At 65.7% G+C, this 55,176-nt stretch carries 52 protein-coding genes (2 of these 52 running past the window's edge); 24 read left to right on the top strand and 28 right to left on the bottom strand.

Annotation, left to right across the window (positions count from 1 at the left end; translation table 11 throughout):
* A protein-coding gene (locus ACNJYA_RS31480; protein WP_212259086.1) for a glycosyltransferase family 39 protein crosses the window boundary here: on the top strand, positions 1-186 show its final stretch. Its footprint begins 1,323 nt before the window's first position; only the last 186 of its 1,509 coding nucleotides appear in the window; its start codon lies off the left edge, out of view; its stop codon occupies positions 184-186.
* Positions 187-309: 123 nt separating this feature from the next.
* On the opposite strand, the gene ACNJYA_RS31475 is transcribed toward ACNJYA_RS31480, so the two are convergent.
* Positions 310-1,119, bottom strand: coding sequence for a uracil-DNA glycosylase (locus ACNJYA_RS31475; RefSeq protein ID WP_260380305.1), 810 nt, complete (start codon positions 1,117-1,119; stop codon positions 310-312).
* Positions 1,120-1,254: 135 nt separating this feature from the next.
* Here ACNJYA_RS31475 and ACNJYA_RS31470 point away from each other — a divergent pair, with 135 nt between their 5' ends.
* From ACNJYA_RS31470 to ACNJYA_RS31460, 3 genes are all read left to right on the top strand, one after another.
* Complete coding sequence (locus tag ACNJYA_RS31470) at positions 1,255-2,916, top strand: electron transfer flavoprotein-ubiquinone oxidoreductase (protein ID WP_439364327.1); 1,662 nt, start codon at positions 1,255-1,257, stop codon at positions 2,914-2,916.
* Between the two features lie 289 nt (positions 2,917-3,205).
* The gene (locus ACNJYA_RS31465; RefSeq protein ID WP_212259089.1) at positions 3,206-5,002 is read left to right on the top strand and encodes a tetratricopeptide repeat protein; all 1,797 of its coding nucleotides are present in this window, start codon (positions 3,206-3,208) and stop codon (positions 5,000-5,002) included.
* Positions 5,003-5,087: 85 nt separating this feature from the next.
* Positions 5,088-5,972, top strand: a complete 885-nt coding sequence (locus ACNJYA_RS31460; protein WP_439401278.1) for a 4-(cytidine 5'-diphospho)-2-C-methyl-D-erythritol kinase — start codon at positions 5,088-5,090, stop codon at positions 5,970-5,972.
* A 171-nt stretch (positions 5,973-6,143) separates the two neighbouring features.
* Here ACNJYA_RS31460 and ACNJYA_RS31455 read toward each other — a convergent pair whose 3' ends face one another.
* The 5 genes from ACNJYA_RS31455 to ACNJYA_RS31435 all read right to left on the bottom strand — a co-directional run bounded on the left by ACNJYA_RS31455 (position 6,144) and on the right by ACNJYA_RS31435 (position 10,896).
* Positions 6,144-7,022 carry an alpha/beta fold hydrolase gene (locus ACNJYA_RS31455; RefSeq protein WP_439401277.1) on the bottom strand — a complete coding sequence of 293 codons (879 nt, stop codon included), beginning with the start codon at positions 7,020-7,022 and terminating at the stop codon, positions 6,144-6,146.
* Positions 7,015-7,647, bottom strand: a complete 633-nt coding sequence (locus ACNJYA_RS31450; protein ID WP_439401276.1) for a LysE family translocator — start codon at positions 7,645-7,647, stop codon at positions 7,015-7,017. The genes ACNJYA_RS31455 and ACNJYA_RS31450 overlap by 8 nt, the downstream gene beginning before the upstream one ends.
* 44 nt (positions 7,648-7,691) lie before the next feature.
* Positions 7,692-8,954, bottom strand: coding sequence for a beta-ketoacyl-ACP synthase II (gene fabF / locus ACNJYA_RS31445; protein ID WP_439401275.1), 1,263 nt, complete (start codon positions 8,952-8,954; stop codon positions 7,692-7,694).
* 1 nt (position 8,955) lies between these two features.
* Positions 8,956-9,471: a winged helix-turn-helix transcriptional regulator gene (locus tag ACNJYA_RS31440; protein WP_439401274.1), complete on the bottom strand. Its 516-nt coding sequence runs from the start codon at positions 9,469-9,471 to the stop codon at positions 8,956-8,958.
* Between the two features lie 417 nt (positions 9,472-9,888).
* Positions 9,889-10,896 carry a polyprenyl synthetase family protein gene (locus tag ACNJYA_RS31435; RefSeq protein WP_172787508.1) on the bottom strand — a complete coding sequence of 336 codons (1,008 nt, stop codon included), beginning with the start codon at positions 10,894-10,896 and terminating at the stop codon, positions 9,889-9,891.
* A gap of 133 nt (positions 10,897-11,029) precedes the next feature.
* Between ACNJYA_RS31435 and ACNJYA_RS31430 the strand changes: the two genes are divergently transcribed.
* The 6 genes from ACNJYA_RS31430 (at position 11,030) to glyS (ending at position 16,704) form a co-directional block, all read left to right on the top strand.
* Positions 11,030-11,257 (top strand): putative signal transducing protein, encoded by a 228-nt coding sequence (locus ACNJYA_RS31430; RefSeq protein WP_008562067.1) that lies wholly within the window; start codon positions 11,030-11,032, stop codon positions 11,255-11,257.
* On the top strand, positions 11,250-12,014 hold the full coding sequence (locus ACNJYA_RS31425) for a tRNA1(Val) (adenine(37)-N6)-methyltransferase (protein WP_439401273.1): 765 nt from the start codon (positions 11,250-11,252) through the stop codon (positions 12,012-12,014). The genes ACNJYA_RS31430 and ACNJYA_RS31425 overlap by 8 nt, the downstream gene beginning before the upstream one ends.
* 215 nt (positions 12,015-12,229) lie before the next feature.
* Positions 12,230-13,138, top strand: a complete 909-nt coding sequence (locus tag ACNJYA_RS31420) for a S49 family peptidase (protein WP_172787506.1) — start codon at positions 12,230-12,232, stop codon at positions 13,136-13,138.
* Positions 13,139-13,242: 104 nt separating this feature from the next.
* Positions 13,243-13,434, top strand: a complete 192-nt coding sequence (locus ACNJYA_RS31415) for a hypothetical protein (protein WP_027558178.1) — start codon at positions 13,243-13,245, stop codon at positions 13,432-13,434.
* Between the two features lie 232 nt (positions 13,435-13,666).
* Positions 13,667-14,605 carry a glycine--tRNA ligase subunit alpha gene (locus ACNJYA_RS31410; protein WP_172787505.1) on the top strand — a complete coding sequence of 313 codons (939 nt, stop codon included), beginning with the start codon at positions 13,667-13,669 and terminating at the stop codon, positions 14,603-14,605.
* Entirely contained in the window at positions 14,605-16,704 is a 2,100-nt protein-coding gene (glyS, locus tag ACNJYA_RS31405) for a glycine--tRNA ligase subunit beta (protein WP_439401272.1), read from the top strand. The genes ACNJYA_RS31410 and glyS overlap by 1 nt, the downstream gene beginning before the upstream one ends.
* A 247-nt stretch (positions 16,705-16,951) precedes the next feature.
* On the opposite strand, the gene ACNJYA_RS31400 is transcribed toward glyS, so the two are convergent.
* Positions 16,952-17,305, bottom strand: coding sequence for a DUF1236 domain-containing protein (locus ACNJYA_RS31400; protein ID WP_172787503.1), 354 nt, complete (start codon positions 17,303-17,305; stop codon positions 16,952-16,954).
* Between the two features lie 223 nt (positions 17,306-17,528).
* On the opposite strand from ACNJYA_RS31400, the gene ACNJYA_RS31395 reads away from it, so the two are divergent.
* Positions 17,529-17,684: a DUF3096 domain-containing protein gene (locus ACNJYA_RS31395; protein WP_008562090.1), complete on the top strand. Its 156-nt coding sequence runs from the start codon at positions 17,529-17,531 to the stop codon at positions 17,682-17,684.
* A 96-nt stretch (positions 17,685-17,780) separates the two neighbouring features.
* Positions 17,781-20,705 carry a pyruvate, phosphate dikinase gene (gene ppdK, locus ACNJYA_RS31390; RefSeq protein WP_439401271.1) on the top strand — a complete coding sequence of 975 codons (2,925 nt, stop codon included), beginning with the start codon at positions 17,781-17,783 and terminating at the stop codon, positions 20,703-20,705.
* Positions 20,706-20,875: 170 nt separating this feature from the next.
* Here ppdK and ACNJYA_RS31385 read toward each other — a convergent pair whose 3' ends face one another.
* On the bottom strand, positions 20,876-22,153 hold the full coding sequence (locus ACNJYA_RS31385; protein ID WP_439364319.1) for a multidrug effflux MFS transporter: 1,278 nt from the start codon (positions 22,151-22,153) through the stop codon (positions 20,876-20,878).
* A gap of 300 nt (positions 22,154-22,453) precedes the next feature.
* Complete coding sequence (locus ACNJYA_RS31380) at positions 22,454-24,283, bottom strand: aminopeptidase P family protein (RefSeq protein WP_439364318.1); 1,830 nt, start codon at positions 24,281-24,283, stop codon at positions 22,454-22,456.
* Positions 24,284-24,469: 186 nt separating this feature from the next.
* On the opposite strand from ACNJYA_RS31380, the gene ACNJYA_RS31375 reads away from it, so the two are divergent.
* Positions 24,470-24,649, top strand: a complete 180-nt coding sequence (locus ACNJYA_RS31375; RefSeq protein WP_172787499.1) for a hypothetical protein — start codon at positions 24,470-24,472, stop codon at positions 24,647-24,649.
* A 147-nt stretch (positions 24,650-24,796) separates the two neighbouring features.
* Here ACNJYA_RS31375 and ACNJYA_RS31370 read toward each other — a convergent pair whose 3' ends face one another.
* Positions 24,797-25,684, bottom strand: coding sequence for a 50S ribosomal protein L11 methyltransferase (locus tag ACNJYA_RS31370; RefSeq protein WP_439401270.1), 888 nt, complete (start codon positions 25,682-25,684; stop codon positions 24,797-24,799).
* 163 nt (positions 25,685-25,847) lie between these two features.
* On the opposite strand from ACNJYA_RS31370, the gene ACNJYA_RS31365 reads away from it, so the two are divergent.
* Positions 25,848-26,003, top strand: coding sequence for a Flp family type IVb pilin (locus tag ACNJYA_RS31365; protein ID WP_085968950.1), 156 nt, complete (start codon positions 25,848-25,850; stop codon positions 26,001-26,003).
* Positions 26,004-26,288: 285 nt separating this feature from the next.
* Here ACNJYA_RS31365 and ACNJYA_RS31360 read toward each other — a convergent pair whose 3' ends face one another.
* Complete coding sequence (locus ACNJYA_RS31360; RefSeq protein WP_439401269.1) at positions 26,289-27,899, bottom strand: phytoene desaturase family protein; 1,611 nt, start codon at positions 27,897-27,899, stop codon at positions 26,289-26,291.
* Positions 27,900-28,117: 218 nt separating this feature from the next.
* Here ACNJYA_RS31360 and ACNJYA_RS31355 point away from each other — a divergent pair, with 218 nt between their 5' ends.
* Positions 28,118-30,397 (top strand): spermidine synthase, encoded by a 2,280-nt coding sequence (locus tag ACNJYA_RS31355; RefSeq protein ID WP_439401267.1) that lies wholly within the window; start codon positions 28,118-28,120, stop codon positions 30,395-30,397.
* 164 nt (positions 30,398-30,561) lie between these two features.
* On the opposite strand, the gene ACNJYA_RS31350 is transcribed toward ACNJYA_RS31355, so the two are convergent.
* Positions 30,562-31,497, bottom strand: a complete 936-nt coding sequence (locus ACNJYA_RS31350) for a glycerophosphodiester phosphodiesterase (RefSeq protein WP_439401266.1) — start codon at positions 31,495-31,497, stop codon at positions 30,562-30,564.
* Between the two features lie 221 nt (positions 31,498-31,718).
* Between ACNJYA_RS31350 and ACNJYA_RS31345 the strand changes: the two genes are divergently transcribed.
* From ACNJYA_RS31345 to ACNJYA_RS31335, 3 genes are all read left to right on the top strand, one after another.
* Positions 31,719-32,678, top strand: a complete 960-nt coding sequence (locus ACNJYA_RS31345; protein WP_439401265.1) for an acyl-CoA desaturase — start codon at positions 31,719-31,721, stop codon at positions 32,676-32,678.
* 47 nt (positions 32,679-32,725) lie between these two features.
* Positions 32,726-34,108, top strand: a complete 1,383-nt coding sequence (locus tag ACNJYA_RS31340; protein WP_439401264.1) for an MBOAT family O-acyltransferase — start codon at positions 32,726-32,728, stop codon at positions 34,106-34,108.
* Between the two features lie 67 nt (positions 34,109-34,175).
* On the top strand, positions 34,176-35,093 hold the full coding sequence (locus ACNJYA_RS31335) for a hypothetical protein (protein WP_439403497.1): 918 nt from the start codon (positions 34,176-34,178) through the stop codon (positions 35,091-35,093).
* Between the two features lie 5 nt (positions 35,094-35,098).
* On the opposite strand, the gene ACNJYA_RS31330 is transcribed toward ACNJYA_RS31335, so the two are convergent.
* From ACNJYA_RS31330 to ACNJYA_RS31310, 5 genes are all read right to left on the bottom strand, one after another.
* Positions 35,099-36,799, bottom strand: a complete 1,701-nt coding sequence (locus ACNJYA_RS31330; RefSeq protein WP_212259108.1) for a fatty acyl-AMP ligase — start codon at positions 36,797-36,799, stop codon at positions 35,099-35,101.
* A gap of 24 nt (positions 36,800-36,823) precedes the next feature.
* Positions 36,824-37,078 carry an acyl carrier protein gene (locus ACNJYA_RS31325; RefSeq protein WP_172787491.1) on the bottom strand — a complete coding sequence of 85 codons (255 nt, stop codon included), beginning with the start codon at positions 37,076-37,078 and terminating at the stop codon, positions 36,824-36,826.
* A gap of 215 nt (positions 37,079-37,293) precedes the next feature.
* On the bottom strand, positions 37,294-38,100 hold the full coding sequence (locus tag ACNJYA_RS31320) for a L,D-transpeptidase (protein ID WP_212259109.1): 807 nt from the start codon (positions 38,098-38,100) through the stop codon (positions 37,294-37,296).
* 162 nt (positions 38,101-38,262) lie between these two features.
* Positions 38,263-39,024: an ABC transporter permease gene (locus ACNJYA_RS31315; protein ID WP_212259110.1), complete on the bottom strand. Its 762-nt coding sequence runs from the start codon at positions 39,022-39,024 to the stop codon at positions 38,263-38,265.
* The gene (locus ACNJYA_RS31310) at positions 39,021-39,944 is read right to left on the bottom strand and encodes an ABC transporter ATP-binding protein (protein ID WP_212259111.1); all 924 of its coding nucleotides are present in this window, start codon (positions 39,942-39,944) and stop codon (positions 39,021-39,023) included. Before ACNJYA_RS31310 ends, ACNJYA_RS31315 begins: the two co-directional genes overlap by 4 nt.
* Before the next feature lie 285 nt (positions 39,945-40,229).
* On the opposite strand from ACNJYA_RS31310, the gene ACNJYA_RS31305 reads away from it, so the two are divergent.
* Positions 40,230-40,946: a hypothetical protein gene (locus ACNJYA_RS31305; RefSeq protein WP_212259112.1), complete on the top strand. Its 717-nt coding sequence runs from the start codon at positions 40,230-40,232 to the stop codon at positions 40,944-40,946.
* Between the two features lie 100 nt (positions 40,947-41,046).
* Entirely contained in the window at positions 41,047-41,988 is a 942-nt protein-coding gene (locus ACNJYA_RS31300) for a LysM peptidoglycan-binding domain-containing protein (protein WP_439364309.1), read from the top strand.
* A 42-nt stretch (positions 41,989-42,030) separates the two neighbouring features.
* Here the strand turns inward: ACNJYA_RS31300 and ACNJYA_RS31295 are convergent, their stop codons facing one another.
* Entirely contained in the window at positions 42,031-43,104 is a 1,074-nt protein-coding gene (locus ACNJYA_RS31295) for a tartrate dehydrogenase (protein ID WP_260380284.1), read from the bottom strand.
* Positions 43,105-43,249: 145 nt separating this feature from the next.
* Between ACNJYA_RS31295 and ACNJYA_RS31290 the strand changes: the two genes are divergently transcribed.
* Together ACNJYA_RS31290 and ACNJYA_RS31285 are read left to right on the top strand one after the other, a co-directional pair.
* Positions 43,250-44,167 (top strand): LysR family transcriptional regulator, encoded by a 918-nt coding sequence (locus ACNJYA_RS31290; RefSeq protein WP_439367539.1) that lies wholly within the window; start codon positions 43,250-43,252, stop codon positions 44,165-44,167.
* A 47-nt stretch (positions 44,168-44,214) separates the two neighbouring features.
* The gene (locus ACNJYA_RS31285) at positions 44,215-45,039 is read left to right on the top strand and encodes an aspartate dehydrogenase (protein WP_439401263.1); all 825 of its coding nucleotides are present in this window, start codon (positions 44,215-44,217) and stop codon (positions 45,037-45,039) included.
* 4 nt (positions 45,040-45,043) lie between these two features.
* Here ACNJYA_RS31285 and ACNJYA_RS31280 read toward each other — a convergent pair whose 3' ends face one another.
* The 9 genes from ACNJYA_RS31280 to ACNJYA_RS31240 form a co-directional block, all read right to left on the bottom strand.
* A complete protein-coding gene (locus ACNJYA_RS31280; protein ID WP_439364308.1) occupies positions 45,044-46,348 on the bottom strand; it encodes a PQQ-dependent sugar dehydrogenase in 1,305 nt (434 codons plus the stop codon).
* A gap of 138 nt (positions 46,349-46,486) precedes the next feature.
* Positions 46,487-46,696 carry a hypothetical protein gene (locus ACNJYA_RS31275; protein WP_025038081.1) on the bottom strand — a complete coding sequence of 70 codons (210 nt, stop codon included), beginning with the start codon at positions 46,694-46,696 and terminating at the stop codon, positions 46,487-46,489.
* Between the two features lie 254 nt (positions 46,697-46,950).
* Positions 46,951-47,577, bottom strand: a complete 627-nt coding sequence (locus tag ACNJYA_RS31270) for a methyltransferase family protein (protein WP_260380281.1) — start codon at positions 47,575-47,577, stop codon at positions 46,951-46,953.
* A gap of 28 nt (positions 47,578-47,605) precedes the next feature.
* A complete protein-coding gene (locus tag ACNJYA_RS31265) occupies positions 47,606-48,637 on the bottom strand; it encodes an NAD-dependent epimerase/dehydratase family protein (protein WP_212259118.1) in 1,032 nt (343 codons plus the stop codon).
* 28 nt (positions 48,638-48,665) lie between these two features.
* On the bottom strand, positions 48,666-49,184 hold the full coding sequence (locus tag ACNJYA_RS31260; protein ID WP_172787530.1) for an Mpo1 family 2-hydroxy fatty acid dioxygenase: 519 nt from the start codon (positions 49,182-49,184) through the stop codon (positions 48,666-48,668).
* Between the two features lie 171 nt (positions 49,185-49,355).
* A complete protein-coding gene (locus tag ACNJYA_RS31255) occupies positions 49,356-50,024 on the bottom strand; it encodes an OmpA family protein (RefSeq protein WP_439364307.1) in 669 nt (222 codons plus the stop codon).
* On the bottom strand, positions 50,024-50,440 hold the full coding sequence (locus ACNJYA_RS31250) for a hypothetical protein (protein ID WP_212259119.1): 417 nt from the start codon (positions 50,438-50,440) through the stop codon (positions 50,024-50,026). The genes ACNJYA_RS31255 and ACNJYA_RS31250 overlap by 1 nt, the downstream gene beginning before the upstream one ends.
* An 88-nt stretch (positions 50,441-50,528) precedes the next feature.
* Entirely contained in the window at positions 50,529-50,816 is a 288-nt protein-coding gene (locus ACNJYA_RS31245; protein WP_172787477.1) for a type II toxin-antitoxin system HicB family antitoxin, read from the bottom strand.
* A gap of 8 nt (positions 50,817-50,824) precedes the next feature.
* Positions 50,825-53,392 carry an ATP-dependent helicase gene (locus ACNJYA_RS31240; protein WP_439401262.1) on the bottom strand — a complete coding sequence of 856 codons (2,568 nt, stop codon included), beginning with the start codon at positions 53,390-53,392 and terminating at the stop codon, positions 50,825-50,827.
* 237 nt (positions 53,393-53,629) lie between these two features.
* Here ACNJYA_RS31240 and ACNJYA_RS31235 point away from each other — a divergent pair, with 237 nt between their 5' ends.
* On the top strand, positions 53,630-53,803 hold the full coding sequence (locus ACNJYA_RS31235; RefSeq protein ID WP_036006471.1) for a DUF1328 domain-containing protein: 174 nt from the start codon (positions 53,630-53,632) through the stop codon (positions 53,801-53,803).
* Positions 53,804-53,819: 16 nt separating this feature from the next.
* Here ACNJYA_RS31235 and ACNJYA_RS31230 read toward each other — a convergent pair whose 3' ends face one another.
* The gene (locus ACNJYA_RS31230; RefSeq protein ID WP_439401261.1) at positions 53,820-54,326 is read right to left on the bottom strand and encodes a thioesterase family protein; all 507 of its coding nucleotides are present in this window, start codon (positions 54,324-54,326) and stop codon (positions 53,820-53,822) included.
* An 87-nt stretch (positions 54,327-54,413) separates the two neighbouring features.
* On the opposite strand from ACNJYA_RS31230, the gene ACNJYA_RS31225 reads away from it, so the two are divergent.
* Positions 54,414-55,176 carry the 5' portion of an FAD-binding oxidoreductase gene (locus ACNJYA_RS31225; RefSeq protein ID WP_439401260.1) on the top strand. 662 nt of this gene lie beyond the right edge of the window, so only the first 763 of its 1,425 coding nucleotides appear in the window; the start codon lies at positions 54,414-54,416; its stop codon lies off the right edge, out of view.

Here is a 55,176-nt window from a genome sequence, read left to right as displayed (position 1 = left end):
TTCAGCGAGACCGGCGGCGTCGTGGTCTGGCGCGCCTCCGACACCGCCGGCACCCCGCCGCCGGAGATCCTCAAGCGCTTCCCCGGCATCGTGCCGGAAGTGCCGCGCGCCTTCGAATGGCTGGTGACCGGCCGCCAGCAGCTCCTGCGCATCGGCTGGGCCATCGTGCGGCCGAAGGGGACGTGACGCCCGCGTATGCTCTCTCCGTCGTCATTGCGAGCGTAGCGAAGCAATCCAGAATCTTTCCGCAGAGGGATTCTGGATTGCTTCGTCGCTTCGCTCCTCGCAATGACGGAAGGGACCGGCCCCTCACGCCCCCGCCAGTGCCTTCGCGATCGATCGCAGGTCCTGCCAGGCCAGCCGCTTGTAGGCCGGCGAGCGCAAGAGATAGGCCGGGTGGAACGTCGGCAGCGCGCGGATCACCCGCTGGCCGGTGTCGTAGTCGAACCAGCGCCCGCGCGTCCGCATGATGCCTTCGCGCGTTCCCAGCAACGTCTGCGTCGAGGGATTGCCGAGCGTCACCAGCACGTCGGGGTTCACCAACTCGATCTGGCGCTGGATGAAGGGCAGGCAGATTTGCGTCTCCTGCGGCGTCGGCGTGCGGTTGCCGGGCGGCCGCCAGGGAATGACGTTGGCGATGTAGGCGGTGGTGCGGTTGAGGCCGATGGCTCCGATCATCAGATCGAGCAGCTTGCCGCTGCGCCCGACGAAGGGCAGTCCCTCGATGTCCTCGTCGCGGCCGGGCGCCTCGCCGACGAACATGATGCGCGCCTGCGGGTTGCCGTCGGCGAACACCAGCCGCGTCGCCGTGTGCTTCAACGCGCAGCCCTCGAAACTCTGCATCAGCTCGCGCAGCGCCTCCAGGGTCGGCGCGGTGCGGGCGGCCTCGCGTGCCGAGGCGATGGCGACCTCCGGTGCAGGCGCAGCTTCCCCGCGCATGACCGCGGGCGCAGCGACCGGGCGCGGCGCCTCGGCTTGCGGGGCCGCGCGCGGACTGGGTGGCGGCGTATCGATTTCCGCCAGGCGGTCTATCGGCTCCTCCGCAAGCGCGCAGTCGACACCGGCCTCCAGATAGAAGGCGAGCAGCTCTCGGACGGTGGGGGCGGGTTCGGGGATCATGGGAAAGTCTGACTTTTATATCACCTTGAGCGGCCTTGCATCCCGGCGGAACGCGATTCCGAGGTTGTCCTACCCGGAAAAATCGGAAACAAGGGGGCGCAAACGACCGAGGACCGTCTCAAGGGCTGAGATCAGATGAGCACCGAAGAACTTCCCCCGCGCGAATCCATGGAATTCGACGTCGTCATCGTCGGCGCCGGCCCGTCGGGTCTGGCGGCCGCGATCCGGCTGAAGCAGCTCAATGCTGATGTCAATGTGGTCGTGGTGGAGAAGGGCTCCGAGGTTGGTGCGCACATCCTCTCGGGCGCCGTCATTGATCCCGCGGGCCTCGACAAGCTGATCCCGGACTGGCGCGAGGATGCCGACTGCCCGCTGAAGACGCAGGTCAAGGACGATCGCTTCTACTGGATGACCGGCGGCGGCGCGATCAAGCTGCCGAATTTCATGATGCCGCCGCTGATGGACAATCATCACTGCTACATCGGCTCGCTCGGCAATGTCTGCCGCTGGCTGGCGCGCAAGGCCGAAGCGCTCGGCGTCGAGATCTATCCGGGCTTTGCGGCGGCCGAGGTGCTCTATGACGAGGAGGGCAAGGTCAAGGGCATCGCCACCGGCGACATGGGCATCGGCCGCGATGGCAAGCCGAAGGATTCCTACACCCGCGGCATGGAATTGCTCGGCAAGTACACGCTGTTCGCCGAAGGCGCCCGAGGCAGCCTGACCAAGCAGCTCATCAACAAATTCGCCCTCGACGCCAAGAGCGAGCCGCCGAAGTTCGGCATCGGACTCAAGGAGGTCTGGCAGATCGATCCCGCCAAGCACCAGAAGGGCTTGATCCAGCATTCATTCGGCTGGCCGCTTGACCTCAAGACCGGTGGCGGCTCCTTCCTTTATCACTACGACGACAATCTCGTCGCGGTCGGCTTCGTCGTGCATCTAAACTACGACGATCCCTATCTATCCCCGTTCGACGAATTCCAACGCTTCAAGACCCATCCCACGATCCGCGCCACCTTCGAAGGCGGCAAGCGCCTGGCTTACGGCGCGCGCGCGATCACCGAGGGCGGCTATCAGTCGGTGCCGAAGCTGAGCTTCCCCGGCGGCGCGCTGATCGGCTGCGCGGCCGGGTTCGTCAACGTGCCGCGCATCAAGGGCGTGCACAATGCGATGGGCACCGGCATGCTCGCTGCCGAACATGTTGCGGCCGCGCTCGCCGCCGACCGCGCCAATGACGAGCTCGTCGAATACGAGAACGCCTGGCGCTCCTCATCGGTCGGCAAGGACCTGTTCGTGGTCCGCAACGTCAAGCCATTGTGGTCGAAATTCGGCACCGTGCTCGGCGTCGCGCTGGGCGGCTTCGACATGTGGTGCAATACGCTGTTCGGCGCCTCGCTGTTTGGCACGCAGTCGCACGTCAAGCCCGACCGCGCCACGCTCGATCCGGCCAAGAGCTACGCGCCCAGGACCTACCCGAAGCCCGACGGCAAGATCACGTTCGACAAGCTGTCCTCGGTGTTCCTGTCCAACACCAATCACGAGGAGGATCAGCCGATCCATCTGAAGGTCACCGACATGAACCTTCAGAAGACCTCCGAGCACGACGTCTACGCCGGTCCCTCGAATCGCTATTGCCCGGCTGGCGTCTATGAATGGATCGAGGAGGGCTCCGGTCCGCGCTTCCAGATCAACGCCCAGAATTGCGTCCATTGCAAAACCTGCGATGTGAAGGACCCCAACGGCAACATCACCTGGGTTCCCCCGGAAGGTGGTGGCGGCCCGAACTACGAGGCGATGTGAGGGCGCATCGCAAGGGTGACCTGGCGCACGTTACCGTGAGGACGAGGCTGCGGCGAGCCGCCGCGGCCACGATAAGGCCATAGTGGCGGCGTCTTGGGGCTGCTCCTGATCGAACTTGGCCGATTTGGGGGCGTGCGGAGGGGAGCGGCCGGTCCGAATCCTTGCGGCGAAGCGCCAAAAGCGGCATTGTCGGCCTGACGGTTCCGGGCCCGGATGTCACCGGCTGCGTTCGCTTGCGATACAGCCGTCTGCTGCAAACCCAGGCACCACCAACTTAAGGCGAGCCCTGATGTTTTCAAATCGTTTCAACCGCTGGACTGCTGCCGCCATCGCCCTCATGGGCACTGCGATCGCGACGGTCCCCGGCGCGGTCCTGGCGCAGACGCCGGATCATCCGGAGAACACGGCGGCGCAATTCCCGACGCGAAACGATCTGAAGTCGCTCACTGGCGCCGGCAGCTATCTCGCCGCCCGCCACGCCAGCGTCGAGCGCGACGCGGCATCGGCCGCAGCATTCTACCGTTCGGCGCTCCGCACCGATCCCAAGAACAACGAGCTGCTCGATCGTGCCTTCATCTCGTCGGTCGCCGACGGCGACATCGACGAGGCGGTCAAGCTCGCCGAGCGCATCCTCACCATCGACAAGACCAACCGCGTCGCGCGCCTCGTCGTCGGCGTGCATGATCTCAAGGTGAAGAAGTACGCGGCCGCGCAGACCAACATCAACCAGTCGATCCGCGGTCCCATCACCGATCTCGTCGCCACGCTGCTGTCGGGCTGGGCCGCCTATGGTGCGGGCGATGCCAAGGGCGGTGTCGCCACCATCGACAAGCTGGCAGGTCCGGAATGGTACCCGCTGTTCAAGGACCTTCACACCGGCATGATCCTGGAGCTCTCCGGCAAGGAGAAGGACGCCGGCACCCGCTTCGAGCGCGCCTACAAGCTCGACGATTCCATGCTGCGCGTCACCGAGGCCTATGCGCGCTGGCTGTCGCGCAACAAGGATTCCGCCGCGGCCACCAATGTCTATCAGGCTTTCGACAAGAAGCTCGCACGCCATCCGCTGATCCAGGAAGGCCTGCGCGACACCAAGGCCGGCAAGAAGATGCCGCCGCTGGTCGATTCCGCGCAGGCTGGCGCTGCCGAAGCCCTCTACGGCATCGGCGCGACGCTGACCCGCCGCGGCGGCGAGGATCTGGCGCTGGTCTATCTCCAGCTCTCGCTCTACCTGCAGCCGAGCCATCCGCTGGCGCTGCTCTCGCTCGCCGATCTCTATGAATCGGTGAAGCGGCCGCAGATGGCCATCAAGGTCTATGAGCGCGTGCCCGCGAACTCGCCGCTCAAGCGCAACGCGCAGATCCAGCTCGCCATCGATCTCGATTCCGCCGACCGCACCGACGACGCGATCAAGATCCTCAAGGGCGTCACGACGGAGGATGCCAAGGACCTCGAAGCCATCATGGCGCTCGGCAACATCGAGCGCGGCCGCAAGCGCTTTGGCGAGTGCGGCGCGACCTATTCGAAAGGCATCGACGTGCTGCCGGCCGGCAACGACAAGGCCAACAGCGTCTGGTACTATTATCGCGGCATCTGCGAGGAGCGCTCCAAGCAATGGGCCAAGGCCGAGGCCGACATGAAGAAGGCGCTGGAGCTGCAGCCCGACCAGCCGCACGTCCTCAACTATCTCGGTTATTCCTGGATCGACCAGGGCGTGAATCTCGACGAAGGCATGAAGATGATCAAGCGTGCCGTCGAGCAACGTCCCGACGACGGCTACATCGTCGACTCCCTCGGCTGGGCCTATTACCGCATCGGCAATTACGAGGAGGCGGTGAAGAACCTCGAGCGCGCGATCGATCTCAAGCCCGAGGATCCCACCATCAACGACCATCTCGGCGATGCCTATTGGCGCGTCGGCCGCACGCTGGAGGCCAAATTCCAGTGGTCGCATGCGCGCGATCTCAAGCCCGAGCCGGAAGAGCTGCCGAAGATCGAGGCCAAGATCGCTGGTGGCCTTCCCGACGACAATTCGAACTCTTCTGCGGCGCAGGCCGAGAAGAAGAAGGACGACGGCAAGGGCGGTTAAGCTACGCGCATGATCCGGAAAAGTGTGTAGCGGTTTTCCGATAAGATCATGCGCAGACAAGTGAGTCTTTGGGGGCTGATCGCCAATGTCGGCGTTGATTGAAGAGGGGCGGGCGAAGGTCAATTTGAGCCTTCGCGTCGTCGGCCGTCGTGCCGATGGCTATCATGATCTCGAAAGCGTGGTCGCGTTCGCCGACTGCGCCGACCGGCTGATGCTGGAGCCGGGCGACGAGCTGGAGCTGACCACGACGGGGCCGCTGGCTGCCGCCTGCGGCGATACCGCCGACAATTTGGTGCTCAAGGCGGCCAAGCTGCTGGCCGAAGCCGTCCCTGGGCTGAAGCTGGGCGCCTTCGCGCTCGACAAGGTGCTCCCGGTTGCGGCCGGCATCGGCGGCGGCTCGGCGGATGCCGCGGCGGCGCTGCGGCTCCTGGCGCGTCTCAACGATCTGTCGCTCGACGATCCCCGCATTCAGAAGGTCGCGCTCGCGACCGGCGCCGACGTGCCGGTGTGCCTGCTCTCGCGCGCCTGCGACATGACCGGCGTCGGCGAGCAGCTGCTGCCGCTCGCGCTGCCGAGCATGCCCTGCGTCATGGTCAATCCGCGCGTGCCGGTTGCCACCAAGGACGTGTTCCAGGCGCTGGGCCTGCGCAACGGCGAACTCCGCGTTGGCGTCACCGACGTCATCCGCGCGCCGGCCTGGCCGGAGGAGGGCGGCTCGATTTCCGATTGGGTCGAGGTTCTCGACACCGTCGGCAACGACCTCGAGGCGCCTGCGCTGCGGATCGAGCCCGTGATCGGCGACGTGCTGGAAGCCTTGCGCTCCTCCGCCAGCGTCAAGCTCGCCCGCATGTCCGGCTCCGGGGCGACGTGCTTTGCGATCTACGGCGCGCCTGCCGAGGCGCATGCCGCCGCTGAAAAGATCCGCCGCGATCACCCCGGCTGGTGGGTGCATGCGGGCACGTTGAGCTAGCTCTATCCGTCATTGCGAGCGCAGCGAAGCAATCCAGAATCCCTCCGCGGTGGCAGCCTGAATTGCTTCGCTACGCTCGCAATGACGTGGATGTAGCTGCGTGATGCGTGCACACTGCCGTAGGGTGGGCAAAGCGCAGCGTGCCCACCAATCCATTCGCGCAACAGCGAGCTAGTCGCCGCTCTCCTCAGCCAATCCCAGAAACCGCCGGATCTCACCCAACACCTCTTGCGGCTTGTCGTGCTGCAGCCAGTGTCCCGCGCCGGCGATGGTCTCGATCCGCGCGTTCTGGAAATAGCGCTCCATGCCCGCCGCTCTGGCACCAGACAGAAAGCTTTCGCCGGCATTGAGCAGCAACGTCGGGCAGGCGATACGCGACCACAGCTCGATGTGATCGTCGGGCCAGAGCCGGTGCGGCGCAGAGGCGCGCTGGTAGGGATCGAACTTCCAGCTATAGCTGCCGTCCTCGTTCCGCTGCGCGCCATGCGTGGCGAGATGCAGCGCGAGGTCGCGGGCGAGGCGCCTGTTATGCAGCATCATCTGCGCGGCGGCGTCTTCGAGCGTCGCATAGCGGCGCGGGGTGCGGTCGTGCAGCCTGTCGAGCTGGGCGACCCATTTTCCGATGCGCTCATGCGCCGGCGGCTTTGCTGTATCCGGCAGCATGGTCACGCCGTCGAGGACGACGAGCTTGGTGACCCGTTCGGGGAATGCGCCCGAAAAGATCAGGCTCACCATGCCGCCCATCGAATGGCCGATCAGAGTGACCTGAGGCGCTGCGATGCTGCGAACCAGCTGCGCGAGATCGTAGACATATTCTGTCAGCGCGTAGCTGCCGCCTTTCGTCCAGTCGGAATCGCCATGACCACGCAGATCGGGCGCGACGACGCGAAAATGCGGTTGCAGCGAGCGCGCGATGTGATCCCAGCTGCGGCAATGATCGCGACCGCCGTGGACCAGGATGGCGACGGGTGCGCCCTCGCTGCCCCAGTCGGCGTAATGCAGCCGCAGGCCGTGCGATTCATAGAAGCTGTCTTGCGGGGCGCTAGCCATTTGCCGGCCGCCGCGCCAGGGCGAGCGAGAGGCCGAGGCTCGCGATGAAAACGCCGGAGCCTTGCGTGAGGCGCCGCATCAGAAGCGGCCGCCCGATCAGCTGCGCGCGCGTCGCCGAGGCCATCAGCACCACCACGACATCGGCGAGCGTGTTCAGCGCCACCGAGATCGCGCCCAGCAGGATGAATTGCAGCGTCGGGTTCGATCCAGCGGGATCGAGAAACTGCGGAATGAAGGCGAGGAAGAACGCGGCAGTCTTCGGATTGAGCGCCTCGACCAGCACGCCGTCGCGGAACGCGCGCTTGTCGCCGATCGGCTCGCTCCCAAGCGACAGGTTGCTGCCGGCGCTGCGAAACGTCTTGATGCCGAGCCAGACCAGATAGAGCGCGCCGACGAATTTCACGGCGGCAAACAGCTCTGCGCTGGCCAGGATGATGGCGGAGATGCCGAGGCTGCCCGCGACCACATGAACCAATCCGCCCAGCGCCGTGCCCGCGGTCGAGGCAAAGCCGCTGGCACGCCCCTCCGACAAGGTTCGTGCCGCGACGTAAAAAATACCGGGGCCTGGAATTGCGGCAATGAGGAGAGCTGCGGCCAGGAACAGCCCAAAATTCGTTTCGATCATCCCGTTTTCGTAGCGGAGCGGGCGGCGATTGCAAGGCCTCTCGCTCAGCCGATCCGGCGGAAGATCACGCTGGCATTCACCCCGCCGAAGCCGAAGCCGTTGGAGATGGCATGCCGCATCGGCATCGGCCGCGCGCTACCTGCGACGATGTCGATGCCTTCAGCGCCCGCATCGGGGTTTTCGAGATTGAGCGTGGGCGGCGCGATCTGGTCGCGCAAGGCAAGCACGGTGAAGATCGCTTCCAGTCCGCCGGCGGCGCCGAGCAGGTGACCCGTTGCCGACTTGGTCGCGCTCACGGCAATGCCGCGGTTGCGGCCGAACAGCGCGCCGATCGCGCCAAGCTCGCTCTCGTCGCCGGCCGGTGTCGAGGTCGCATGCGCGTTGAGGTGCTGCACATCGGCAGGCGCAAGCTTGGCCTGCCGGAGCGCGATCTCCATGGCGCGGCGCGCACCGTCGCCATCCGGCGGCCCCGACGTCATGTGATAGGCGTCCGCGGTCGTGCCGTAGCCGACGATCTCTGCGATCGGGGCGGCGCCGCGGGCTTGCGCATGCTCCAGCGCCTCGATCACCAGGATGCCGGCGCCTTCGCCCATGACGAAACCGTCGCGGTTGCGATCGAACGGACGCGAGGCGCGCGCGGGCTCGTCGTTGAAGCCGCTCGACAGTGCACGCGCCGCCGCAAAGCCGCCGAGGCTGACGATGTCGATGCAGGCCTCCGCGCCGCCGCAGATCGCAACGTCTGCTTCGCCTGATCGGATCATGCGCGCGGCATCGCCGATCGCCTGCACGCCGGCGGCGCAGGCGGTGACGGGCGTGCCCAGCGCGCCCTTGTAGCCGTATTTGATCGAGACGTGGCCGGCGGCGAGATTGGCGAGGAACGAGGGGATCGTGAACGGCGATAGCCGGCGCGCGCCGCGCTGCTCGGTGATGCGCACCGCCTCCGCCATGGCCGGAAAGCCGCCGACGCCGGAGGCGATGATCGTCGCGGTGCGCTCGAGCGCGCTCGCGTCCTGCGGTGTCCATTTGGACTGCGCGACGGCTTCCGCGGTGGCGAGCAGAGCGAACAGGATGAAGCGGTCCATCTTGCGCTGATCCTTGGGCGCGGCAGCGTGCGCCGGATCAAAACCGCCTTCGGCATCATCGGCCTTGTCGGGCACGAGACCTGCGATGCGCGCCGGCAGCGCCTCCGCCCATTCCTGCAACGGGCGCAGCCCGCTTTGCCCCGCGAGCAGCCGCCGCCACGTCAGTTCGACGCCGCAGCCAAGCGGCGCCACCGCGCCCATTCCCGTCACGACGATACGACGCATGTCAGTCTCCAGCCGGCGCGACGGCCGGGTTCATGGCTTTGAGCGAAGCGAGCCGCGCGCGCATGCCGCGACTGGCGCGGGGACCCGCGACGACGACCGCATTGGCGAGCGTGATCGGGCGCTTGTCGACGGCATCGACCACGACCGGCTCGAACGGGCGGACGTCGCCCCGGTTCGCCAGCAGGATGGATGCGCCCTTCGGCGCGAGATGCTTGTTGCCCCAGGCCAGCAGCGTAGCGATCACGGGGAAGAAATCCCGCGCCTTGTCGGTCAGCACATATTCGTAGCGCGGCGGGCGCTCCTGATAGCGGCGACGCACGAACATGCCGCTTTCGGTCAGATGCGCAAGCCGCCGCGACAGGATGTTCGGCGCAATGCCGAGGCTTTGCGAGAACTCGTCGAACTTCGTCGCACCCTGAAACGCATCGCGCAGAATCAGGATGCTCCACCATTCGCCGACCGTCTCCACCGCGCGGCCGACCGGGCATTCCAGCATGGAAGGGGATTTGGGCTGCATGGCGGGGAAGGTAGGGCAGTCACTTGCAAAATGCAAGTAACTGGTGGGCGACGCATGTGGAGCGAATGAGAATAAAGCGCAGTTGCTGAACAGACGCTCTCGTGCCCCGGACGCAGCGCAGCGCCCCTTGGCGGTGCGCTGCAGAGCCGGGGCCCATCGTGCTCATCGCTGGACGTCGCATGGGTCCCGGCTCTGCGCAGCAGCGTTTCACGCTGCAGCGCGTCCGGGACATGAGAGCGAGCGGTGCCGACAGACCTCGTCATTGCGAGCGCAGCGAAGCAATCCAGGTCGTCTCCGCGGCGGGATTCTGGATTGCTTCGCTGCGCTCGCAATGACGCTGTGGAAGCAGCGCGCACTCATCCGTCACCGTCACCCTGAGGTGCTGGAGCGTAGCTAAGGCCACGAAGGGCGTCAGGCCTAATGAGACCGTGCCAAGCAAAACGCCACGACCTGCTCCAGCGCGCTCTTCATCGGCGAGGGCGGGAACAGCGCCAGCGCATCCACGGCCATCGCGCCGTAGTGCTGGGCGCGGCTTAGCGTATCCTCGAGCGCGCGGTGCTTGTTCATCAGGCCGAGGGCGTGATCGAGATCGGAATCGCCGATCTCGCCGCGCTCCAGCGCCCGGATCCAGAAGGCGCGCTCGGTGTCGTTGCCGCGGCGGAAGGCAAGCACGACGGGCAGCGTGATCTTGCCTTCGCGGAAATCGTCGCCGGTGTTCTTGCCGAGCTTGGCGCTCTTGCCGCCGTAGTCGAGCACGTCATCGACGAGCTGGAAGGCGATGCCGAGATTCATGCCGACCGAGCGGCACGCGGTCTGCTCCGCCTTCGGGCGGTTGGCGATGACCGGGCCGACCTCGCAGGCGGCCGCGAACAATTCGGCCGTCTTGCCGCGGATCACGGCGAGATATTCGTCCTCGGTGGTCGCGGTGTTCTTGGCAGCCGCGAGCTGCATCACCTCGCCCTCGGCGATGGTGGCGGCGGCCGCGGAGAGGATGTCGAGCGCGCGCAGCGAGCCGACCTCGACCATCATGCGGAAGGCCTGGCCCAGCAGGAAGTCGCCGACCAGCACGCTCGCCTCATTGCCCCAAAGCATGCGCGCCGACAGCTTGCCGCGGCGCATCTCGCTCTCGTCGACGACGTCGTCGTGCAGGAGCGTCGCGGTATGCATGAACTCGACGGAGGCAGCTAACTTGATATGGCCGTCGCCGTTGTAGCCGGCGAGGTTGGCCATGGCGAGCGTCAGCATCGGCCGCAGGCGTTTTCCCCCGGAGGAGATCAGGTGGTTGGCCACTTCCGGGATCATGGTCACGTCCGACCCGGTCCGCGACAGGATCGTGGCATTGACGCGCTCCATATCGGGGGCAACAAGGGCAACCAGCTCTTCGATCGACGCGCCGGGAGTTTCGAAAGGTACGATGACGGCCACGCCGGTCTCCAATATTTGCCCCGGAAGGGCTATTCTGATGGAAATACAATAGAAACTGGCGGCGAATGCGGCAAGGCCCGCGGAACCATTGACATTTGCCGCGTTAGCCACTTTCAGGCAGGAGATCTGCGTTTTGCGTGAACTGGTTCGGACCAACGATATGGTGCTGGTGTCGGCGATCGGCGCGCTGCTCGACGGCGCCAACATCCACCATCTGGTGCTCGACCAGAACATGAGCATCATCGAAGGCTCCCTCGGCATATTGCCGCGGCGGATCCTGGTTCATGAGGACGACGCCGAGGAGGCCAGGGCGCTCCTCACCGAGGCCGGCCTCAGCCACGAATTGCGCGGCGATGATTGAGGCCGCGGATATTACCGAGGACGCCTTTCTCGGCGGGCAGTTGCGCTTGATGCAGAAGCGGTCCGGCCATCGCGCCGGGCACGACGCCGTCCTGCTCGCAGCGGCGATCGACGCTAAGGCGGGGGACCGCGTGGTCGACTTCGGCGCTGGCATCGGCACGGCGGGGCTCGCGCTTGCGCGGCGCGTCGCGGGGATCAGGCTCAGCCTGGTCGAGATCGATCCGGAACTGGCGGAGCTCGCGCGGGCCAACGCCGCGGCGAACGCGATCGCCGCCGAGGTCATCGTGCTCGACGTCACCGCCGATGCGCAGGCGTTTGCAGCGAACGGACTTCTGCCCGACAGCGCCGACGCCGTGCTGATGAACCCGCCCTTCAACGATCCCGCACGCCATCGCGGCTCACCGGATCAGGCGCGCCATGCTGCGCATGTGGCGACGGAGGAGACGCTGCATGCGTGGGTGCATGCAGCCCGGCGTATTCTCCGATCGAGCGGCGTGCTGACTCTGATCTGGCGCGCGGACGGACTCGGCGACGTCATGGCAGCGCTGTCACGCGGCTTCGGTAGCCTCGCGATCCTGCCGGTTCATGGCGAAGCGGGAAAGCCCGCGATCCGCGTGCTGGTGCGCGCCGTCAAAGGCGGCCGGGCACCGACGCGATTGCTGCCCGGGCTCATGCTTAACGAGGAGTCAAACGTGCCTAAAAAAGAGGTGCGGGATATTCTGGAGGGGAGGGCGGCGTTGCCGCTGGCGGAGCCGTGACGGCTTACTGCGGCAGCGATTCCGTCTGCTGCTCTTGCGGGGACGTAAAGCGAATCGCCGTGAAAAGCGCACCGATCAGCAGCAACAGCAGATAGATCTTCATGGCGTTTCCTCCGCTGCCTATTGCAGCTTCCCAACGGGGATTCTGCAAAACACGTTCCAGGCACTTTCAATGACACTCGCGTGATAAGAAATGGTTAATCAGAGGTAAGGCCATGGACGAACAATTGAACGATCGTGAGAGTTCCGGCCTGGCCGACAAGCTCATGCAATATCTGCCGGCGCGCTTTCGTCCCGGCACGGCGGTCGTGCCGGTGGTGCGGCTGTCGGGTGTAATCGGTGCGGTGACGCCGCTGCGTCCGGGCCTGACGCTTGCCGGCGTCGCGCGGGTGCTCGAGCGCGCGTTTTCCTACCGGCACGCCAAGGCGGTGGCGCTGGTGATCAACTCGCCCGGCGGCTCGCCGGTGCAGTCGCGCCAGATCTTCTTGCGCATCAAGCAGCTTGCCGCGGAGAAGAAGCTGCCGGTGCTCGTGTTCGTCGAGGACGTCGCGGCCTCCGGCGGCTACATGATCGCCTGCGCCGGCGACGAGATCATCTGCGATCCCTCGTCGATCCTCGGCTCGATCGGCGTGGTCGGCGGCAGTTTCGGTTTCCAGGAGGCGATCAGGCGGCTCGGCATCGAGCGGCGCCTCTACACGTCAGGCGAGCACAAGGCGATGCTCGACCCGTTCCTTCCGGAAAACCCCGATGACGTCATGCGACTGAAGGCGATCCAGCGCGAGATCCACCAGATCTTCATCTCGCTGGTCAAGGAGAGCCGCGGCGCCCGGCTGAAGGGAGCCGACGACACGCTGTTCACGGGCGAATACTGGGCGGGCGAAAGCGCGATCGCGCTAGGGCTCGCCGACAGCATCGGCGATCTCCGCTCAACTCTTCGTGCCCGCTATGGCGAGAAGGTTCTCACCCCCGTGATCGCGCAGCCGACCGGGCTGCTCTCCGGCTTTTTGGGCCGGAAATCGCCCGGCGCGGGGCAGCTTTCGGCCCTGGAATCAATGGCCGGCCTGCCGGACGAGCTGATCTCGGCGGTCGAAACGCGGGCGATTTGGGCGAAATTCGGGTTCTAGGGCTCGCGCTCCCGCGCCATTTCGCCCGGACGGCACCAATTGCGGCGCAGGTCCATCTGCGCAACAATGCAAGTGGGGGCTGAGCATGAGACGAGGATCGATCGATGCCGCCGTTCGTCGCTTTCGCGGGCGTCCTGGGCGGGCTTGCCGTGGTCCGCTGGGCCTACAAGACCGCTGTCCGGATCAACCAGGAACTGGAGGAGATGCGCCTGTCGCGCGTCGCTGAGGCCGCCCACATGGGGGATATCCAGACGCTGAAGCGTGACCCCGTGACCGGAGCTTACCGGCCGGGTTAGGCCTTTCTCCCCACGCACAGGTGCGCTCCCTCTCCCGCTTGCGGGGGAGGGCTGGGGAGGGGCTCTCTCCACAGGCGAGAACCCCCCAGAGGGCAGAACCCTCTCCCCGCGCTTCGCGCCGACCTCTCCCGCAAGAGGGAGAGGTAAGAAGCCCCCCTTCGCCTTGATTCCCATCCCCGCCGTCGATACGGTCCCGCGCGATTCAAAACCCCCGCGAGAGCCCGATCTGACGATGGACGCCTCATTGCCCGCCCATATGCGCCCGGAACGCTCGTTCCAGGGCTTCATCCTCGCGCTCCAGCGGTTCTGGGCCGAGCAGGGCTGCGTGATCCTGCAGCCCTACGACATGGAAATGGGCGCGGGCACCTTCCATCCGGCGACCACGCTGCGCGCGCTCGGGCCCAAACCCTGGAACGCCGCCTATGTGCAGCCCTCGCGCCGGCCCAAGGACGGCCGCTATGGCGAGAACCCGAACCGGATGCAGCACTATTACCAGTTCCAGGTGATCATGAAGCCGTCGCCGCCGAACCTTCAGGAGCTGTACCTGAAGTCGCTCGCCGCGATCGGCATCGATTCCGCCGTGCACGACATCCGTTTCGTCGAGGACGATTGGGAGAGCCCGACCTTGGGCGCCTGGGGCCTCGGTTGGGAGTGCTGGTGCGACGGCATGGAAGTCAGCCAGTTCACTTACTTTCAGCAGGTCGCCGGCTTCGAATGCGCGCCGGTCGCGGGCGAGCTCACCTACGGGCTCGAGCGCCTCGCGATGTATGTGCAGGGCGTCGACCGCGTCTACGACCTCAACTTCAACGGCCGCGAGGGCGATGCCAAGGTCACCTATGGCGACGTGTTCCTGCAGGCCGAGCAGGAATATTCCCGGCACAACTTTGAATACGCCGACACCGCGATGCTGTTCGAGCAGTTCAAGATGGCCGAGGCGGCCTGCCGGAAATATCTCGATGCCGGCTGGCGCGACGGCGGCAACAAGAAGCAGCATCTGATGGCGCTGCCGGCCTACGACCAGTGCATCAAGGCGAGCCACGTCTTCAACCTGCTCGACGCGCGTGGCGTGATCTCCGTGACCGAGCGGCAGAGCTACATTCTGCGCGTGCGCGAGCTGGCCAAGGCCTGCGGCGAGGCCTGGATCCATACTGAAGCGGGCGGAGCGGCCTGATGCCCGAACTTTTGCTTGAGCTGTTCTCGGAAGAAATCCCCGCGCGCATGCAAGGAAAGGCGGCCGACGATCTCCGCCGCATGGTCACCGACAAGCTGGTTGCCGAAGGCCTGGTCTACGAGGGCGCGAAGGCGTTTGCGACGCCGCGCCGCCTTGCGCTCACCGTGCACGGCATCCCTGCGCGCCAGCCTGACCTGAAGACCGAGCGCCGCGGCCCCAAAGTCGGCGCGCCCGAGGCGGCCGTGCAGGGCTTCCTCAAAGCGACGGGATTGAAGTCGCTGGACGAAGCAAAAATCCAGCGCGACCCCAAGGGTGATTTCTACATCGGCTTGATCGAGAAGCCCGGCCGCGACGCCATCGACGTGCTTGCGGAAATCCTGCCGGTGATCATTCGCACCTTCCCCTGGCCGAAATCGATGCGCTGGGGCGCGCGTTCCGGCAAACCCGGCTCGCTGAACTGGGTGCGTCCGCTGCACGCGATCACCGCGACCTTCGGCCTCGAGACCGAAGAGCCCGATGTCGTGAAGTTCGAGGTCGACGGCATCGAGAGCGGCCAGACCACCTACGGCCACCGCTTCCTCGCGCCGGCACCAATCCAGGTGCGCCGCTTCGAGGATTATGAAGCAAAGCTGCTTGCCGCCAAAGTCGTGCTCGATCCCGAGCGCCGCAAGGACGCCATCCTCACCGACGCCAAGCAGCTTGCCTTCGCGCAAGGTTTTGAGCTGGTCGAGGACCAGAACCTGCTCGACGAGGTCGCGGGCCTCGTCGAATGGCCGGTCGTGCTGATGGGCTCGTTCGAACCGGAATTCTTGAAGACCCCCGACGAAGTCATCCGCGCCACCATCCGCAACAACCAGAAGTGCTTCGTGGTGCGCGACCCCAAGACGGGCAAGCTCGCCAGCAAGTTCATCCTGGTCGCCAATATCGAGGCGACTGACGGTGGCGCGACCATCATCGCCGGCAACGAGCGCGTCATCCGCGCGCGGTTGAGTGATGCGAAGTTCTTCTATGAGACGGACCTCAAGACCAAGCTCGAGGACCGGCTGCCGAAGTTCGAGCAGATCGTGTTTCACGAGAAGCTCGGCACCCAGGCTGCGCGCATCAAGCGCATCGAGCGTCTGACCGCGGAGATCGCGCCGCTCGTTGGCGCCGATGTCGGCAAGGCGACGCGCGCTGCGCATCTGGCGAAGGCGGATCTGCTGACGGAAGTCGTTGGCGAATTCCCTGAAGTGCAGGGGCTGATGGGCAAGTATTACGCGCTCGCACAGGGCGAGGATGCCTCCGTCGCTTCGGCTAGCGAGGAACACTACAAGCCGCAAGGTCCTGCGGATCGCGTTCCGACCGATCCGGTCAGCGTTGCGGTGGCGCTCGCCGATAAGATCGATACCTTGGTTGGGTTCTGGGCGATCGACGAAAAGCCGACTGGCAGCAAGGACCCCTATGCGTTGCGTCGCGCGGCGCTGGGTGTGATCCGACTGATTGCCGAGAACGCGTTGCGTCTGTCGCTCATGAAGGTGGCGGGATCCGCGCTCGCCGGCTTGTCGGTGAAGCCAGCCGATGCCTCGAAGCTTCCGAGCGACCTGCTCGCCTTCTTCGCCGACCGCCTGAAAGTCCAGCTCCGCGAGCAGGGCGCACGTCACGATCTCGTCGACGCCGTGTTCGCGCTCGGCGGCCAGGACGATCTCCTGATGATCGTCCGCCGCGTCGAGGCGCTCGGCAAATTCCTCGACTCTGACGACGGCAAGAACCTGCTCGCCGGCACCAAGCGCGCCAGCAACATCCTTGCGATCGAGGAGAAGAAGGACAAGCGCAGCTTCGACGGCGCGCCGGATGCCGCGCTCTACAGCCTCGCTGAGGAGAAGGCGCTGGCCAAGGCGATCGGTGAGGTCAAGGCGGAAGCCAGCGCTGCGGTGGCCAAAGAAGACTTCGCCGCGGCGATGAGCGCGATGGCAAAATTGCGTCCGCCGGTCGATGCCTTCTTCGACAAGGTGCGCGTCAACGATGACGATCCGAAGGTGCGCGAGAACCGCCTGAAGCTCCTCAACGAGATCCGCAGCGCCACGCGTGCGGTGGCGGATTTCTCGAAGATCCAGGATTGAGGCGCGGCCGCACGGCAAACACCGCTGTCATTCCGGGGCGCGCGGAGCGCGAGCCCGGAATCCATCGTGCCGCGCGTTATGCTGACAAATGGATTCCGGGCTCGCGCCAAGTGGCGCGCCCCGGAATGACAGAACAAAAAAGCCCCGCCCGGCGGGGGGAGGACCGGGCGGGGCCTGATGTCCGATCTAACACTGCTCGCGCCAGCCTGATGTGACGCGCCGGACATCGAACGGAGCAGCAGCGTTGTTAGTCCAGCACCTCGACGATGCGGCGCGAGCGCGGCTCGACCAGCACGGTTTCGCCGTTCACGACGGTGTAGCGATAGGTCGTGGCGCCGAAACGTTGCGGTACGTCATAATAGGTGACGCCTGCTTCGGGTAAGGTGGTGCCGACCACCACGCGATCCGGAATGCGAAAGGCCGGCACACGTTGCTCGACGACATATTCGCGGAAGGCCGGCCGCTGTTCGACCGCAATCGTCGGCGCGCTGTCGACCACGGCGGGCGCGCGTCCGATCGTGACATCGCTTTGCGCCTGCGCGGCAAGGGGCGCACTGGTCGCGGCCGCAAGCGCTGCGAGAGCAAGAATCCTGTTCCGCATGGACAACTCCTTCGACGTGATTCTTCGGACGCGCCAGCGGCGCGACCGGTTGCCAATGCGTGCCTAAAGCCAATGTTCCGGGAAAAGGCCTGCCGCATTCGCGGCAATTTCGGGCAGTTTTCGTGAGGCCGGAACTCGCAGCAGCCCTTGCGCATCTCTACTCCCGGAACCCAGCCGGTTATGATCCGCGCGCGATTCGCCTCACCTCACAGAAAGATAGTTCATGCACATCACCGTCGCCCACATTTCGCCGATCCTGTCGTTGATTGCGGGCGTGCTCATCCTGATCATGCCGCGGCTTCTCAACCTCATCGTCGCGATCTTCCTCATCGTCAACGGCGCGATCGGGCTCGGGCTCCTGAAGTGGCTCCGCTTCTAGGCGTTCACTTTTCGGAACTGTCCGTCTTGCGCGGGCCCGCCCAAAGTGGTGTAAGGCCCGCGATTTCCCATTCCTCTCGCAGGTTGTGTGCAAGCTATGGCCAAAGCCGCCTCGAAGCCCAAGAAAATCCCAGCGAAATCAAAGCCCTCCGCCGCCGCGAAGGCAGCGCCGCCAGCCCGCAAGGCGCTGGCCAAGAGCGCGAAGCCGGTCGCCAAAGCCGCTGCCAAGCCCACCGCAAAGCCTGCGGTGAAGGCGGTCACCAAGGCCGCTCCGCCGAAGGTCGCCGCGAAGCCCGCGCCGAAGAAGGCTGCGCCTCCCAAGGCGGCGCCGGCAGCGGCCAAGGCCGGCAAATGGGTGTTCACGTTTGGTGACGGCAAGGCCGAGGGCCGCTCGGAGATGCGCGACCTGCTCGGCGGCAAGGGCGCCAACCTCGCCGAGATGGCCAATCTCGGCCTGCCGGTGCCTCCCGGCTTCACCATCCCGACCTCGGTCTGCACCTATTTCTACGATCACGACAAGACCTACCCGAAGGAACTGAAGCCGCAGGTTGAGAAGGCGCTGGAGTATGTCGGCAAGTTGACCGGCAAGGTGTTCGGCGACACCAAGAACCCGCTGCTCGTCTCGGTGCGCTCCGGCGCGCGCGCCTCGATGCCGGGCATGATGGACACCGTGCTCAATCTCGGCCTCAACGACCAGACCGTGGAAGCGCTGGCCGAGCTGTCGGGCGACCGCCGCTTCGCCTATGACAGCTATCGCCGCTTCATCACGATGTATTCCGACGTGGTGCTCGGCTTCGAGCATCATCACTTCGAGGAAATCCTCGACACCTTCAAGGACAGCCAGGGTTACACGCTCGACACCGATCTCTCTGCCGAGGACTGGGTCGAGCTGGTCGGAAAGTACAAGGATGCGGTCGCACGCGAGACCGGCAAGGAATTCCCACAGGATCCGCACGACCAGCTCTGGGGCGCGATCGGCGCGGTGTTCTCATCCTGGATGAACGCGCGCGCGGTGACCTACCGCAAGCTGCACGACATTCCGGAATCCTGGGGCACCGCGGTCAACGTGCAGGCCATGGTGTTCGGCAACATGGGCGAGACCTCGGCCACCGGCGTTGCCTTCACCCGCAACCCCTCGACCGGCGAGAGCAAGCTCTACGGCGAGTTCCTGATCAACGCGCAGGGAGAGGACGTGGTGGCGGGCATCCGCACACCGCAGGACATCACCGAGGAGGCGCGCAAGGAGTCCGGCTCCGACAAGGCGTCGATGGAAGCGGCGATGCCGGAAGCGTTCAAGGAGCTGACGCGGATCTACACGCTGCTCGAGAAGCACTACCGCGACATGCAGGACATGGAGTTCACGGTCGAGCAGGGCAAGCTCTGGATGCTCCAGACCCGCGGCGGCAAGCGCACCGCCAAGGCGGCGCTGCGCATCGCGGTCGAGCTCGCCAATGAGGGCCTGATCTCGAAGAAGGAAGCGGTGACGCGGATCGATCCGGCCTCGCTCGATCAGCTGCTGCATCCGACCATCGATCCCAACGCCAAGCGCGACGTGATCGCCACCGGCCTGCCGGCTTCGCCGGGCGCGGCCTCCGGCGAGATCGTGTTCTCCTCGGACGAGGCGGCCAAGCTCCAGGGTGACGGACGCAAGGTGATCCTGGTCCGCATCGAGACCAGCCCGGAAGACATCCACGGCATGCACGCCGCCGAAGGCATTTTGACCACCCGCGGCGGCATGACCTCGCACGCGGCGGTGGTCGCGCGCGGCATGGGCAAGCCCTGCGTCTCCGGCTGCGGCACCATCCGCGTCGATTACGGCCGCGGCACCATGAGCATCGGCTCGCGCACCTTCAAGACCGGCGACGTCATCACCATCGACGGCTCGCTCGGCCAGGTGCTCGCCGGCCGCATGCCGATGATCGAGCCGGAGCTCTCCGGCGAGTTCGGCACGCTGATGAACTGGGCCGACCAGGTCCGCAAGATCGGCGTCCGCGTCAACGGCGACACGCCCGACGACGCGCGCACCGCGATCAAGTTCGGCGCCGAAGGCATCGGCCTCTGCCGCACCGAGCACATGTTCTTCGAGGAGACGCGCATCCGCACGGTACGCGAGATGATCCTCTCCGAGGACGAGCAGTCGCGCCGCGCCGCGCTCGCAAAACTGCTGCCGATGCAGCGCGCCGACTTCGTCGAGCTGTTCGAGATCATGAAGGGCCTGCCCGTCACGATCCGTCTGCTCGACCCGCCGCTGCACGAGTTCCTGCCGCACACCCATGCCGAGGTCGAGGAAGTGGCGCGTGCCATGAACACCGACCCGCGGCGCCTCGCCGACCGTGCCCGCGAGCTCTCGGAGTTCAACCCGATGCTCGGCTTCCGCGGCTGCCGCATCGCGATCGCCTATCCCGAGATCGCCGAGATGCAGGCCCGCGCGATCTTCGAGGCGGCGGTCGAGGCGCAGAAGCGCACCGGCAAGGCCGTCGGCCTCGAGGTGATGGTGCCGCTGATCGCGACCAAGACCGAGCTCGATCTGGTCAAGGCGCGCATCGATGCCACCGCACAGGCCGTGATGCGTGAGACCAACACCAAGCTGGCCTATCAGGTCGGCACCATGATCGAGCTGCCGCGCGCCTGCCTGCTCGCGGGCGAGATCGCGCAGTCGGCCGAGTTCTTCTCGTTCGGCACCAACGACCTGACGCAGACGACCTACGGCATCAGCCGCGACGACGCGGCGAGCTTCCTCGGTCCGTACGTCGCGAAGGGCATCCTCTCGGTCGATCCCTTCATCTCGCTAGATCAGGAAGGCGTCGGCGAGCTGGTCAAGATCGGCGTCGCCCGCGGCCGCAAGACCCGCGCCTCGCTCAAGGTCGGCATCTGCGGCGAGCACGGCGGCGATCCCGCCTCCGTCGCCTTCTGCCACCATATCGGTCTCGACTACGTCTCCTGCTCGCCCTACCGCGTGCCGATCGCGCGGCTTGCAGCGGCGCAGGCCGCGCTCGGCAAGGCGATCGCGAGCCAGGCGTAAGCCAAAGCGCAGATATGAGTTTGAGAGAGGCGGGGCCCAGCCCCGCCTCTCATTTTTCACACGGCTCTCTCCGCGTCGTCACTGCGAGCGCAGCGACTTGTCCGCCGAAGCCTCGGCGAAGGCGGAAGCAATCCAGAATCCTTCCGCAGAGGCACTCTACACGGCGCCCCTCACATCATCCCCGTCTCGTCCTCCTCGGCCTGCCCGATCAGCGCTTCGCTCGGCACCATCTCGCGGCGGGGCACGACGAACATCATCACGCAGGCGCAGAGCAGGGAGATCGCGAGAACCGCTGATGTCAGCGGCAGCGTCGTCGCGGAATGGCCGCCGAGATAGGCGCCGAATTGCGACATCAGCGCGCCAATGCCTTGCTGCAGGAAGCCCATCGCGCCCGAGGCGGTGCCGGCTGCTTCGGGACGGATGCTGATGGCGCCGGCGGCGGAATTCGCCATGACGAAGGCGTTGCCGGCCATCACGATCATCTGGGTGCCGAACAGCCAGGCGGGCGCCTCGTTCCAGCCGGCGAAGCTCCAGAGCAGGTTCGAAAAGCTGCCGCAGAGCTGCAGGGCGAGCCCGAACCAGATCAGCCTTTCCAGCGAGTGCCGCGGCGCAAAGCGCACGCAGAGCAGATTGCCGACCAGAAACGCAAAGCCCGTCGTCGCGAACCAGGCGCCGTATTCGGCGCTGCTGCGGCCCATCTGCGTCACCACGATGTAGGGCCCGCCGCCGGCGAAGGTGAAGATAATCTGGGACGCAAGCACCTGGCACATCACATAGCCGACGAAGGCGCGGCTCCGGATCAGCGTGCCGATATCGCCGCGGAAGCCGCTGCCGGCGCTGCGGCTGCGGCGGGTCTCGGGCAGCGCGAAGGCGATACCGACGGCAACGACGATGGCGGCGATGGTGATGGCGTAGAAGATCGCGCGCCAGCCGAACGCGGTCTCGATCAGGCCGCCGGTGAGCGGCGAGACCATCTGCCCGATCATCAACGCCGCGACCACGAGGCTGATCATCGAGGCGACGCGGTCGCGCTCGTAGATGTCGCGGATGATGGCCCGGCTGATCACCATGCCGGATGCGCCGCCGAGCGCCTGGAAGAAGCGTGCGGCGATCAATTGCGGCAGGGTCTCGGCAAAAATACAGCCGATGCTGGCAACCACCATCAGCGCCAGCCCTCCCAGCAGCACCGGCCGCCGCCCGAACCGGTCCGACAGCGGCCCCATGATCAGCTGCGACAGCGCGATGCCGACCATGTAGAGCGACACCGTCATCTGCGCGATCGAGATGTCGCTGCCGAAATTCGTCGCCAGCACCGGCAGTGCCGGAACCAGGATGTAGAGCGAGATCGGCGCGACCCCGGTCATCACGACCAGCAGCAGCAGCACCAGGCGCGAGGTCGCGATGTTTTTCGTCGCCGCGTCCGGCGGCCTGCTGATCATGCCGTGCATATGTCGTCCGTCGTCCGAATTCGAATCAACTGTAGCGTGCCCACGCAAGACCGATATCGGCGATTCGGAATGCGGCTATTCGGATTTCGGGACGGTTATGATGAGGGCACGATGGCGATCGTTTGGGCGCTTCGCTCGTGCTGAAAGTTCGGTGTCATTCCCCGCGAAGGCGGGGAATCCAGTATTCCAGAGACGGTAATGATTGATCGAGGGGCTGCGGCGTACTGGATGCCCGCCTTCGCGGGCATGACACCTATCGTGTCGTAACAGCCTTGCACAATCCGCGTGGCGCTATGCGCACTACGCCTTCAGCTCCGCCGTGGCCTGATCGAGCCAGGCCTTCGTCGCCTCGTCCAGCGCCGGCCGCACGTCATCCCTCACGCGGGCATGATAGGCGTTCAGCCAATCGAGCTCGTCGCGGCTCAGCATCGCGACATCGATCAGGCGGCGGTCGATCGGCGCCAGGGTCAGCGTCTCGAACGCGTTCATCGGCTTCTCGGCGCCCTTGACCTCGGCGGCGACGACCAGCTCGAGGTTTTCGATACGGATGCCGAAGCCGTCGGTCTTGTAGTAGCCGGGCTCGTTGGACAGGATCATGCCGCGCTTCAGCGGCGTGGTGCCGAGCTTCGAAATTCGCGCCGGTCCTTCGTGCACCGAGAGATAGCTGCCGACGCCGTGGCCGGTGCCGTGCTCGAAATCGAGCCCGGCGGCCCAGAGATATTGCCGCGCCAGCGTGTCGAGTTGCGCGCCCGTGGTGCCGTCCGGAAAGACGGCGCGCGCGATCGCGATGTGACCGCGCAGCACGCGGGTGAAGCGGTCGCGCATCTCATCCGTCGGCTCGCCCACCGCCATGGTGCGCGTGACGTCGGTGGTGCCGTCTTCATATTGTGCGCCGGAATCGATCAGCAGGAGATCGCCGGGCGCGATCCGCCGGTTGCTCTTGCGGGTGACGCGGTAATGCACGATGGCGCCGTTCGGGCCGGTGCCGGAGATGGTGGGAAACGAGACGTCCTTGAGCGCGCCGGTGTCGCGGCGGAAGGTTTCCAGCGCCTCGACCGCGTCGATCTCGGTGAGCTTGCCGCTTGGCGCCTCGCGATCGATCCATGCGAGGAAGCGCGCCAGCGCCACAGCGTCGCGCAAATGAGCCGTCTTGGTGCCCTTGATCTCGGTCGCGTTCTTGACCGCCTTGAGCAGTGCAACCGGATCGCTGCCGCGCACCGGCTTGCCGCCGGCGCCCGTGATCAGCCGGCCGAGTGCGTCGGCGGCGGTGGCGTTGTCGAGCGCGATCGATCCACCACTCTTGGCCAGCGCCATCAGTGTCGGCGCCATGGCGTCCGGTTCGCGCACGTCGGCGGACTGCTCGAGATGGTCGCGTGTGAGGTTGGAGAGCTTGCGGTGGTCGATGAAGATGGTGGGACGGCCGTCTTTCGGCACCAAGGCGTAGGACAGCGGCAGCGGGGTATGGGCGACGTCGGCGCCGCGGATGTTGAAGGTCCAGGCCACTGCGTGGCTGTCCGACAGCACCAGCGCATCGGTGCCGAGCTTGGCGATCTCGGCCCTGATCTGCGTCAGCTTCTCCGCTTCAGTGACACCGGCATGCTGGAGGCTGTGCACCGCGACGGGGGCAAGCGGCGGCTGCGGCCGGTCCTGCCAGACTGCGTCGATCGGATTGCTGTCGACGGCGACCAGCTCGGCGCCGGCCTTGGCGCAGGCCGCGGACAGTCGTTCGGCTGCCGAAAAAGTGTGCAGCCACGGATCAAATCCGAGGCGGTCGCCGGCTTTCAGATGCGCCGCCACCCAGCTCTCCGGCGGCGGGTCGATCAGCGATTCCACCACCCACGCCTTGGCGTCGACCTGCTTGGCGGCCTGCAGCGTGTAGCGGCCGTCGACGAACAGTGCTGCCTCATGCGGCAGAACCACGGCTAGCCCCGCCGAGCCCGTGAAGCCGGTCAGCCAGGCAAGCCGCTCTTCCGATGGCGGCACATATTCATTCTGCTGCTGATCGGCACGTGGCACGACGAAGCCGGTCAGCTTGCGACGGGCAAGCTCTTCGCGAAGTGCGGCCAGCCGTGCCGCCAACGCGATGCCGGCCTCCGGCTCTTCGAATGTCTGGAAGTGCGCTTCGAACATGGTGGATCACTTTAGGATCATGGGGATCAGTCCGCAATGTAGACGCATTTGCGGCGCATCTGGCATGGACTGTGCTTGAATAGTTCCATTCGAGTTGAGTGGAGTAAAGGATGCGGCAGTTGCGCTTCGTCCGGATGACAGGGAAATTCGAGCAGGTGGTTCATCTCAACGGCGAGGGGACACACGATGCCAGCGTTCACCTTTGAGAAGATTTCGCCGCCGGCGCGCCGCGCCCCGACAACTCCGACACCGAAGAAGCCGCGCGGCCTCATCAGCCAGATGATCGACCGTTTCGCCGAGCGCCGCGCGAGGCGTGCCTTGCAGGGGCAGCGCGCGTCACGCCGCGACGAGAAGCCGGCGGAGTAGCGCGAGATTTTGTAGGGTGGGCAAAGGCGCAGAGCGCCGTGCCCACCGTCATTCCGCGATTGTAAAATGACGCGATTGTAGAAAGAATGGTGGGCACGCTTCCGCCTTCGCTCTTCGAGCTACGGCGGGCAAGTCGCATTGCCCGCCCTACGAGAGCTTCCGCAACAACAGACTGCTCCATCCCTCGATCCTGAGATGTCGCACCGGCACGAGGCCGCGCGCGCGGTAGGCGGCGATCACGGCGGGCGCCTGGTGCGTCAAGAGGCCGGAGAGGATGACGCGGGCGCCAGGCGCAAGGTGCCGCACCATCGGGCTCGCCAATTGCCGCAACGGATTGGCAAGGATATTGGCGAGCACCAGGTCGAACGGCCCCGCACGCGCAAAATCCGGCGCGGCAAAGCCGGTGGCGCGGATCATCCGCACATGGTTGCCAACTTCGTTCAGCGTGGCGTTCTCAGCCGCCACCCGCACCGATGGCGGATCGATGTCGGAGGCCAGCACCGCGCGATGCAGCGCCTTTGCGGCTGCGATCGCCAGCACGCCTGTGCCGGTGCCGAGGTCGAGCAGGTTCCTCGGGCGGGAACTCTTCAGGACATGGTCAAGCAGAAGTAAACAGCCGCGCGTCGTGCCATGGTGACCGGTGCCGAAGGCGAGCGCCGCCTCGATCTCGATGGCGAGCTTGTTCGGCGCCACACGGTCGCGATCGTGGCTGCCGTGCACCACGAAGCGCCCGGCCGGCACCGGGACGAGATCTTCAAGGCTGGCCTTGACCCAGTCCTTGGCTTCGACCGTGTCGAAGACGAGCGTCGCCGCAATCTCATTTCCTGCTGAAGTTGCAACGAGTTCGGCTAGCCATGCCTGATCCGGCGCATCGGCGAAATGCAGCGTCACGTCCCATTGACCGTCGGGCCGTTCGAAGGCGGCGACCGCCGCATCGCCGTCGAAAAACACCTCGGTGAGCACATCGACGACGCGCTTGGCGTCGACTTCGCTGCCGATCGAAAAACTGGCGCGATGGGTGGGGGAAGGCTGCATTCAGGGTTCCGTTGAGTTCAATTTTTAGAACTTTTGCGGGTGAGTTTCCGGACAAGTTGCGGTTCGCAGGTTAACCCGCCTGAAGTGGGTTCCCCGTACATTCCCGGATGTGAAATCGAACCAACACAGCTTGGAATTGAAACGGAGGCGAGTCTTGAAGCGCATGATTCAAAAGTTCTGGTCGGACGAGTCCGGTGCAACCGCGATCGAATACGGCCTGATCGCCGCGGGCATCGCCCTGGCGATCATTACCGTGGTGAACGGGCTGGGCACCACCATGAACGAGAAGTTCACTTCGATTAGCACCTCCTTGAAGTAATTTCCGCCGCCATTTCAAAGCGGGGGCTATTTTCTTCAAAGGCTATTCCTGATCACCGCCCGCTAGGGGTTTCCCCTGGTGGGCGAGGTCTTTTGGGGCTCGCGGTCTTCGAAGGGCTGCACAGCTTATCCGCCTGCTTGTCAGGGCCCTGTCCGCCACTTTTCCCGCGATTGCCCCGCCGATTTTCCACCGTCTTTCCCCAGGATCGCTCCCGACCGTCTCGCCCAGACATCCTCTGGCCGGTCACAGACCTTTCGACAGCCTGTCCACAGCCCATCCACAGGCCTATCCACGGCTTCCGAACAGCGAGCGGTGATCCCGCAGGATCGCCTGCGCCGCGTTATGGCCGGGGGCGCCGGTGACGCCGCCGCCGGGGTGGGCGCCGGAGCCGCAATGGTAGAGGCCTCTCAGCGGCCCGCGATAATCGGCGTGGCCCAGCATCGGCCGCGCCGAGAACAGCTGGTTCAGCGTCAGCGCACCGTGGAAGATGTCGCCGCCGAGCAGCCCGAATTGCCGCTCGAGATCGAGCGGAGACAGGATCTGGCGGCCGAGCACGCTCGCCGCAAAACCCGGGGCATATTTGTCCACCGTCGCGATCATCAGATCGGCGACCTCTTCGCGATGGTCGTCCCACGACTTTCCATCGGGAAGGCTTGGTGCGACATGCTGGCAGAACAGGCTCGCGACATGCTTGCCGGCCGGAGCCAGCGTGTCGTCGAGCGTTGAGGGGATCAGCATTTCCACCACCGGCTCGCGGCTCCAGCCGTGGGCGCGCGCGTCGCCCCAGGCGCGGTCCATGTAGCCGAGACTCGGCGCCAGGATGATGCCGGAGGTGAGGTGATCGCCCTCGCCCGATAGCGCCGTGAAGGAGGGCAGGCGATCCAGCGCTACGTTCATGCGGAACGTGCCGGAGCCGTTCTTCCAGTGCCGGATGCGGGCGAGGAAGTCCGCCGGAAGAGCCTCGGCCGCGATCAGGCGCGTGTAGAGCAGCTTTGGATTGACATTGGCCGCGACATATTTCGCGCGAATCGCAGAGCCGTTCTCCAGCACGACGCCGACGGCGCGGTCGCGCTCGACGATGACCTCGCGGACGCCGGCATCCGTGTCGATCACGACGCCACGGTCGCGTGCCGCGCGTGCCATGGCCTGCGTGATCGCGCCCATGCCGCCGATGGCGTGGCCCCAGACGCCCTTCTTGCCGTTCACCTCGCCGAACGCGTGATGCAGCATCACATAGGCCGAGCCGGCGGCGTAGGGGCTGGCATAATTGCCGACGATGGCGTCGAAGCCGAACAGCGCCTTGACCAGATCGTGCTCGAAACGCTCGTCCAGCATCTCGCCGGCCGAGCGCGTGAACAGATCGAGCAGGCTGCGGCTTTGTTCCAGCGTCAGGCCGCGCAGAATGTTGGCGCTCTGCAAAGCGTTCACGGCCTCGCGGATCGCATTTGTGCCGAAGCCGTCGAGCAGGTTCGGCGGCGCGCGCAGCACGAACCGCCTGAGCACGTCGGCGATGTCTTCCAGCTCGCGCGTGAAGCCGTCGAGGGCTTCCGCATCATGCGCGCTGAGCCGCGCCACCGAAGCTTTCGTCCGCCCCTCGCCGGTGAGGAGATAGCTGCCATCCGGCGCGGGCAGAAAATTCTGCGCACGCCGCTCGACGATGCGCAGGCCTTGCTCGGCGAGCCTGAGATCACGGATCACCTGCGGGTTGAGCAGGCTCACGGTGTAGGCCGCGACCGAATTGCGAAAGCCGGGGTGAAACTCCTCCGTCACCGCCGCACCGCCGACCACTTTGCGCCGCTCGACCACGCGCACGCGCAGACCCGCCATCGCGAGATAGGCCGCGCAGGTGAGGCCGTTATGGCCTGCGCCGATGATGACGACGTCGGTTTCCGTCATGAGGGATTCAAGTTGTTCCACTGTTATTCCGGGATGGTCCGAAGGACCAGACCCGGAATCTCGAGATTCCGGGTTCGCCTCTCCGAGGCGCCCCGGAATGACATCTCTATATCAAGCATTCCTTGCTGCAACATCACGCCACACTTTATTGCCCGTGCAGGCGCCTTGTGCTCCATTGCGCGCGGTCCGGCGCCCGCCGGGTTTGAGCCGGAGCATTCATGGATTCGATCGTGCAACCCGCCGCCACGGAGCAGCCGTCGTCGTCGCGCAACCGGCTGCTGCTGACGGTCTACACCGCTGCGATCTTCGTCAGCGCGCTGCTGCTGTTCTCGGTGCAGCCGCTGTTCACCAAGATGGTGCTGCCGCGGCTCGGCGGCTCGCCGGCGGTGTGGTCGGTCGCCATGGTATTCTTCCAGTCGCTGCTGCTGGCCGGTTATGCCTATGCGCATCTGTTGATGCAGGCACGGAACCGGATCGTCCCCGTGGCGGTGCATCTGCTGCTGCTGCTCGCCGCCTTCGCCACGCTGCCGCTCGGCATCGCCTCCGCCTATGGCGAGCCGCCGGCTTCGGGCTACGCGATCTGGCTGCTCGGCCTGTTCGCGGTCTCGATCGGGCTGCCGTTCTTCGCGCTCGCCGCCAACAATCCGCTGCTGCAGGCCTGGTTCGTCCGCACCGGCCATCCGGCCGGCCATGATCCCTATTTCCTCTACGCCTCCTCCAATATCGGCAGCTTCCTTGCACTGTTGTCCTATCCGTTCCTGCTGGAGCCGATGTTCACGCTGCAGATGCAGAACCGGTTCTGGACCGGTGGCTATGGCCTGCTGATCCTCCTCATCGGCGCCTGCGGCGTGCTGTTGTTGCGTTCGCCGAAGCTGGCCGTGGCCGACGCGCGGGCCGAGGACGTGAATGCACCCGCGCCAGGCCTCTTGACGCGGCTGCGCTGGATATTCCTCGCCGCCGTGCCCTCGGGCCTGCTCATCGCCGTCACCGCCCACATCTCGACCGACGTCGCAGCGGCGCCGCTCTTGTGGGTGCTGCCGCTGTCTCTGTACCTGCTGACCTGGGTCGTCGTGTTCCAGTCGCGGCCGCTGCTGCCGCACAAATGGATGCTGATGCTCCAGCCCGTCGCGATCGCCGGCGTCGTCGTCCTGCTGGCTTTCGGCGGCGAGCAGAACCTGCTGCTGACGCTCGGCGGGCATCAACTCTGCTTCTTCGTCATTGCCATGGCCTGCCACGGCGAGCTGGCGCGGACGCGGCCTGCCGCCAGATATCTCACCGGCTTCTATGTTGCGCTGTCGTTCGGCGGCATGGTCGGTGGCTTGTTCGCGGGGCTCGTTGCGCCCTTCACCTTCTCGTGGATCGCCGAATATCCGATCCTGATCGCGCTTGCCGCGCTGTGCCGTCCGTCCGCGAACGAGCGGCTGGCCGGCGTCGTCAGATGGTACTGGCCGGCGCTCGCCGCGCTCGCACTGGTGCTCATCGTGCCGTCATACACGACGGGCGGCCTCTCGACCTGGTTCGAGGATCATCGCGTCTGGGTCGCCGGCGCCGTCGGCGTGCTCGCCGCGCTGCTCGCGTTGATCCTCAATGCCGGGCGCTGGAAGATCTTTGCCACCGTCGCGCTGGCGCTGGCGTTGATCCGCGTTTATCCCGCAGACGAGGGCCGCGTCACGACCGTGCGCAGCTTCTTCGGCGTGCACAAGATCGTGGTGACGCCGGGCGGCTATTTCCACGTGCTGATGCACGGCACCACCATTCATGGCGCCGAGCGCTTCCGCAACAACGACGGCACGCCGGTCGCCGGCAGGCCCGAGCCGATCACCTATTATCACAAGGACGGCGGCATCGGTCAGGCCGTCAGCGCGATCCGCGAGCGCAAGGGCGCGCCGCTGAAGGTCGCCGCGATCGGCGTCGGCTCCGGCACGCTCGCCTGCGCCGCCGAGCCAGGGGAGAACTGGACCTTTTTCGAGATCGACCAGTCCATGGTCGACGCGGCGCGTGACCCCAGGAATTTCCGCTACATATCGAGCTGCATGCCGGACATGAAGCCCGTCATCGGCGATGCGCGCCTCACCTTCGCCAAGGAGCCCGATGGCGCCTATGATCTCATCATCGTCGATGCCTATTCGTCCGATGCGATCCCGATCCATCTTGCGACCGAAGAGGCGATGAAGATCTACAAGGACAAGCTCGCGCCGCACGGTGCCGTGGTGATGCACGTCTCCAACCGGCATCTGGATCTGGAGACCGTCGTGGTCGGCATTGCGGATGCCAACGATCTCAAGAGCTGGGTCTTCAACGAGGATTCGGGGCGCGATGGTGACTACATCTTCTCCACCGACGTCGTCATCTCCGCGCGCGAGGAGGCCGATGTCGGCAGGCTCGCGTCCTCCAAGCAATGGGAGCTGACCGAGGCCGACGACAGGGCGCGCGTCTGGACCGACGATTATTCCAACATCCTGGGCGCGCTGTATCGGCGTTGGAAGGACGGGGAGTAGGGGGCGCCACGAATGGTCTGGTGCCCCGGACGCAGCGCAGCGCTTCCCCGGCGATGCGAAGCAACGTCCGGTGCGGTGCGCTGCAGAGCCGGGGCCCACAATTCTGGGTGCCGGCTCTGCGTCGCGTCATTGCATGCCGCGCCGCGTCCGGGACACGAGATTGATTACGGCGCCACCGGCGTCCCCGCCGGCAGCGCGATCCCCTTCTCGCCGGCGACTTGCCGCAGCAGGTCCGGCCTGTCCGAGATGATGCCGTCGACGCCGATCTCGATCATCCGCGCCATGTCTTCACGCTTGTTCACCGTCCAGACCACGACGCGAAGTCCCTGTGCATGGGCCTCGAAAACCAGCGCCGCGGTCACGTCGCCGAAATTGGGTGACCAGATCGCGCCGCCGGCGGCCTTGATCGTCCGCGGCAGCGAGCCGCCGTGATCGGCCGGGCTGAACCCCGCCGTCCAGCTCGTCGCCTTGTCGAGCGCCACCGTCGGGGCCGAGCCGCGCTGGAGCGTCAGGTACACGGTCGGGATCTTCGGCGCCTGCTGCTGCACGAGAAGCAGGGTCCGCCAGTCGAACGACTGGATCATGACGCGGTCGGAGAATCCTTCGGTCTCGATTACCCCGAGCAGCTTCGCGACGAAGGCCTGCGGCTCCAGCGTTTCATCCGGATGATTCGGATCGATCTTGGTCTCGATGTTGAAGCGCACCCGCGTGTTGCCGGACTTGCGCACCAGCGCGAACAGCTCGCGCAAGCTGGGAATGCGCGTACCCGGCAGCGCACGCTGGTCGGGGAATTGTCGTGAGTAGGCAGTCTCGGGGCGGATCTGGCCGACGTCATAGGTCCTGATCTCGTCGAGCCGCAGCTTGACGAAAGGGGTACCGGGCGGAGCGATGTAGGCCCCATCGGGCCGCCGTGCGAGATCGGGATTGAGCCCGCGCTCATGCGAGACGATCACTTCGCCGTCCGCGGTAACGCCGACGTCGAGCTCCAGCGTGTCCACGCCCATCGTCAGCGAATGGGCGAAGGCGGGCAGGGTGTTTTCCGGCAACAGCGCCCGCCCGCCGCGATGCGCCTCGAGGTCGAAGGCCAGATCGGATCCCATGGCCTGTCCCGCCATCACAATCGAGATCACAGTCAGAATGGTTGCAACAGGTGACGGCATGGGGCCTCGAGGGGCAAGCGGAAAGGACCGGATTTGAACGCATTTTGCGTCGCTCGCCTATTCTATGGGCTTTCGCGGCTGTTGAAACCCTGGGTGCCGCGGCTTGGGTTGCGCCCGCCAGGCTTGTATGTAGTCATATGAGCCGACCTGGAAGCCCGACCGTGCAACAGAAACGCGATCACCGCATCATCCGCAGCCGGCACTTCCACAGGATGCAGCGGCGGCATTTCATCATTTTCGATGTGCTGCCGTTCATCGGCACGCTGGTTGCGCTGGGCCTGTTGATTGTCCGCCCGATCGGCGCGATGGAGCTCGGACTGTTGTTCGGCTTCTGGCTGATCACGGGTCTCGGCCTCACCGTCGGCTATCACCGCCTGTTCACGCACCGCGCCTTCGCGACCTCCACGACCATGAGCGCGATCCTGATCGTCATGGGCTCGATGGCCGGCCGCGGCCCCATGCTGTCCTGGGCCGCGATGCACCGGCGGCATCACGAGCTGTCCGATCATGACGGCGACCTGCACTCGCCGCGACTGCATGGTGACGGTCTGCTCGGCCGCCTGCGCGGCTTCCTGCATGCGCACCTGACCTGGATGATCGCGCATGATTATCCCAACGTCGCCCACTACGTGCCGGACCTGATGGCGGACCGCAGGCTGGTTGCGGTCAACAGCCATTACTACATCTGGGTCGGCCTTGGCCTGCTGCTGCCCGCGTTGATCGGCGGCTTGGCGACGATGAGCCTGTGGGGTGTGCTGACCGGCTTTCTCTGGGGCGGCGTGGTGCGGATGTTCGTGGTCGAGCAGACCATGTCTGCCATCAACTCGGTCATGCACAGCTTCGGCGCACAGCCCTTCGTCACCCGCGACGACAACAGCCGCAATCTCGGCGTGATGGCCTGGCTCGCCTGGGGCGAGGGCTGGCACAACAACCATCACGCCTTCCCGTATTCGGCGGCCTTCGGCCTGCGCTGGTTCGAGTTCGATCCCGGCTTCATCTTCATCCGCGCGCTGGAAGCGCTCGGGCTCGCCTGGGACGTCAAGGTGCCGAGCGAGGAAAAGATCGCTCGGCGCATGCTGCGGCAGCCGGGCGATGCCGCCCCCGATCTGGAGGCGGGCTGAGCATCACCGGCCGGCGCGAGGGCCGGTGATGGCGCAGCTTTGATCCGATGCTCTTCAACGACTATCCCTTTCTCCTGGTCTTCCTGCCTGCGGCCTTGCTGATCTACCGCCTGGCAGACCCTTATCCGCATCTGCGGATCGGCGTGCAGGTCGCGCTGTCGCTCGCCTTCTATGCCTGGGGCAGCCCATCGTTCATCCTGCTCCTGATCGCCTCCATCACGATCAACTGGCTCGCTTCGGTGGCCTACGGACGGGTGAAATGGCCGGCGGTGCTGACGCTGGTGATGGTGCTCGATCTCGCGGTTCTGGCGCTGTTCAAATACGCCAATTTCCTGCTCGCCAATCTTGCATTCGTGCTGGATACGAAGTTTCCGGCACTCGACATCGGGCTGCCGCTCGGCATCTCCTTCTTCACTTTTCACCACATCATGTATCTGGTCGATCTGAAGCGCGGCAAGGCGCCGCTCTATGCGCTCGACCGTTACGCGCTCTACATCGCCTTCTTCCCGCAGGCGATCGCGGGCCCGCTGGCGCGATGGTCTGAGGTGATGCATCAGTTCGGCCGGCAGGTCTACGTGCCGGGCTGGCAGCGGCAATTCTGCATCGCCATGTGCTTCATCGCGTTCGGCTTGTTCGAGAAGGTCGTCATCGCCGACGGCCTCGCGCATCTGCTCGATCCCATCTATGCGCAGGCGGCAAGCGGACCGTTGCGAAGCGGCGACGCCTGGCTCGCCTTCTGCTTTTCGTTCCAGATCCTGTTCGATTTCTCCGGCTATTCGGACATCGCGATCGGCCTCGGCCTCTTGTTCGGCGTGCAGCTGCCCTACAATTTCAATGCGCCGTTGCGCTCGACCAATATCCAGGATTTCTGGCAGCGCTGGCACATCACGCTGATGTTGTTCCTGCGCGACTATGTCTTCTATCCCCTGGTCAATCTGCGCCTGTTGCCGCGCCGCTTCTTGCCGGTCCAGTTCTTCGGCGCGATGATGATCACGATGGCGCTGTGCGGCCTCTGGCACGGCGCGAGCTGGACCTTCGTGCTGTGGGGCGTGCTGCACGGCTTCGCGCTGGTGGCTTGCGCGCTGTGGCGCCGCTATGGGCCGGAGTTTCCGTCATGGCTCGGCTGGGCGCTCACCGTCTTGTTCGTGCTGGCGACCGGCGTGATCTTTCGCGCCGGATCGTTGGAGGCGGCCTGGCATGTCTTTTCGGGACTGATCTCACCGCTGCCGCTCGAGCGCGGCAAGCATCTATGGCCGCTGATCGCAGCGCCGCTGTTCGCTTTCCTGCTGCCGGCGAGCCAGGACATCGTCGCGATGCTCACGCGCCGTCCCAAACCGTGGCTCGCCGGTCTGCTCGGCATCGGATTGTTCGCATTGCTGCTCCACATGGGTGGTCGGGATCTGCATGAATTCGTCTACTTCAAGTTCTGAGACCGACCCCGGCTGGGGACGGAGCCTGCTGGCGTGCCTCGGCACGCTCTCGGGAGCCGCCTTGTTGGTGCTCGCACTGATGGTCGTGGTCGATCCCTATGACAGCGGCAAGCTCGGCCTGCTGGGCATCGAGGGGGTCGACAATCGTCTGACGCAAATCACGGCAGCGAGCCGCGCACGCGATGCGAGCTTCGACTCCGTCATCCTCGGCAATTCGACCGGGCAATTGATCCAGCCGGCGGAATTGTCCCGCGCGAGCGAGTTCCGCTTCGTCCAGCTCTACATGACCGGTGCGAGCCCACGCGAGCAACTCGCCGTGCTCGATTTCTTCCTGCGCAATCACCGGAAGGTCGGCGCGCTGGTCATCGCCGCCGATCCCGGCTGGTGCGTGCATGCCCGGCCGACGGAGGAGGGCGTTCCGTTCCCTTACTGGCTCTATGACGGAAGCGTGGTCACTTATGCGGTGCGGCTGATTTCCTGGCAGGCGATCGAGCAGGTCTTCCAACGCATCGGCATCGGGCTCGGCCTGCGACCGCGCATGAACCGTGACGGCTTTGTCAGCTACGAGGACATCTGGCCGCCCGGCCAATTCAAGGAGACCAATGCTCCGAGAGACCCCGCGCCCGTGGCCTCTGCGGAGGCGCGAGCGGTGTTCCCCGAGATCGCGGCCCTCAAGGACGTCGTCCGCAAATTGCCGGTCGACGTGCCCGTCGTCATCATCGTGCCGCCGACCTTCGCTGCCACCGTGGCAAAGCCCGGCACGCAAGCTGAGCTGGAGCGCAACGCCTGCGATGCCGCGCTCGCACAGGTCGTGGCCGGGCGGCCGCGCAGCAACTTCGTCAGCTATCGCCTCGACAACGAGCTCACGCGCGATCGCGCCAGTTTCGTGGACTATATCCACTACCGCCCGGTGCTGGCGCGCAAGATCGAGCAGGGGATTGTCGCGAGCCTGCGCGACGGCGAGAAAGCGAGAATCGATTTCTGAGCAGGTCAGCCGATTTCGTCGAAGGCCGCATCGAGCCAGAGCTTGCGCGCCAGCCTGCGCTGGATCTTTCCGCTGGTGGTTTTCGGCAGGGCACCGGGCCGGATCAGCGCAATGTGGCGCGCGGATAATTCGTGACAGTCGGCAATGGCCTCTCGGATCCGGTCCTTGATCTCGTCACTGTCGATCTTGTGACGTGCCGTGCGCTCCACCTCCTGCACGATGACGAGCGTTTCTTCACCGCCCTCGTCCGGCACCGAGAATGCTGCGCCGCAGTTTGCGCGCAAGCCCTCGTCCAGCGACTGCACCGTGCGCTCGATGTCCTGCGGATAATGGTTGATGCCGCGGATGATGATGAGGTCCTTGATCCGGCCGCTGAGGAACAGCTCGCCGCTTGCATCGAGGAAGCCGAGATCGCCGGTGCGCAGCCATGCGCCGTGCTCGCCGTCGATCTCCGCATTGAGCAGCTCGTTCGTTGCGTCATCGTTGCGCCAATAGGCGCGGGCGATGTTGGCGCCGCTGACCCAGATCTCGCCGACGCAGTCGGGGGGCAGGCGTGTGCATTTACCGGGATCGACGATGGCGATCTGCTCACCCTCGAGCGCGCGCCCGCAGCCGACCACGATCTGCGCATCGTCAGCTTCCGAGGCCGTCTCTGCTCTATGCGCCTGAAGCGCCGCGCGACTGACGCGACGCGTCAGATGACCGCCGCCGCGCGTTCCTCCTGAAATGAGCAGCGTCGCTTCCGCCATGCCGTAGGCCGGATACATCGCGCGCGGATCGAAGCCGTGCGGCGCGAAGGTCGCGGCGAACCGCTCGATGGTTTCTGCGCGCACCGGCTCGGCGCCGTTCAGGGCGATCCTCAGCGAGGACAGGTCGATGCCGTCCATCTGGTCGGCGCGGTGGCGGCTGACGCAGAGGTCGAAGCCGAAATTGGGGCTGCACGCCACCTCGGCGCGATAGTGCGAGATCGCGCGCAGCCATCCGAGCGGCCGCTGCATGAACGCGTTCGGCGCCATCAGCACGCAGGTCGCCCCGACATAGAGCGTCTGCAGCGCGTTCAGGATCAGCCCCATATCGTGGTAGAGCGGCACCCAATTGACGTAGGTCGATCGCCTGGTGTTGCCGAGCGCGATCCGGATCATCTCGAGATTTGCGAGCAGATTGGCGTGGCTGACCATCACCCCCTTCGGCTCGGAGGTCGAGCCGGAGGTGTATTGCAGGAAGGCGATGTCATCCGCCGCCGGATCCGCCAGCGCGACCGGTGCCAGGGTCGCCGGACCGAGATCGACCTCGATCCATCGGATGTTCTCGTGTGCGAAGCGCGTTTGCAGATCGCCGCGAAGCGAGAGGGCTGAACTGGTCAGCGCCACCGCTGGCGTGCAGTTGGCGAGAATTGCGGCGCTGGCATCGCGCGCACCGTTTCGCCGCGGCATCATCATCGGCACGGCGATGATGCCGGCCATCAGGCAGCCGAAGAACGCCACCAGAAATTCGAGACCGGGTGGAAATACCAGGATGGCGCGGTCGCCAGGGCGCGCGACCGCGGTCAGGCGCGCCGCGAGCGCACTTGCGCAATCGCGCAACTGGCGGAAGGTAAGGGCAGCTTCTTCAGTCCCGCGGTCAGAGACGAAGACATAGGCGCGGTCATTGGCCTGCTCCGCCGCGCGCCGGGCCAGGAGCGCCACGAGCGAGCGGGGAGTGTCCATCGGATTGCGCCGGTTCAGGCCGTGTCAGGCGGCCGGTCGGATCGCGCGCTTGTCGGCAAGAAACCGGGACAAGGCCTCAACGGTCGGATGGTCGTAAAAGTCGTCGGTCGACAGTTCGATGTCGAGCTTCTCCTCGAGCTCCATCATCAGGTAGACCAGCATCGCCGAATCGAGACCGAGGCGGTTGAATTTGGTGCCGGTGTCGACCCGATCCCTGGAGATGCGCAGGATATTGGCCAGCGCGGTAACGCAGAAATCCGAAATCTGCTCGCGTGTCATGTCATTTCCCAGAAACAATGGGAACGACAATACGGGCGACCCCAAGCTTGTCAATTTGGCCGGGGCGCCGCTGCGTTGAAGGTTGGGGACTGTTGCCTTCCTGCGTCGGTGAGCTGCTCGATTCCTGCCGGCCTGGAGTTGTCCGGTCCACCGCGGCGCCGGCGCGTCAGCACGATTTGATTCGCTGCAGCGCCCGGCGTCGCGTTCAGGCTGCGTCAGTTCTGATAATAATAGCTGCGCGGCTGATAATATTGCCGGGCCTGCGGCTGATGATAGTAGCCCTGCTGGCCGTAGCCCTGGTCGTATGTTGGTTGCGGCAGCTGTTGATAGGCCTGCGTGCCATAGGGGCGGGTGATCGGGCGCGGCGCCGGATAGCGCGCGCCGGTGTCGCTGCCGTCGGCCGGGTAGATGTAGTTGTCGTCCTGCGGCATGTAGCGCCGTTCGGGCTGCGCCGGCGGCATCAGGTTCACCGGGGCGCCTGTGGTGGCGTATTGCTCTTCAGCAGGCTGCGGGGCGCGGGCCACCGCATTGGCATTGCGGCCGCGCGGATTGCGCGCCAGCGCCACCTGTGCCGAGCCCGTCAGCGTCACCGTGGTGTTGAGCACGCCCTGCTGCTGCACCAGCGCATAGAGCGTCGAGGCGTTCTGGCGCGACAGGCGCACGCAGCCATGGGATGCCGGCGAGCCGAGCCGGCCGACCGAGTCCGTGCCGTGGATGGCGTGCCCGACCTTGGTGAAGAAGATCGCGTGCGGCATCGGCGCGTCGTCGAATTCCTTGGAATAGTGGTCCTCTTCCATCCGGAAGGCGCGGAAGGCGCCATTCGGCGTCTCGCGCGAGGGGATGCCGGTCGACACCGGCCAGCGGTAGCGCGCGACCCCGTCGACGGCGACGGTCAACTGCTGATTGTCCTTGTCGACGGTGATCTCGACCTTGGCCTGCGCGGTGCTTACGCTCAAAAGCATCAGGGATGCAAAAGCAACTAAAAACGAACGCATCTGACTTCTGGCCTCCGGCCTGTTCATGCTCGCGCCGCGGCTCTCCGTCCCCCGGCGTGCATTATGCCTGCGGCCCTGCGTTGGTTCCAGCGGCCTGCCTGTCCATCGTTAACGTGATGCCGGGCGTAAGCAAGGCCGCTTTGTGCCGCGCCGGCCAGCGGCGCTGACATTTTCGCGAGCGCCGCGCGGTCAGTTCTTGAGCCGGTATCCAGTTCGGAAAATCCACCAGATCACGACCAGGCAGATCACCAGGAAGGCCAGCGTCATGCCGATGCTGAGGAGTACGCTGACGTCGGCGATCTCGTAGAAGCTCCAGCGGAAGCCCGAGATCAGGTAGACGACCGGGTTGAGCAACGCCACCGTGCGCCAGGTGGGCGGCAGCATGTCGATGGAATAGAAGCTGCCGCCGAGGAAGGTCAGCGGCGTCACCACCAGCATCGGGATCATCTGCAGCTTCTCGAAGCCGTCGGCCCAGATGCCGATGATGAAGCCGAACAGGCTGAACGTCACCGCCGTCAGCACCAGGAAGGCCAGCATCCAGATCGGATGATGGATGTGCAGCGGCACGAACAGGCCGGCGGTCGCCAGGATGATCAGGCCGAGGATGATCGACTTGGTCGCGGCGGCGCCGACATAGCCGAGCACGATCTCGAAATAGGAGATCGGCGCCGACAGGATCTCGTAGATCGTGCCGGTGAATTTCGGGAAGTAGATGCCGAACGAGGCGTTGGCGATGCTCTGCGTCAGCACCGAGAGCATGATCAGGCCCGGGACGATGAAGGTGCCGTAGCTGACGCCCTCGACCTGGCTGATGCGCGAGCCGATCGCGGCGCCGAACACCACGAAATAGAGCGAGGTCGAGACCACCGGCGAGACGATGCTTTGCAGCAGCGTTCGCCAGGTGCGCGCCATTTCGAACAGATAGATGGCGCGGATGGCGCGGTGGTTCATGACGTCCTCACGAGGTCGACGAAGATGTCCTCGAGCGACGATTGCGTCGTGTCGAGGTCGTTGAAGCGGATGCCGGCGGTGCGGAGGTCGCCGAGCAGGCTGGTGATGCCGGTGCGCTCGCCCTTTGTGTCGTAATCGTAGACCAGCGTCGCGCCTTCATCACAGAGCTCGAGCTCGTAATGCGCGAGACTATCCGGCAACGACGTCACCTTGTTCTGCAAATGCAGCGTCAGCCGCTTCTTGCCGAGCTTCTGCATCAAGGTCGTCTTGTCCTCGACCAGCACGATCTCGCCCTTGTTGATGACGCCGATGCGGTCGGCCATCTCCTCGGCTTCCTCGATGTAATGCGTGGTGAGGATGATGGTGACGCCGGACTGCTGAAGTCCGCGCACCACCTCCCACATGCCCTTGCGCAGCTCGACGTCGACGCCGGCGGTCGGCTCGTCCAGGAACAGGATCTGCGGCTCGTGCGACAAGGCCTTGGCGATCATCACGCGGCGCTTCATGCCGCCCGAGAGCGTGATGATCTTGTTGTCCTTCTTGTCCCAGAGCGAGAGGGCCTTCAGCACCTTCTCGATGTGGTCGGGGTTCTTCGGCTTGCCGAACAGGCCGCGGGAGAAGCTCACGGTCGCCCACACGCTCTCGAAGGCGTCGGTGTGCAATTCCTGCGGCACGAGGCCGATCAGCGAGCGGGCCTTGCGGTAGGAGGTCTGGATGTCCTCGCCGCCGACGAGGACACGGCCCTCGCTCGGATTGGCGATGCCGCAGATGATCGAGATCAGCGTGGTCTTGCCGGCGCCGTTGGGGCCGAGCAGCGCAAAAATCTCGCCGCGCGTGATGTCGAGATTGACGTTCTTGAGCGCCTTGAAGCCGGACCCATAGGTCTTCGACAGATTGGCGACGGATATGATGGAAGACATGATGGCCGCAAGGCTGAGGAGCAAAGGTGGGGGAAGGGGCCGCACCATCCAGGAGGGCAGGTCGGCGGAGCCCTGAAATAGGAACGCTGTTGTCCCTCCGCAATTCCCCGGAGAAAAATGGTCTCAAAACAGGCGCTTCAGTGGCATGTTCCCGGCAAGTGTTGCGCGATGGTCACGGCTTGCTGCTAAGATTGGCGCTCACGCGGCTCTTTGTTGCGTCTGCGAGCGCGCCGTGGCTACGATTCCGGCCAATCGCGAAGCGTATTGTCTCCGGGGAAAAGATCGATGAGACCGAACGGCCGTCACACCGCCGGCGCCAGCCAGCTGTCCGCCCTCCGTGCCTGGGCGATGGGCCTGCTCATGCTGTCAGCTGTTGCCATCAGCCCGACCACCGCCAAGGCCGCACCGAGCCAGGCCGCGGCGGCGACCACGCATGTCTATCTGCTCCGCGGCGTGCTCAACATCTTTTCGCTCGGCCTCGACACGATCGGTGCCCGCCTCCAGGCGCAGGGCGTCCCGGTGACCGTCGCCAATTTCGTGTCTTGGTCCTCGCTCGCCGATGAAGCGGCGGCTGCCTACAAGGCCGGGCGGCTCAAGACCATCATCCTGGTCGGCCATTCCTCCGGTGCGACCGCGCTGCCCGACATGATTGCCAAGCTCAACCAGCTCGGCGTGCCTGTGAAACTCGCGATCGGCCTCGATTCCGTGTTCAAGACCAAGCTCTCGACCGGCGCGGAGCGCTACATCAACATCTATATCGGTGACGGCCCCGGCGAGCCGGTGCGGGCCGCGGCCGGCCTTCGCGGCAAGCTCGACAATGTCGATGTCCGCGGCACCGGAGTCGGCCACATCTCGATCGACAAGAACGAGGCGATCCAGCGCCGCGTCATCGCCGAGATCGACGCCGCGATCATGCGCTCGCGCGCCCCGGCTGCCCCCGTTGCGGAGCCCGGCGCACCGCGGCCCGCGCGGGCGGCGGCGGCGGCTCCGGCGAGGAACTAGTCCGGAACGCTACGCTTCGGCGCCGCAAAATCTGCCAATTCCGCGGTCAAGAAGTACCGCAAGGGGAGGCGCCGCCTCCGGTGGTAGGACTTCTGAACGGATGGTTGATCCAAGGCGCCTGATCGTGCTGGCAGCAATTGTGCTGCTCGCCCTCGGCACGGGCACGGCCGCGGCTTCTCCGCCCAAGTCCAAGACCATTGCGGCGGTCCCCGCCGCGCCGCCGCCCCCGCCGTTCGAGCCATTGCCGCCGCCGAAGGTCTATCTGTTTCGCGGCGCCATGGGCCCGATCTTCTCGACCGGCATGGATCGGCTCGGCGAGAAGCTGACGCAGGCCGGCTTCTCGGCCGACGTCTACGAATTCACGCTGTGCCGGCTGATCGGCAACCGCGCCATCGCCAGCTACAGGGAGAAGGCGGCGCCGATCGTGCTGATCGGCCATTCCATGGGCGGGCTGTGCTCGATCGTCATTTCCGAGATGGCGGCCAAGGAGAACATCCCGATCAGCCTCGTCATCGCCATCGATCCCGCGCACGCGACCGGCGATGTCCCCCTCAACGTCGAGCGCTTCATCAACATCTTCCTGTCCGACAGCGTGCTCGGCGGCGGCGACGTCGTGGCTGTCCCCGGCTTTCGCGGCCATTACGCCAGCTATGACCTCAAGGAAAACGCGCGCGTCAGCCACATCAACATCGAGAAGTCCGACGACATCCATCGTCAGATCGTCGGGATGGTGACGCAGCTGCCGCGCATTCCGCCGCAGACGCAGGCCGATGCCGTGCCGCTGCGCTATCTGGTGCCGGCGGATACGCTGGTCGAATTGTGGGACAGCGGCGTGCGGGTGCCGGTGCGCCGCGGCGACACCATGGAGAGCATCGCCGCAGCCAACCGCGTGCCGCTGTGGACGCTGGCGCAGAGCAACTCGTTGCCGGAGAACGCGCAGCTGACGCCGGGCCAGACCATCATCGTCCCCCGCCATCTGACACCGCCAGAGCCGGCCGCCGCGATGGCCACGCCGCCGGCGGCACCGGCGGGGCGGAGATAGCACGTTCTTCGCCTCTGCCCGGAAGCGGAGAGAGGACGAAGACTATACATTCGATCCGTGGATCGCTTCGATCACGGCGTCCGTGACCTCCTTCGTCGTCGCCTTGCCCCCGACATCCGGCGTCAGCACGCCCGCGGCGCAGACGCGCTCGACGGCGGCCATCAGCCTCGAGGCGGCCTCCTTCTCGCCGAGATGCTCGAGCATCTGCGCGCCGGTCCAGAACGTCGCGACCGGGTTGGCGATGCCCTTGCCGGTGATATCGAAGGCCGAGCCGTGGATCGGCTCGAACATCGAGGGGAAGCGGCGCTGCGGATCGATGTTGCCGGTCGGCGCGACGCCGAGGCTTCCCGCCAGCGCGCCGGCGAGGTCGGAGAGGATGTCGGCGTGGAGGTTGGTCGCGACGATGGTGTCGAGGCTCTTCGGATGCAGCGTCATCCGCACCGTCATGGCGTCGACCAGCATCTTGTCCCAGGTCACATCAGGGAATTCGCCGGCGACCTCGGCCGCGATCTCGTCCCACATCACCATGCCGTGCCGCTGCGCGTTCGACTTGGTCACGACGGTCAGGAATTTGCGCGGGCGCGACTGCGCGAGCTGGAACGCATAGCGCATGATGCGGGTGACGCCGACGCGGGTGAACACCGCGACCTCGGTGCCAACCTCTTCCGGCAGGCCCTTGTGGGCGCGCCCGCCCATGCCGGCATATTCGCCTTCCGAGTTCTCGCGCACGATCACCCAGTCGAGATCGCCGACGCCGACATTGCGCAGCGGCGAGGCGACGCCCGGCAGGATCTTGGTCGGCCGCACATTGGCGTATTGATCAAACCCCTGGCAGATCGGCAGGCGCAGGCCCCATAGCGTGATGTGGTCGGGCACGTCGGGGGCGCCGACCGCGCCGAAATAGATCGCGTCGAACTTCTTCAGCTCGCCGAGACCGTCCGCCGGCATCATCACGCCGTGCTTCTTGTAATAATCCGAGCCCCAGTCGAACGTCTTGACGTTGAAGGAGAGGTCGCCGCTGCGCTTGGCCAGGGCCTCCAGCACGCGGACACCGGCCGAGATCACCTCGGGGCCGATGCCGTCGGCGGGAATGGCTGCGATCGAATGGGTGCGCATGGAAAGCTCCGCGGGAGAGATCGTGCCGACATATTCGGCGGTCGGCGTCGCCGGCGAATCTAGACGGGAGTGCAGGGCAAACTCAATCGGTGCTGGTTTATACAAAAAAATGATATAATCCTCGCTGAGACGAGAGGACCGGCAAATGGAATTGCATCAGCTCCGATGCTTCGTGGCGACGGCCGAGCAGCTGCATTTCGGCCGCGCGGCACAGCAGCTTCAGATGCTGCCTTCTGCGCTCGGCCGGCAGATCAGGCTGCTGGAGGAGGATCTGGGAACGCGGCTGTTTGCGCGGACGACGCGCGCTGTGTCGCTCACCGAGGACGGCACGACGCTGCTGCGCGATGCCCGCGCCATCCTCGCCAAGGTCGAGGCGGTCGAGAGCAGCCTCCGCAATCGCTCGCGCGCGGGGACCGCGCGGCGGCTGCGGGTCGGTGCCATCGACAGCGCCGCGGCCGGATTGCTGCCGCCGCTTCTGCGCGATTTCCGCGCCAGGCATCCTGACATCGCGGTGCAGCTCCTCGAAGACAAGACTGTCCGGCTGCTGCCGAAGATCTTGACCGGCGCGCTCGATCTCGCCTTCGTGCGTCCGCCTGACCGGCCGGACAAGCGGCTTGAATTCCGCGACCTGCTCCAGGAGAGCGCGATCGTTGCGTTCCCGCGCCGGCACGCGCTGGCCGGGCGCAAAGCGATCACGCTGACGGATATCGCCGAGGAGGCGATGCTGGTGCCGGACCGCCGCTCGCGGCCGCACAGCCACGATCTCACGGTCAAACTGTTCGAGCAGGCCGGCCTGACGCCGCGCATCGTGCAGGTCGCCGACGAGAAGCAGACCATCATCAACCTCGTGGCAACGAAGCTCGGGGTCGCAATCGTGCCGCGCTGGACCGCTCGGATGGCGGTGACCGGTGTGCGCTTCGTGCCGCTTCGACCGAGGCAGAGCGGGCCGGTCGGCCGCCTGCCGCTTGCCGCAGCCTGGCTGCGCGGCTCGCGCGATCCGGCCCGCGATGCCTTGCTGGCGGTTCTGGAAGCCCGCCTGCGCAGCTATGCGCGGGAGGCGTGAGCGGCTATGACATCGGCCAAAACAGAGGCCAAGACAGAGGGATGGTGATGACGGATCAGAAGGCTTCGAGCGAATTGCGGGTGACCATTGCCGGGCTGGGCTCGATCGGCGCCAAGATTGCAACCGCGCTCGATCAGGGCATCGAGGGCCTGTCGCTCACGGCCGTGGCAGTGCGAGACCCCGCCAAGCATCAAGCCTTCATCGACAGCTTGCGTCGCCCACCGACAATCCTGCCGCTCGACCAGCTCGGCGAAGCCGCCGACATCGTGGTCGAATGCGCGCCGACAAGCCAGCTGCGTGCGATCGTCGAGCCGGCAGTGAAGCGCGGCAGGGCCGCTGTCGTGGTCAGCGTCGGCGGCTTGCTCGACAATTTCGATCTCGTCGATCTTGCCCGCGCCAATGGCGGCCGCATCCTGGTGCCGACCGGCGCGCTGATGGGCCTCGATGCCGTCAACGCCGCCGCAATCGGCACTATCCATTCGGTGAAGATGGTGACGCGCAAGCCGATCGACGGCTTGAAGGGTGCGCCGTTCATCGTTCAGAACAACATCGACATCGACAATCTGCGCGAACCGCTGAAATTGTTCGAGGGCAGCGCGCGCGAAGCCGCAAAGGGCTTTCCGGCGAATGTCAACGTCGCCGTTGCGTTGTCGCTGGCGGGCATCGGGCCCGATCGCACCCAGATGCAAGTTTGGGCCGATCCGACCGTGACACGCAACGTTCACCGCATCGAGGTCGAGGCGGATTCGGCGCGGTTCTCGATGGGCATCGAGAACATCCCGTCCGAGAATCCCAAGACCGGCCTGATCACGGCGCTGTCGGTGATCGCATTGCTCCGCAAGCAGCGCGCCACGCTCTGCGTCGGGACGTAAGCTGCTACGCTCCCGTGACGCGCCAGATCACGTTGCCGACGTCGTCGGCCATCAGCAGCGACTTCTGGTCAGGACCGATCGCGACGCCGACCGGGCGGCCGTAGGATTCCTTCTCGTCCGGCGACAGGAAGCCCGACAGGATGTCGCGCGAGGGGCCGGACGGCTTGCCGTTCGCGAACGGGATGAACACCAGCTTGTAGCCGGACAGCTTGCTGCGATTCCACGAGCCGTGCTGGCCGATCACCATGCCGTCGCCGAAGCCGGGCAGGGTGCCTGCGGGCATCCAGCACAGGCCGAGCGAGGCGGTGTGGCCGCCCAGCGCGTAGTCCGGCTGAATCGCCTTGGCGACCATCGCCGGATCCTGCGGCACGCGGTCGTCCACCGTCTTGCCCCAGTAGCAATAGGGCCAGCCGTAGAAGCCGCCGTCGTGAACTGAAGTGAGATAGTCCGGCGGCGTCTCGTCGCCGAGACCGTCGCGCTCGTTGACGACGGTCCACAGCACGCCGGTCGTCGGCTCCCAGGCAAGGCCTACGGGATTGCGCAAGCCCGCGCCGAAAATGCGATGCGTGCCGGCAACGAGATCGAGCTCGTAGACGGCGGCGCGGCCTTGCTCGACCTCCATGCCCATCTCCGCGATGTTGCTGAGCGACCCGACGCCGGCATAGAGCTTCTTGCCGTCGGGACTGGCGAGCAAGCTGCGCGTCCAATGGCCGGCAGGCTTGAACGTCGTGAGCCGCTTGCCCGGCGCGGTGATGCGATCGGCATCGGCAACGTAGGGGAAGGCCATCACGCCGTCGGTGTTGCCGACGTAGAAAGTGTCCCCGACCAGCGCCATGCCGAACGGCTGGTTGAGGTTCTCCATGAACGCGCCGCGAACCTCCGCAACGCCATCGCCGTCCTTGTCGCGCAACAACGTGATGCGGTTGGCGGAGACGCCGAGTGCCGCGGCGCGGCGCATCGTCGCCTGCATCGCATAGTGGAACACGCTGCGCGGAGCGCCTGCGATCTGCGTCGCCTCCGCGATCAGCACGTCGCCATTGGGCAGCACCTCGATCCAGCGCGGATGGTCGAGGCCGGTCGCGAACGCATTGACCTTGAGCCCGGGCGCAGCGATCGGCTTTTCCCCATCGCGCCAGCCGCGTGCGGTCGGCATCTTCAAGGTCGGGATCGCGCCTTGCGGCTTCGCTTCGGGAATTGCGGGCTTCTCGCCCCAGGCCGGCGCGGGCTCGGTGCCCGTCATCTTGCGCCATTGCAGCGCGATGCCGCCGATGAACGCGACGAACTGCGCGAAGATGCTGGAAAACGTCATGACAGGCCCCCGGTTGCGCGCGCATCCAACTGGCTGACGGGGCAGACGTCAACCTGTGTGGCGCGCCGCAGAGGCCTATTCCCGTGGAATGGCAGCCGATCGAATTTGCATGGGACAGTCGCGGCGTCGGCCCGGAGATCAACGACCGATCTGCCGCTCCAACCGCCGTGCCGCGCGAAAATCGTCCAGGTGACGGATGTTCGGCGCCAGCGCGGCTTCCCTGGACAGCAGATGATAGACCCGCGCCACCGTGCGCTGCTTCTGCTTCGTCCGCCCGGGCGGCAGCGCCCGCGCCTTGCGGACGGCGGCGATCGCGTGCGCGCGAAAATAATCGTAGGCGTCCGACATGGCTCGATGCTCTGCGGTCGCTGGCAGATGTCGAGGGGCAACGAGCGAGCGGAGGGCTGGTTCCTTGGGGACCAAGATCGTGTGCTCGTGCCCCGGACGCAGCGCAGCGCCCCGGCGATGCGAAGCATCGTCCGGTGCGATGCGCTGCAGAGCCGGGGCCCATCTCGCCCCATGCACGAATAGCCGTCTGGGGTCCCGGCTCTGCGCAGCAGCGTTGCACGCTGCAGCGCGTCGGGGACACGAAAGTGACGCCTTTACCGTGGCGACGTGAACGGAATGATCATTGGAACGCGGCGGCAATAGGCGCCATAGGCGTCTTCGCCGAGCTCCTTCGAGAGGAACACTTCTTCCATCCGGCCCTTCTGCCACATGCCGAGCGAGATCAGGATCGCGCCGAGGATCGTCGTCACCAGGCCGATCGCAACGCCGGTCACCAGCATTCCGAAGATCAGGCCGGTGTAGATCGGGTGACGGACGATGCCGTAGGGGCCGGTGTCGATGACGCGGTGGTCTTCCTTGTGGGTGATGGTGTTGGACCAGAACTTGCCGAGATGCAGCCGCCCCCACCATGCGAAAGCAATTCCGGCGACCGAGAGGACCGCTGCGATGGTGATGCCGGCGTTGCCGAGCACCCAAAGCGGCTTCCAGCCCATGACCTCCGCAATGAATGGCGTGTACAGGATGCCGCCGACGAGGATCGGCAGGCTATAGCGCTGCGACTCCAGCGTCATGACCTGCTTCTTGGTCCGCCCCTGCCAGAACGACGCGCCCACCCAGCTCGCGAGAAAGGCGAGCCAGATCAGGGCAAGGAGTTCGGTCGGCCAGGTCGTGGTCCAGCCACCCCAGGCGACAGAAAGAAGCTTGCTGAAATCGAAAGACATGAAGGTTCTTTGCGTTTGGGCGGCGGCTTCAGCTCGCGCGCGAGGAGAGCGCGTGATGCTTGAGGGCGCCGGAGGGCTGCTGGCCGTTGCGGGCGAGCAGATGGGTGATGGTTTCGCGCAAGACCGGCTCGATCGGACGCGGCGAATAGCCGAGCTCGTTACGGGCCTTGCCGATCGAAAGATCGCTCGCGGCGAGTGCGATCCGCACGCCCTCGGCGGTGCCGTTCGGCGGCCGGCGCGTGATGTGGTCGGCGATGGATTCGAGCATGATCGCAGAGAGCTCGGCGATCTTGCCGGGTACGACGATCGGAAACTGCCGGCGGCCGCTCATCGCCGACATCATGCGCAGGATGTCGCCGAGCGGGACGCAGTCGCCGCCGAGGATGTAGCGCTGCCCGAGGCGGCCGCGTTCCATGGTCAGCACGAGGCCCATGGCGACGTCGCGGACGTCGACCAGGTTGACCAGGAAGTTGAGATGCGGCTGCACCTTCTTCTGCAGGAAGTACCAGAGCATCGCGGTCGGCGGTGTCAGATTATGGTCGGCAGCGCCGATCGGCATGGTCGGCGTGCCGATCACCAGCGGAAAGCCCGCTTCTGCCGCCTTGGCGGCATGATGCTCGGCGAGCGATTTTGAGCGCGTGTAGGCGCCGGGCATCGCCTCGGCCGGCTGCAGCGCCTCTTCGGCGGGAACGCCTTTGAGGTCGGAATAGGGGAACAGGATCGATTCCGTCGAGCAGTGCAGGAAGCGCGAGACGCCCCGCTTCATTGCCGCTGCGAGCACGATTTCGGTACCGCGGCAATTGACGTCGTGGAAGTCCTGCTTGTTGGCGACCCACATGCCGGGCAGGCCGGCGAGGTGATAGACCTGATCGACACCGGCGATCGCCGCATCGACCGCGGCGCAATCCAGCACCGAGCCGAGGACGTGATCGACGTCCGCGTTCGCCGCGGTCGGCGCACGGACATCGAGAACGCGGACCCGCTGCCCACGGGCGCGGAGCGCTTCTACGAGGTGATGTCCGATGAAGCCGCTGCCACCGGTAACCAGGACGAGAGCCATGCAGAAGGTTGCTGTTTTGCTTCGAGCGTTATCGGGTTGAAAGGGAATTGGCCGGAAGAGGCGCCAGAATCGCGGCAAGGTCGCGACGGAAGCCCAATGCAATGAATAATTTTGCCATGACGAACATCGGTCCAAGCAAAAGATGCGAGGGAAAAGTGAACAACGAGGCCTCGCGCCCCTCAAAAACCTTATGGCCGATGGCCTGCGCGGCGAGGCCGAGCGCCACCAGAGTCGCGAAAATCGCCCACATCGTCGCGGTGCCGACCTGCGCCGCAATGGTCGTCGCAACCGAAAACAGCACGACCGAGACGGCCAGAATGCCGAGCCCGAGCGCCGCGTCGAGCAGCAGCCAGTAAATCAAGACCGGCACGGCCAGGACCACCGCCAGGCTCACGTTGAATCCGAACAGCGGAAGCTTGACCAGCGTCAGCGGCAGCACGGCGCCGGTGAACAGCAGCAGGATGCCGACCACATGCATCGCCGTGTTCCGGGGATCGCGATGGTACTCGACATACACGGCAAGTTGGCGCTGGAAAAAGCCACCCATTTCGGTCTCATGCAGCACGGGGTCGGGAAGGGCGAACAGAGGCTATAGCACTGGACCGGGCGGTGCACAAACCGGCACTTTTGTCGCGCGAAACCGTGTGCGCGCGCCCGGGACAGGCTGCAAAATAGCCCGCGCTTCAAGGGGTTCCGTCAACCGCGGAGCCGCCTTTGCTCAGCGCTTCTTGGCGGGCTTTTTAGCCGCAGGCGCGGGGGCCGCAGCCGGATGCGGCGCCTCCTCCGGCAGCTTGGCATAGGTCAGGATCTGCAACTGGCCGTTGACGGCGGAGGTCGGCTTGGTCCGGTCGAGGAATTGCTCCTCGCCGAGGCCGATCGGATGCAGCCGCTTGGTCGAGATCTTGAAGGTGTTCACCAGCACGTCGCGGATCGCATCGGCCCGGCGCTGGCTCAGGATCGCATTGGCCTCGCGCGTCTTCGAATTGGATTCGACGTGGCCGACGATCAGGAAGGTGTAGGGCAGCAGCGAGGAGTGAACCAGCGCGTCCGCAATGCGGCCGACGGTCTGGTAGGACGCCGGCTGGATGATCGGCGTGTCTGCGTCGAACTGGATCTGCGCATTGAACGCGGGCAGCTTGGCAAGCTCCGGCGCGATCAACGGCCGGTTCACCGGACCCGGATCGTTCTTGATCCTGGTCTTGGCGCGCTCCATCACCTGCTGCTTCAGCGCGGGCAGGTCGACCTCGGCGGCTTCCTCGAAATGGTTCAGCTTGCCGACGATGTCGTCGCGGGTCGGTGCCGCCGTCTGCGCGCCGGCGGTGCCCGCGAGCAAAGCGAGGCCCAGCGCCAAGCCCAGCCCTGCGGTGGCGAGCCCGTTCGCGCGCATCAGCGATACCCCGCGTCGTCGACGGCCTTCAGGCAGTTGTTGCTGATGCCCTTGGGGGTCGAGACCAGGCAGGGGACCGACTTGCTGGTCTCCTTGGTCGAGCCGCCGCAGACCTTGACGATCTCGCGCTGGCAGGCGTTCGCCACCGTGACGCGCGCGGCGACGCGCTTCTGGATGGCGTCGAACACGCCGAGATAGTCGCTCGCGCATTGCGGCGTGAGCACGTCGCGGTTGCGCGACAGGCACTCCTTCAGGCGGGTCGAGTCCGGGTTGACGCCGCGGCAATTGGCGACGATTTCCGCACCGCAGCTCGCCGCCAGCTTCCCGATCGAATCGCCAAAGCTCATGGTCTCCGCCGCCGCAAGCGACGGCATCCCCAATGCAAGCACGATCAATGTGATGGAGCCCCGGACCATGGGTTTATCTGATACGGGGAAGTTCGCGGTGGTCAAGGGGCGTTCGGGCGAGAACTGTCGAGAGTCCGCTTGGTGCGGCGAACAGTCCTCACTCCGCGTCCGCGGCGGGTGGCCATTCGATCAGGACGGCCGTGTGTTTCCCCAGGTCCTCGGCAAACTCCGGATCGGCCTTGAGCTCGTCCAGCGTTCGAGGCGGGGGCAGCTGGCGACCGTCCGCGATCAGTTCCTGCGCATAGAATGCGAGCGCCTCGGGCGCATTCTCGAGGGCCTCGTCGACATCGTCGCCGCCGGAGAAGCAGCCGGGCAGGTCCGGAAACCACACGCCGACGGCCTCGTCCGGGTCGGCGTTCTCAATGATGGCAACGTACCGAGCCATCTCGGGCCTCACACCCGCTGCACGAAACTGTCCACGACCTTCTTCTCGCCGGCCTTGTCGAAGGCGATGGTGAGCTTGTTGCCGTCGATCTTGGTGACGCGGCCATAGCCGAATTTCTGGTGGAAGACGCGGTCTTCCAGCGAGAATTCGGACGTCGTGCCGGTGGATTTGGCGACCAGCTCGCCCTCGATGGTCAGGGGTCCGCGGCGGCGCGCGGAGAAGCTGCCGAAATCGGGGCCCGATGACGAGGAGGACGAGAACGTTGCGGCGTCTTCCTCGAAGCCGCCGGTGCGGCCGCCGCCGCGATTCCGGTTCGCCTGCGCGCGCTGCCAGCCCGGCGTCGAATAGCTGGACCCGAACGCCTCCATGTCGTCGAAGCGAGAGGCGCCGTAGCCGCCGCTGCCGCCCCATCCAGAGCCGCCCTTGGATTCCGTGATCTCGACATTGGCCGCCGGTAATTCGTCGAGGAAGCGCGACGGGATCGTGGTCGACCAGGTGCCGTGGATCCGGCGATTGGTCGCGAAATAGATCTTTGCGCGGCGGCGGGCGCGGGTCAGGCCGACATGGCCGAGCCGGCGCTCTTCTTCCAGGCCGGCGCGGCCCTGTTCGTCCAGGGTGCGCTGGCTCGGGAACAGGCCTTCCTCCCAGCCCGGCAGGAACACGTTGTCGAATTCGAGGCCCTTGGCCGAATGCAGCGTCATCAGCGACACCGCGTCGTCCTCGGCACCGCCCTCGCGGTCCATCACCAGCGAGATGTGCTCCAGGAACCCTTGCAGGTTCTCGAACTCCTCCATCGAGCGCACGAGCTCTTTCAGGTTCTCCAGCCGGCCTGCGGCGTCGGCCGAGCGGTCCTTCTGCCACATCTCGGTATAGCCGCTCTCGTCGAGCACGATCTGGGCGAGATCGGTGTGCGCGGTGACCTCGCGCTGGGCGCGCCAGCGGTCGAACTGCGCGATGAGATCGCGCAGCGAGCCGCGCGCCTTCGGCTTCAGCTCGTCGGTCTCGACCACGGCGCGCGCCGCCTCGAACAGGGGAATGCGGCGCTTGCGGGCGTGGTCGTGCAGCATCTGCACGGTGGCGTCGCCAAGCCCGCGCTTCGGCGTATTGACGATACGCTCGAAGGCGAGATCGTCGGCCGGCGAATTGATGACGCGCAAGTACGCCAGCGCGTCGCGGATCTCCGCGCGCTCATAGAAGCGCGGGCCGCCGATGACGCGATAGGGCAGGCCGAGCGTGACGAAGCGGTCTTCGAATTCGCGCATCTGGTAGGAGGCGCGCACGAGAATGGCGATCTCGTTGAGCTTCTCGCCCTGGCGCTGCAGCTGCTCGATCTCCTCGCCGATGCCGCGGGCTTCCTCTTCCGAGTCCCAGGAGCCCGTCACGGTGACCTTCTCGCCGTCCTGATCCTCGGTGCGCAGCGTCTTGCCGAGCCGGCCTTCATTGTGTGCGATCAGATGCGAGGCGGCGGCGAGGATGTGACCCGTCGAGCGATAGTTGCGCTCGAGGCGGATCACCTTGGCGCCGGGGAAATCGTGCTCGAAACGCAGGATGTTGTCGACCTCGGCGCCGCGCCAGCCGTAGATCGACTGGTCGTCGTCACCGACGCAGCAGATGTTTTTGGTCTTCTCCCTCTCCCCGCTTGCGGGGAGAGGGTCGGGGTGAGGGGGAGTCTCCACGCGCGCGGTGCTTGGAGAGTCCCCCTCACCCGCCGCACTTCGTGCGTCGGCCTCTCCCCGCAAGCGGGGAGAGGCGAAGGAAGAAGGCGCCTGCGACAGGAGCCGCAGCCACAGATATTGCGCGACGTTCGTATCCTGGTACTCGTCGACCAGGATGAACTTGAAGCGTTGCTGGTACTGCCTGAGAATATCCGGGTGCTCGCGGAAGATGCGGATGTTCTCCAGCAGGAGATCGCCGAAATCGGCCGCGTTCAGGATCTTCAGCCGCTCCTGATAGCTCGCATAGAGCTTGCCGCCCTTGCCGTTGGCGAACATCGCGGCCTCGCCCGACGGGACCTGCGAGGGCATCAGGCCGCGGTTCTTCCAGCCGTCGATCAGGCCGGCCAGCATCCGTGCCGGCCAGCGTTTCTCGTCGATGTTGTCGGCCTGGAGCAGCTGCTTGAGCAGCCGGACCTGGTCGTCGACGTCGAGCACGGTGAAGTTCGACTTGAGCTGCGCCAGCTCGGCATGGACGCGCAGAATGCGGCCGCCGATGGAGTGGAAGGTGCCGAGCCACGGCATGCCCTCCACGGCGTGGCCGAGCATCTGGCCGAGCCGGTGCTTCATCTCGCGCGCGGCCTTGTTGGTGAAGGTCACCGACAGGATCTCGGCCGGGCGGGCGCGGCCCTGGCTCAGGATGTGGGCGATGCGCGTGGTCAGCACGCGCGTCTTGCCGGTGCCGGCGCCGGCCAGCACCAGGACCGGGCCGTCCAGCGTCTCCACCGCCTCGCGCTGCTCCGGATTGAGTCCGGCGAGGTATTTCGGGCCCACCGAGGCGCGCGCACGCGCGGCGATGCCGCCGGCTGCGGGCTGGTGGTCGGGTACGGCTGTGATCTTGCTCGGCTCGGTCATGCGAATCATCGGCCCCACGATGGCACCGCGGGGTGGTGGAAGGGAGCCTTCTTAACAGGGATTGGTGCCTATATGGGGGCGCCGGGCAGGGTTTTCCACGTGCGCGGCGCGCCGATTTGTTCCAGCTGAGCCAGCGAATTTCGCTCCCGCCGGGGCCGGAACCATCGTTCCCGCGTCGAGATTGTCAGGGCAGGTGGCGCGGCCAGCCGCGTCGATCGCAGACAACATCAAGACGAGGGTTTGACCATGCTAGGCTGGGTTGTGACGTTTCTGGTTATCGCACTGATCGCCGGCATCCTGGGCTTCGGCGGCGTCGCCGGCGCTTCGATCGAGATCGCCAAGATCATCTTCTTCATCGCAGTCGTTCTGTTCCTGGTCTCGGCCGTCGTCGGCCTGGCCCGCGGCCGCAACAGGATATAGCGCGGCGGATCATGCACTAGCGCTTCGAGGGCATCGCCACATTCCGGCCGATGCCCTCGGGTCGCGTCAAGGCGCTGTGGGACTTGGCGACCCCGGCAATACGCTGCCGGATGTCGGGCGGAAACGGCGCAACGCGCCGCGCCTTCATGTCCATGTGCAGTGACATGTTCTCGGACGTTGCCGACAGCCAGCCCTCGGTGCCGTGCCGCAGCTCTTCGAATGTGTGCAGCCGCTTGTCGTCGGCCTCCAGCAGCCACACCAGGATTTGCACGGGATCGCCGAGATGGATCTCGCGCAAATAGCGCACGTGGCACTCGGCGGTGAAGGTCGAGCCGTGGCGCTCTTTCTTGTAGACCGGGCCAATCCCGAGCTCGAGCCAGAACTCGTCGATCGCCCGGTCGAACATCACGTTGTAATAGGCCATGTTGAGATGGCCGTTGTAGTCGATCCATTGCGGCTCGATCTGCATGATCGAGCAGCGAAACGGCTCTGTGGTCGGCGCTGTGGCGGCGGTCTCCGGCATGTGTCCTTCCCAAGCTATGCGTCCGGTCCCTTGACTTGACCGGTTATATGTCCTTTGCCACGGTCTCTTCTCGTCGGGAGGAATTCCGTGGGTACGACCATCACCAATAATCCGCCGCGGCCGGAGCCGAAAGCCCTCGCAAGCGCGCTGGAGCAGCTTGCCGCACGCTTCGGCAACCGCCTCATCACCTCGCAGGCCGTGCGCGAGCAGCACGGCCATACCACCACGTGGATCATCAATCAGCCGCCGGACGGCGTGGTGATGGCGCAGGAGACCGCCGACATCCAGGACGTGGTGCGGATCTGCGCGAAACACCGCGTGCCCGTCATTGCCTTCGGCACCGGCACCTCGCTGGAGGGCCAGGTCAACGCGCCTGCCGGCGGCATCTCGGTCGACCTGCGCGACATGAACAAGGTGCTCGCGGTGCATGCCGAGGACCTCGATTGCGTGATCCAGCCCGGCGTCACCCGCAAGGCGCTGAACGAGCATCTGCGCGACCAGGGCCTGTTCTTCCCGATCGATCCGGGCGCGGATGCTTCGCTCGGCGGCATGGCCTCGACCCGCGCCTCCGGCACCAATGCGGTGCGCTACGGCACCATGCGCGACAGCGTGCTGGCGCTGAAAGTGGTGCGCGGCGACGGCGAGATCATCACCACGGGCACGCGCGCCAAGAAATCCTCCGCGGGCTATGACCTGACGCATCTGTTCGTCGGCGCCGAAGGCACGCTCGGCATCATCTCGGAATTGACCATCCGCCTGCGCGGCATCCCCGAGACGATCGCGGCCGGCGCGGTGTCGTTCGAGACCGTGCACGGCGCCTGCCAGGCCGTGATCCTGGCGATCCAGACCG

Origin of the sequence: Bradyrhizobium sp. BLXBL-01, from assembly GCF_051853025.1 — a bacterium.
In the GTDB taxonomy this organism is placed as follows: Bacteria; Pseudomonadota; Alphaproteobacteria; order Rhizobiales; family Xanthobacteraceae; genus Bradyrhizobium.
This window is presented reverse-complemented; position numbering and strand designations above follow the sequence as displayed.

What these genes read in the sequence shown, in the direction of transcription:
- ACNJYA_RS31475 (WP_260380305.1), bottom strand. Translation starts at nt 1,119, where the DNA reads ATGATCCCCGAACCCGCCCCCACCGTCCGAGAGCTGCTCGCCTTCTAT.
- ACNJYA_RS31470 (WP_439364327.1), top strand. Translation starts at nt 1,255, where the DNA reads ATGAGCACCGAAGAACTTCCCCCGCGCGAATCCATGGAATTCGACGTC.
- ACNJYA_RS31465 (WP_212259089.1), top strand. Translation starts at nt 3,206, where the DNA reads ATGTTTTCAAATCGTTTCAACCGCTGGACTGCTGCCGCCATCGCCCTC.
- ACNJYA_RS31460 (WP_439401278.1), top strand. Translation starts at nt 5,088, where the DNA reads ATGTCGGCGTTGATTGAAGAGGGGCGGGCGAAGGTCAATTTGAGCCTT.
- ACNJYA_RS31455 (WP_439401277.1), bottom strand. Translation starts at nt 7,022, where the DNA reads ATGGCTAGCGCCCCGCAAGACAGCTTCTATGAATCGCACGGCCTGCGG.
- ACNJYA_RS31450 (WP_439401276.1), bottom strand. Translation starts at nt 7,647, where the DNA reads ATGATCGAAACGAATTTTGGGCTGTTCCTGGCCGCAGCTCTCCTCATT.
- fabF (WP_439401275.1), bottom strand. Translation starts at nt 8,954, where the DNA reads ATGCGTCGTATCGTCGTGACGGGAATGGGCGCGGTGGCGCCGCTTGGC.
- ACNJYA_RS31440 (WP_439401274.1), bottom strand. Translation starts at nt 9,471, where the DNA reads ATGCAGCCCAAATCCCCTTCCATGCTGGAATGCCCGGTCGGCCGCGCG.
- ACNJYA_RS31425 (WP_439401273.1), top strand. Translation starts at nt 11,250, where the DNA reads ATGATTGAGGCCGCGGATATTACCGAGGACGCCTTTCTCGGCGGGCAG.
- ACNJYA_RS31420 (WP_172787506.1), top strand. Translation starts at nt 12,230, where the DNA reads ATGGACGAACAATTGAACGATCGTGAGAGTTCCGGCCTGGCCGACAAG.
- ACNJYA_RS31415 (WP_027558178.1), top strand. Translation starts at nt 13,243, where the DNA reads ATGCCGCCGTTCGTCGCTTTCGCGGGCGTCCTGGGCGGGCTTGCCGTG.
- ACNJYA_RS31410 (WP_172787505.1), top strand. Translation starts at nt 13,667, where the DNA reads ATGGACGCCTCATTGCCCGCCCATATGCGCCCGGAACGCTCGTTCCAG.
- glyS (WP_439401272.1), top strand. Translation starts at nt 14,605, where the DNA reads ATGCCCGAACTTTTGCTTGAGCTGTTCTCGGAAGAAATCCCCGCGCGC.
- ACNJYA_RS31400 (WP_172787503.1), bottom strand. Translation starts at nt 17,305, where the DNA reads ATGCGGAACAGGATTCTTGCTCTCGCAGCGCTTGCGGCCGCGACCAGT.
- ACNJYA_RS31395 (WP_008562090.1), top strand. Translation starts at nt 17,529, where the DNA reads ATGCACATCACCGTCGCCCACATTTCGCCGATCCTGTCGTTGATTGCG.
- ppdK (WP_439401271.1), top strand. Translation starts at nt 17,781, where the DNA reads ATGGCCAAAGCCGCCTCGAAGCCCAAGAAAATCCCAGCGAAATCAAAG.
- ACNJYA_RS31385 (WP_439364319.1), bottom strand. Translation starts at nt 22,153, where the DNA reads ATGCACGGCATGATCAGCAGGCCGCCGGACGCGGCGACGAAAAACATC.
- ACNJYA_RS31380 (WP_439364318.1), bottom strand. Translation starts at nt 24,283, where the DNA reads ATGTTCGAAGCGCACTTCCAGACATTCGAAGAGCCGGAGGCCGGCATC.
- ACNJYA_RS31375 (WP_172787499.1), top strand. Translation starts at nt 24,470, where the DNA reads ATGCCAGCGTTCACCTTTGAGAAGATTTCGCCGCCGGCGCGCCGCGCC.
- ACNJYA_RS31370 (WP_439401270.1), bottom strand. Translation starts at nt 25,684, where the DNA reads ATGCAGCCTTCCCCCACCCATCGCGCCAGTTTTTCGATCGGCAGCGAA.
- ACNJYA_RS31365 (WP_085968950.1), top strand. Translation starts at nt 25,848, where the DNA reads ATGATTCAAAAGTTCTGGTCGGACGAGTCCGGTGCAACCGCGATCGAA.
- ACNJYA_RS31360 (WP_439401269.1), bottom strand. Translation starts at nt 27,899, where the DNA reads ATGACGGAAACCGACGTCGTCATCATCGGCGCAGGCCATAACGGCCTC.
- ACNJYA_RS31355 (WP_439401267.1), top strand. Translation starts at nt 28,118, where the DNA reads ATGGATTCGATCGTGCAACCCGCCGCCACGGAGCAGCCGTCGTCGTCG.
- ACNJYA_RS31350 (WP_439401266.1), bottom strand. Translation starts at nt 31,497, where the DNA reads ATGGGATCCGATCTGGCCTTCGACCTCGAGGCGCATCGCGGCGGGCGG.
- ACNJYA_RS31340 (WP_439401264.1), top strand. Translation starts at nt 32,726, where the DNA reads ATGCTCTTCAACGACTATCCCTTTCTCCTGGTCTTCCTGCCTGCGGCC.
- ACNJYA_RS31330 (WP_212259108.1), bottom strand. Translation starts at nt 36,799, where the DNA reads ATGGACACTCCCCGCTCGCTCGTGGCGCTCCTGGCCCGGCGCGCGGCG.
- ACNJYA_RS31325 (WP_172787491.1), bottom strand. Translation starts at nt 37,078, where the DNA reads ATGACACGCGAGCAGATTTCGGATTTCTGCGTTACCGCGCTGGCCAAT.
- ACNJYA_RS31320 (WP_212259109.1), bottom strand. Translation starts at nt 38,100, where the DNA reads ATGAACAGGCCGGAGGCCAGAAGTCAGATGCGTTCGTTTTTAGTTGCT.
- ACNJYA_RS31315 (WP_212259110.1), bottom strand. Translation starts at nt 39,024, where the DNA reads ATGAACCACCGCGCCATCCGCGCCATCTATCTGTTCGAAATGGCGCGC.
- ACNJYA_RS31310 (WP_212259111.1), bottom strand. Translation starts at nt 39,944, where the DNA reads ATGTCTTCCATCATATCCGTCGCCAATCTGTCGAAGACCTATGGGTCC.
- ACNJYA_RS31305 (WP_212259112.1), top strand. Translation starts at nt 40,230, where the DNA reads ATGAGACCGAACGGCCGTCACACCGCCGGCGCCAGCCAGCTGTCCGCC.
- ACNJYA_RS31300 (WP_439364309.1), top strand. Translation starts at nt 41,047, where the DNA reads ATGGTTGATCCAAGGCGCCTGATCGTGCTGGCAGCAATTGTGCTGCTC.
- ACNJYA_RS31295 (WP_260380284.1), bottom strand. Translation starts at nt 43,104, where the DNA reads ATGCGCACCCATTCGATCGCAGCCATTCCCGCCGACGGCATCGGCCCC.
- ACNJYA_RS31290 (WP_439367539.1), top strand. Translation starts at nt 43,250, where the DNA reads ATGGAATTGCATCAGCTCCGATGCTTCGTGGCGACGGCCGAGCAGCTG.
- ACNJYA_RS31285 (WP_439401263.1), top strand. Translation starts at nt 44,215, where the DNA reads ATGACGGATCAGAAGGCTTCGAGCGAATTGCGGGTGACCATTGCCGGG.
- ACNJYA_RS31280 (WP_439364308.1), bottom strand. Translation starts at nt 46,348, where the DNA reads ATGACGTTTTCCAGCATCTTCGCGCAGTTCGTCGCGTTCATCGGCGGC.
- ACNJYA_RS31275 (WP_025038081.1), bottom strand. Translation starts at nt 46,696, where the DNA reads ATGTCGGACGCCTACGATTATTTTCGCGCGCACGCGATCGCCGCCGTC.
- ACNJYA_RS31270 (WP_260380281.1), bottom strand. Translation starts at nt 47,577, where the DNA reads ATGTCTTTCGATTTCAGCAAGCTTCTTTCTGTCGCCTGGGGTGGCTGG.
- ACNJYA_RS31265 (WP_212259118.1), bottom strand. Translation starts at nt 48,637, where the DNA reads ATGGCTCTCGTCCTGGTTACCGGTGGCAGCGGCTTCATCGGACATCAC.
- ACNJYA_RS31260 (WP_172787530.1), bottom strand. Translation starts at nt 49,184, where the DNA reads ATGGGTGGCTTTTTCCAGCGCCAACTTGCCGTGTATGTCGAGTACCAT.
- ACNJYA_RS31255 (WP_439364307.1), bottom strand. Translation starts at nt 50,024, where the DNA reads ATGCGCGCGAACGGGCTCGCCACCGCAGGGCTGGGCTTGGCGCTGGGC.
- ACNJYA_RS31250 (WP_212259119.1), bottom strand. Translation starts at nt 50,440, where the DNA reads ATGGTCCGGGGCTCCATCACATTGATCGTGCTTGCATTGGGGATGCCG.
- ACNJYA_RS31245 (WP_172787477.1), bottom strand. Translation starts at nt 50,816, where the DNA reads ATGGCTCGGTACGTTGCCATCATTGAGAACGCCGACCCGGACGAGGCC.
- ACNJYA_RS31240 (WP_439401262.1), bottom strand. Translation starts at nt 53,392, where the DNA reads ATGATTCGCATGACCGAGCCGAGCAAGATCACAGCCGTACCCGACCAC.
- ACNJYA_RS31235 (WP_036006471.1), top strand. Translation starts at nt 53,630, where the DNA reads ATGCTAGGCTGGGTTGTGACGTTTCTGGTTATCGCACTGATCGCCGGC.
- ACNJYA_RS31230 (WP_439401261.1), bottom strand. Translation starts at nt 54,326, where the DNA reads ATGCCGGAGACCGCCGCCACAGCGCCGACCACAGAGCCGTTTCGCTGC.